The sequence below is a fragment of the Pontibacillus salicampi genome, from assembly GCF_042434395.1.
Classification (GTDB): Bacteria; Bacillota; Bacilli; order Bacillales; family BH030062; genus Pontibacillus; species Pontibacillus salicampi.
Map to the genome: position 1 here is coordinate 1 of NZ_JBHLTP010000009.1, position 56,751 is coordinate 56,751.

62 protein-coding genes and 1 pseudogene are annotated in these 56,751 nt (G+C 39.4%); 42 read left to right on the plus strand and 21 right to left on the minus strand.

Going from position 1 to position 56,751, the window contains the following annotated elements; translation table 11 throughout:
* Window positions 1-707: IS3 family transposase (locus tag ACFFGV_RS10320; protein ID WP_377347453.1), on the plus strand; the 707-nt coding region annotated here is incomplete at its 5' end.
* Here the strand turns inward: ACFFGV_RS10320 and def are convergent.
* Window positions 701-1,255: a peptide deformylase gene (gene def, locus ACFFGV_RS10325; protein ID WP_377347455.1), complete on the minus strand. Its 555-nt coding sequence runs from the start codon at window positions 1,253-1,255 to the stop codon at window positions 701-703. The genes ACFFGV_RS10320 and def overlap by 7 nt on opposite strands.
* Before the next feature lie 278 nt (window positions 1,256-1,533).
* Here def and ACFFGV_RS10330 point away from each other — a divergent pair, with 278 nt between their 5' ends.
* The 5 genes from ACFFGV_RS10330 to lpdA all read left to right on the plus strand — a co-directional run bounded on the left by ACFFGV_RS10330 (window position 1,534) and on the right by lpdA (window position 7,543).
* Window positions 1,534-2,328 (plus strand): YkyA family protein, encoded by a 795-nt coding sequence (locus ACFFGV_RS10330; RefSeq protein WP_377347458.1) that lies wholly within the window; start codon window positions 1,534-1,536, stop codon window positions 2,326-2,328.
* 412 nt (window positions 2,329-2,740) lie between these two features.
* Entirely contained in the window at window positions 2,741-3,820 is a 1,080-nt protein-coding gene (pdhA, locus tag ACFFGV_RS10335; RefSeq protein WP_377347460.1) for a pyruvate dehydrogenase (acetyl-transferring) E1 component subunit alpha, read from the plus strand.
* A 3-nt stretch (window positions 3,821-3,823) separates the two neighbouring features.
* Complete coding sequence (locus ACFFGV_RS10340; protein ID WP_377347462.1) at window positions 3,824-4,801, plus strand: alpha-ketoacid dehydrogenase subunit beta; 978 nt, start codon at window positions 3,824-3,826, stop codon at window positions 4,799-4,801.
* Between the two features lie 27 nt (window positions 4,802-4,828).
* Complete coding sequence (locus ACFFGV_RS10345) at window positions 4,829-6,133, plus strand: dihydrolipoamide acetyltransferase family protein (RefSeq protein WP_377347464.1); 1,305 nt, start codon at window positions 4,829-4,831, stop codon at window positions 6,131-6,133.
* A gap of 3 nt (window positions 6,134-6,136) precedes the next feature.
* A complete protein-coding gene (lpdA, locus tag ACFFGV_RS10350; RefSeq protein ID WP_377347466.1) occupies window positions 6,137-7,543 on the plus strand; it encodes a dihydrolipoyl dehydrogenase in 1,407 nt (468 codons plus the stop codon).
* Between the two features lie 103 nt (window positions 7,544-7,646).
* On the opposite strand, the gene ACFFGV_RS10355 is transcribed toward lpdA, so the two are convergent.
* From ACFFGV_RS10355 to ACFFGV_RS10365, 3 genes are all read right to left on the minus strand, one after another.
* Complete coding sequence (locus ACFFGV_RS10355) at window positions 7,647-8,030, minus strand: thioredoxin domain-containing protein (RefSeq protein WP_377347468.1); 384 nt, start codon at window positions 8,028-8,030, stop codon at window positions 7,647-7,649.
* Between the two features lie 491 nt (window positions 8,031-8,521).
* Complete coding sequence (locus ACFFGV_RS10360) at window positions 8,522-10,066, minus strand: glycine betaine uptake BCCT transporter (RefSeq protein WP_377347470.1); 1,545 nt, start codon at window positions 10,064-10,066, stop codon at window positions 8,522-8,524.
* An 87-nt stretch (window positions 10,067-10,153) separates the two neighbouring features.
* Entirely contained in the window at window positions 10,154-11,215 is a 1,062-nt protein-coding gene (locus ACFFGV_RS10365) for an FUSC family protein (RefSeq protein ID WP_377347473.1), read from the minus strand.
* 168 nt (window positions 11,216-11,383) lie between these two features.
* Between ACFFGV_RS10365 and ACFFGV_RS10370 the strand changes: the two genes are divergently transcribed.
* Window positions 11,384-12,268, plus strand: coding sequence for a polysaccharide deacetylase family protein (locus ACFFGV_RS10370; protein WP_377347475.1), 885 nt, complete (start codon window positions 11,384-11,386; stop codon window positions 12,266-12,268).
* A 33-nt stretch (window positions 12,269-12,301) separates the two neighbouring features.
* Here the strand turns inward: ACFFGV_RS10370 and ACFFGV_RS10375 are convergent, their stop codons facing one another.
* The gene (locus ACFFGV_RS10375) at window positions 12,302-12,712 is read right to left on the minus strand and encodes a DUF1885 family protein (RefSeq protein ID WP_377347477.1); all 411 of its coding nucleotides are present in this window, start codon (window positions 12,710-12,712) and stop codon (window positions 12,302-12,304) included.
* 208 nt (window positions 12,713-12,920) lie between these two features.
* Here ACFFGV_RS10375 and ACFFGV_RS10380 point away from each other — a divergent pair, with 208 nt between their 5' ends.
* On the plus strand, window positions 12,921-13,034 hold the full coding sequence (locus ACFFGV_RS10380) for a GapA-binding peptide SR1P (RefSeq protein ID WP_377347480.1): 114 nt from the start codon (window positions 12,921-12,923) through the stop codon (window positions 13,032-13,034).
* 124 nt (window positions 13,035-13,158) lie between these two features.
* On the opposite strand, the gene ACFFGV_RS10385 is transcribed toward ACFFGV_RS10380, so the two are convergent.
* Entirely contained in the window at window positions 13,159-14,631 is a 1,473-nt protein-coding gene (locus tag ACFFGV_RS10385) for an aminotransferase class I/II-fold pyridoxal phosphate-dependent enzyme (protein WP_377347482.1), read from the minus strand.
* 208 nt (window positions 14,632-14,839) lie between these two features.
* Here ACFFGV_RS10385 and ACFFGV_RS10390 point away from each other — a divergent pair, with 208 nt between their 5' ends.
* Window positions 14,840-15,124 carry a UPF0223 family protein gene (locus ACFFGV_RS10390; protein ID WP_377347484.1) on the plus strand — a complete coding sequence of 95 codons (285 nt, stop codon included), beginning with the start codon at window positions 14,840-14,842 and terminating at the stop codon, window positions 15,122-15,124.
* 471 nt (window positions 15,125-15,595) lie between these two features.
* Window positions 15,596-15,850, plus strand: a complete 255-nt coding sequence (locus ACFFGV_RS10395; RefSeq protein ID WP_377347486.1) for a hypothetical protein — start codon at window positions 15,596-15,598, stop codon at window positions 15,848-15,850.
* A 64-nt stretch (window positions 15,851-15,914) separates the two neighbouring features.
* Here ACFFGV_RS10395 and ACFFGV_RS10400 read toward each other — a convergent pair.
* The 3 genes and pseudogenes from ACFFGV_RS10400 to ACFFGV_RS10410 all read right to left on the minus strand — a co-directional run.
* Window positions 15,915-16,079, minus strand: a pseudogene (locus tag ACFFGV_RS10400) (DNA/RNA non-specific endonuclease); the annotation flags it as partial.
* Between the two features lie 230 nt (window positions 16,080-16,309).
* Window positions 16,310-18,136 carry a translational GTPase TypA gene (typA, locus tag ACFFGV_RS10405; protein WP_377347488.1) on the minus strand — a complete coding sequence of 609 codons (1,827 nt, stop codon included), beginning with the start codon at window positions 18,134-18,136 and terminating at the stop codon, window positions 16,310-16,312.
* A 174-nt stretch (window positions 18,137-18,310) separates the two neighbouring features.
* Window positions 18,311-18,958, minus strand: coding sequence for a YktB family protein (locus ACFFGV_RS10410; protein WP_377347490.1), 648 nt, complete (start codon window positions 18,956-18,958; stop codon window positions 18,311-18,313).
* Window positions 18,959-19,170: 212 nt separating this feature from the next.
* Between ACFFGV_RS10410 and ACFFGV_RS10415 the strand changes: the two genes are divergently transcribed.
* The 3 genes from ACFFGV_RS10415 to ACFFGV_RS10425 all read left to right on the plus strand — a co-directional run bounded on the left by ACFFGV_RS10415 (window position 19,171) and on the right by ACFFGV_RS10425 (window position 21,048).
* Window positions 19,171-19,365: a YkzI domain-containing protein gene (locus ACFFGV_RS10415; protein WP_377347492.1), complete on the plus strand. Its 195-nt coding sequence runs from the start codon at window positions 19,171-19,173 to the stop codon at window positions 19,363-19,365.
* Window positions 19,366-19,525: 160 nt separating this feature from the next.
* Window positions 19,526-20,329: an inositol monophosphatase family protein gene (locus ACFFGV_RS10420; RefSeq protein ID WP_377347494.1), complete on the plus strand. Its 804-nt coding sequence runs from the start codon at window positions 19,526-19,528 to the stop codon at window positions 20,327-20,329.
* A 101-nt stretch (window positions 20,330-20,430) separates the two neighbouring features.
* Complete coding sequence (locus ACFFGV_RS10425) at window positions 20,431-21,048, plus strand: YczE/YyaS/YitT family protein (RefSeq protein ID WP_377347496.1); 618 nt, start codon at window positions 20,431-20,433, stop codon at window positions 21,046-21,048.
* Window positions 21,049-21,104: 56 nt separating this feature from the next.
* Here ACFFGV_RS10425 and ACFFGV_RS10430 read toward each other — a convergent pair whose 3' ends face one another.
* On the minus strand, window positions 21,105-21,287 hold the full coding sequence (locus tag ACFFGV_RS10430; protein ID WP_377347498.1) for a DUF5325 family protein: 183 nt from the start codon (window positions 21,285-21,287) through the stop codon (window positions 21,105-21,107).
* 147 nt (window positions 21,288-21,434) lie between these two features.
* Here ACFFGV_RS10430 and ACFFGV_RS10435 point away from each other — a divergent pair, with 147 nt between their 5' ends.
* Window positions 21,435-21,803: a YlaH-like family protein gene (locus ACFFGV_RS10435; protein ID WP_377347500.1), complete on the plus strand. Its 369-nt coding sequence runs from the start codon at window positions 21,435-21,437 to the stop codon at window positions 21,801-21,803.
* A gap of 18 nt (window positions 21,804-21,821) precedes the next feature.
* Window positions 21,822-22,106 carry a hypothetical protein gene (locus ACFFGV_RS10440; protein WP_377347502.1) on the plus strand — a complete coding sequence of 95 codons (285 nt, stop codon included), beginning with the start codon at window positions 21,822-21,824 and terminating at the stop codon, window positions 22,104-22,106.
* A 245-nt stretch (window positions 22,107-22,351) separates the two neighbouring features.
* Here the strand turns inward: ACFFGV_RS10440 and ACFFGV_RS10445 are convergent, their stop codons facing one another.
* Window positions 22,352-22,555, minus strand: a complete 204-nt coding sequence (locus ACFFGV_RS10445; RefSeq protein WP_377347504.1) for a YlaI family protein — start codon at window positions 22,553-22,555, stop codon at window positions 22,352-22,354.
* Between the two features lie 198 nt (window positions 22,556-22,753).
* Here ACFFGV_RS10445 and ACFFGV_RS10450 point away from each other — a divergent pair, with 198 nt between their 5' ends.
* A complete protein-coding gene (locus ACFFGV_RS10450; protein ID WP_377347507.1) occupies window positions 22,754-23,062 on the plus strand; it encodes a YbyB family protein in 309 nt (102 codons plus the stop codon).
* A gap of 198 nt (window positions 23,063-23,260) precedes the next feature.
* Here ACFFGV_RS10450 and ACFFGV_RS10455 read toward each other — a convergent pair whose 3' ends face one another.
* Window positions 23,261-23,848, minus strand: coding sequence for a YhcN/YlaJ family sporulation lipoprotein (locus ACFFGV_RS10455; protein ID WP_377347928.1), 588 nt, complete (start codon window positions 23,846-23,848; stop codon window positions 23,261-23,263).
* A gap of 121 nt (window positions 23,849-23,969) precedes the next feature.
* On the opposite strand from ACFFGV_RS10455, the gene ACFFGV_RS10460 reads away from it, so the two are divergent.
* Window positions 23,970-25,298, plus strand: coding sequence for a PhoH family protein (locus ACFFGV_RS10460; protein ID WP_377347509.1), 1,329 nt, complete (start codon window positions 23,970-23,972; stop codon window positions 25,296-25,298).
* A gap of 89 nt (window positions 25,299-25,387) precedes the next feature.
* Here ACFFGV_RS10460 and ACFFGV_RS10465 read toward each other — a convergent pair whose 3' ends face one another.
* Window positions 25,388-25,879 (minus strand): hypothetical protein, encoded by a 492-nt coding sequence (locus tag ACFFGV_RS10465; RefSeq protein WP_377347511.1) that lies wholly within the window; start codon window positions 25,877-25,879, stop codon window positions 25,388-25,390.
* An 85-nt stretch (window positions 25,880-25,964) separates the two neighbouring features.
* Between ACFFGV_RS10465 and glsA the strand changes: the two genes are divergently transcribed.
* From glsA to ACFFGV_RS10490, 5 genes are all read left to right on the plus strand, one after another.
* Window positions 25,965-26,897: a glutaminase A gene (gene glsA, locus ACFFGV_RS10470; protein ID WP_377347513.1), complete on the plus strand. Its 933-nt coding sequence runs from the start codon at window positions 25,965-25,967 to the stop codon at window positions 26,895-26,897.
* Between the two features lie 89 nt (window positions 26,898-26,986).
* Window positions 26,987-27,268, plus strand: a complete 282-nt coding sequence (locus ACFFGV_RS10475; protein ID WP_377347515.1) for an Fpa/YlaN family protein — start codon at window positions 26,987-26,989, stop codon at window positions 27,266-27,268.
* 290 nt (window positions 27,269-27,558) lie between these two features.
* Window positions 27,559-28,788: a putative lipid II flippase FtsW gene (gene ftsW / locus ACFFGV_RS10480; protein ID WP_377347517.1), complete on the plus strand. Its 1,230-nt coding sequence runs from the start codon at window positions 27,559-27,561 to the stop codon at window positions 28,786-28,788.
* Complete coding sequence (gene pyc / locus ACFFGV_RS10485) at window positions 28,755-32,198, plus strand: pyruvate carboxylase (protein WP_377347520.1); 3,444 nt, start codon at window positions 28,755-28,757, stop codon at window positions 32,196-32,198. Before ftsW ends, pyc begins: the two co-directional genes overlap by 34 nt.
* A gap of 338 nt (window positions 32,199-32,536) precedes the next feature.
* A complete protein-coding gene (locus ACFFGV_RS10490) occupies window positions 32,537-32,935 on the plus strand; it encodes a VOC family protein (RefSeq protein WP_377347522.1) in 399 nt (132 codons plus the stop codon).
* A 143-nt stretch (window positions 32,936-33,078) separates the two neighbouring features.
* Here ACFFGV_RS10490 and ACFFGV_RS10495 read toward each other — a convergent pair whose 3' ends face one another.
* Window positions 33,079-34,008 carry a COX15/CtaA family protein gene (locus ACFFGV_RS10495; RefSeq protein ID WP_377347930.1) on the minus strand — a complete coding sequence of 310 codons (930 nt, stop codon included), beginning with the start codon at window positions 34,006-34,008 and terminating at the stop codon, window positions 33,079-33,081.
* A 562-nt stretch (window positions 34,009-34,570) separates the two neighbouring features.
* Here ACFFGV_RS10495 and cyoE point away from each other — a divergent pair.
* From cyoE to ACFFGV_RS10535, 8 genes are all read left to right on the plus strand, one after another.
* Window positions 34,571-35,506, plus strand: coding sequence for a heme o synthase (gene cyoE / locus ACFFGV_RS10500; protein WP_377347525.1), 936 nt, complete (start codon window positions 34,571-34,573; stop codon window positions 35,504-35,506).
* 75 nt (window positions 35,507-35,581) lie between these two features.
* On the plus strand, window positions 35,582-36,664 hold the full coding sequence (gene coxB / locus ACFFGV_RS10505; RefSeq protein ID WP_377347527.1) for a cytochrome c oxidase subunit II: 1,083 nt from the start codon (window positions 35,582-35,584) through the stop codon (window positions 36,662-36,664).
* 29 nt (window positions 36,665-36,693) lie between these two features.
* Window positions 36,694-38,553 (plus strand): cytochrome c oxidase subunit I, encoded by a 1,860-nt coding sequence (gene ctaD, locus ACFFGV_RS10510; RefSeq protein WP_377347529.1) that lies wholly within the window; start codon window positions 36,694-36,696, stop codon window positions 38,551-38,553.
* The gene (locus tag ACFFGV_RS10515) at window positions 38,550-39,179 is read left to right on the plus strand and encodes a cytochrome (ubi)quinol oxidase subunit III (RefSeq protein WP_377347531.1); all 630 of its coding nucleotides are present in this window, start codon (window positions 38,550-38,552) and stop codon (window positions 39,177-39,179) included. The genes ctaD and ACFFGV_RS10515 overlap by 4 nt, the downstream gene beginning before the upstream one ends.
* A gap of 3 nt (window positions 39,180-39,182) precedes the next feature.
* Window positions 39,183-39,500, plus strand: a complete 318-nt coding sequence (gene ctaF, locus ACFFGV_RS10520) for a cytochrome c oxidase subunit IVB (protein ID WP_377347533.1) — start codon at window positions 39,183-39,185, stop codon at window positions 39,498-39,500.
* Window positions 39,501-39,690: 190 nt separating this feature from the next.
* Complete coding sequence (gene ctaG, locus ACFFGV_RS10525) at window positions 39,691-40,581, plus strand: cytochrome c oxidase assembly factor CtaG (RefSeq protein ID WP_377347535.1); 891 nt, start codon at window positions 39,691-39,693, stop codon at window positions 40,579-40,581.
* Window positions 40,582-40,653: 72 nt separating this feature from the next.
* Window positions 40,654-41,109: a DUF420 domain-containing protein gene (locus ACFFGV_RS10530; protein WP_377347537.1), complete on the plus strand. Its 456-nt coding sequence runs from the start codon at window positions 40,654-40,656 to the stop codon at window positions 41,107-41,109.
* 142 nt (window positions 41,110-41,251) lie between these two features.
* Complete coding sequence (locus tag ACFFGV_RS10535; protein ID WP_377347539.1) at window positions 41,252-41,779, plus strand: GNAT family N-acetyltransferase; 528 nt, start codon at window positions 41,252-41,254, stop codon at window positions 41,777-41,779.
* A 192-nt stretch (window positions 41,780-41,971) separates the two neighbouring features.
* Here ACFFGV_RS10535 and ytvI read toward each other — a convergent pair whose 3' ends face one another.
* Window positions 41,972-43,030: a sporulation integral membrane protein YtvI gene (ytvI, locus tag ACFFGV_RS10540; RefSeq protein WP_377347541.1), complete on the minus strand. Its 1,059-nt coding sequence runs from the start codon at window positions 43,028-43,030 to the stop codon at window positions 41,972-41,974.
* Window positions 43,031-43,171: 141 nt separating this feature from the next.
* On the opposite strand from ytvI, the gene mscL reads away from it, so the two are divergent.
* Window positions 43,172-43,600 carry a large conductance mechanosensitive channel protein MscL gene (gene mscL, locus ACFFGV_RS10545; RefSeq protein ID WP_377347542.1) on the plus strand — a complete coding sequence of 143 codons (429 nt, stop codon included), beginning with the start codon at window positions 43,172-43,174 and terminating at the stop codon, window positions 43,598-43,600.
* 55 nt (window positions 43,601-43,655) lie between these two features.
* Here the strand turns inward: mscL and ACFFGV_RS10550 are convergent, their stop codons facing one another.
* Complete coding sequence (locus ACFFGV_RS10550) at window positions 43,656-44,153, minus strand: YugN family protein (RefSeq protein ID WP_377347544.1); 498 nt, start codon at window positions 44,151-44,153, stop codon at window positions 43,656-43,658.
* Between the two features lie 342 nt (window positions 44,154-44,495).
* Here ACFFGV_RS10550 and ACFFGV_RS10555 point away from each other — a divergent pair, with 342 nt between their 5' ends.
* From ACFFGV_RS10555 to ACFFGV_RS10575, 5 genes are all read left to right on the plus strand, one after another.
* On the plus strand, window positions 44,496-44,924 hold the full coding sequence (locus ACFFGV_RS10555; protein WP_377347546.1) for a CBS domain-containing protein: 429 nt from the start codon (window positions 44,496-44,498) through the stop codon (window positions 44,922-44,924).
* A 206-nt stretch (window positions 44,925-45,130) separates the two neighbouring features.
* Window positions 45,131-46,258 carry a CAP domain-containing protein gene (locus tag ACFFGV_RS10560; protein WP_377347548.1) on the plus strand — a complete coding sequence of 376 codons (1,128 nt, stop codon included), beginning with the start codon at window positions 45,131-45,133 and terminating at the stop codon, window positions 46,256-46,258.
* Between the two features lie 86 nt (window positions 46,259-46,344).
* Window positions 46,345-46,791: a YlbD family protein gene (locus ACFFGV_RS10565; protein ID WP_377347550.1), complete on the plus strand. Its 447-nt coding sequence runs from the start codon at window positions 46,345-46,347 to the stop codon at window positions 46,789-46,791.
* A 12-nt stretch (window positions 46,792-46,803) separates the two neighbouring features.
* The gene (locus ACFFGV_RS10570) at window positions 46,804-47,037 is read left to right on the plus strand and encodes a YlbE-like family protein (protein ID WP_377347552.1); all 234 of its coding nucleotides are present in this window, start codon (window positions 46,804-46,806) and stop codon (window positions 47,035-47,037) included.
* 57 nt (window positions 47,038-47,094) lie between these two features.
* The gene (locus ACFFGV_RS10575; protein ID WP_377347554.1) at window positions 47,095-47,541 is read left to right on the plus strand and encodes a YlbF/YmcA family competence regulator; all 447 of its coding nucleotides are present in this window, start codon (window positions 47,095-47,097) and stop codon (window positions 47,539-47,541) included.
* Here ACFFGV_RS10575 and ACFFGV_RS10580 read toward each other — a convergent pair.
* A complete protein-coding gene (locus ACFFGV_RS10580; RefSeq protein ID WP_377347556.1) occupies window positions 47,538-47,867 on the minus strand; it encodes a hypothetical protein in 330 nt (109 codons plus the stop codon). The two genes, ACFFGV_RS10575 and ACFFGV_RS10580, sit on opposite strands and share 4 nt — an antisense overlap.
* 96 nt (window positions 47,868-47,963) lie before the next feature.
* Between ACFFGV_RS10580 and ACFFGV_RS10585 the strand changes: the two genes are divergently transcribed.
* The gene (locus tag ACFFGV_RS10585; protein WP_377347558.1) at window positions 47,964-48,242 is read left to right on the plus strand and encodes a YlbG family protein; all 279 of its coding nucleotides are present in this window, start codon (window positions 47,964-47,966) and stop codon (window positions 48,240-48,242) included.
* 30 nt (window positions 48,243-48,272) lie between these two features.
* Here ACFFGV_RS10585 and ACFFGV_RS10590 read toward each other — a convergent pair whose 3' ends face one another.
* A complete protein-coding gene (locus ACFFGV_RS10590) occupies window positions 48,273-48,662 on the minus strand; it encodes a DUF7147 family protein (protein ID WP_377347560.1) in 390 nt (129 codons plus the stop codon).
* Window positions 48,663-48,811: 149 nt separating this feature from the next.
* On the opposite strand from ACFFGV_RS10590, the gene ACFFGV_RS10595 reads away from it, so the two are divergent.
* From ACFFGV_RS10595 to coaD, 3 genes are all read left to right on the plus strand, one after another.
* Window positions 48,812-50,257 (plus strand): hypothetical protein, encoded by a 1,446-nt coding sequence (locus ACFFGV_RS10595; RefSeq protein WP_377347562.1) that lies wholly within the window; start codon window positions 48,812-48,814, stop codon window positions 50,255-50,257.
* A gap of 325 nt (window positions 50,258-50,582) precedes the next feature.
* Window positions 50,583-51,140 (plus strand): 16S rRNA (guanine(966)-N(2))-methyltransferase RsmD, encoded by a 558-nt coding sequence (gene rsmD / locus ACFFGV_RS10600; protein WP_377347565.1) that lies wholly within the window; start codon window positions 50,583-50,585, stop codon window positions 51,138-51,140.
* A gap of 36 nt (window positions 51,141-51,176) precedes the next feature.
* Window positions 51,177-51,659, plus strand: a complete 483-nt coding sequence (coaD, locus tag ACFFGV_RS10605; protein WP_377347567.1) for a pantetheine-phosphate adenylyltransferase — start codon at window positions 51,177-51,179, stop codon at window positions 51,657-51,659.
* Window positions 51,660-51,683: 24 nt separating this feature from the next.
* Here coaD and spoVV read toward each other — a convergent pair whose 3' ends face one another.
* Window positions 51,684-52,895, minus strand: a complete 1,212-nt coding sequence (spoVV, locus tag ACFFGV_RS10610) for a dipicolinic acid transporter SpoVV (protein WP_377347569.1) — start codon at window positions 52,893-52,895, stop codon at window positions 51,684-51,686.
* 183 nt (window positions 52,896-53,078) lie between these two features.
* Here spoVV and ACFFGV_RS10615 point away from each other — a divergent pair, with 183 nt between their 5' ends.
* Window positions 53,079-53,876 carry a patatin-like phospholipase family protein gene (locus ACFFGV_RS10615; RefSeq protein WP_377347571.1) on the plus strand — a complete coding sequence of 266 codons (798 nt, stop codon included), beginning with the start codon at window positions 53,079-53,081 and terminating at the stop codon, window positions 53,874-53,876.
* Complete coding sequence (locus tag ACFFGV_RS10620) at window positions 53,863-54,885, plus strand: SepM family pheromone-processing serine protease (protein ID WP_377347573.1); 1,023 nt, start codon at window positions 53,863-53,865, stop codon at window positions 54,883-54,885. Before ACFFGV_RS10615 ends, ACFFGV_RS10620 begins: the two co-directional genes overlap by 14 nt.
* A 74-nt stretch (window positions 54,886-54,959) precedes the next feature.
* On the opposite strand, the gene ACFFGV_RS10625 is transcribed toward ACFFGV_RS10620, so the two are convergent.
* Window positions 54,960-55,337, minus strand: a complete 378-nt coding sequence (locus ACFFGV_RS10625; protein ID WP_377347575.1) for a hypothetical protein — start codon at window positions 55,335-55,337, stop codon at window positions 54,960-54,962.
* Between the two features lie 107 nt (window positions 55,338-55,444).
* Window positions 55,445-56,668: a nucleotidyltransferase gene (locus ACFFGV_RS10630; protein WP_377347577.1), complete on the minus strand. Its 1,224-nt coding sequence runs from the start codon at window positions 56,666-56,668 to the stop codon at window positions 55,445-55,447.
* Window positions 56,669-56,751 lie beyond the last annotated feature (83 nt).

A 56,751-nucleotide genomic window follows, 5' to 3' on the forward strand; every position in this document is an offset into this window, starting at 1 on the left:
CCTTTCATTTCAAGAAACGTAAGAAAGGTGCTCGACAAATAAAGATGACTTTAAAAGGGCAATTCAACACGAATTATAACTTAAAGAGAATTAGACGTGTGATGAAAAAGTACAACATTGTATGTCCAGTAAGAAAAGCTAATCCATATCGCAGAATGGCCCAAGCTACGAAAGAGCATACGGTTTTACCCAACAAACTAAAACGCCAATTCAAACAAGGTGTTCCAGGAAAAGTGTTACTTACTGATATCACTTATCTATTTTATGGCAAAGGTAAGAAAGCCTATTTATCAACCATAAAGGATGCTTCAACAAATGAGATATTAGCCTATCATGTTTCTGATAAAATCACTCTAGACCTCGCGACAAATACGTTATTAAAACTTAAGAAGAATAGAAGAATCAAACTAAATGAAGAAGCTTTTATACACTCAGATCAAGGGTTTCATTATACAAACCCCCGCTTTCAGAAGCTTGTGAAGAAATATAAATTAGGTCAATCCATGTCTAGAAGAGGAAACTGTTGGGATAATGCACCTCAAGAGTCTTTCTTTGGCCACTTTAAAGATGAAACGTTGATTAAACCATGCGAAACTTTAGAAGATCTGAAAAAGGAAATCAGAAGTTATATGATCTACTACAACAATTATCGTTATCAGTGGAACTTAAAAAAGATGACCCNGAGAGGCCAGGAGTTTTTTTATTGATCAGCTGGAGATGCGTTTTCTGGTTCCTTAAATGGATTTTCTTTATCAATATGGTCATAAAACATAATACCATTTAGATGGTCAATTTCATGTTGGAAAACGATACTTGCAAAACCGCGTAGGCGAAGCTTTACATCGTTCCCTTCAAGATCTGTACCCTTAACAGTGATGCGAGCATATCTAGGAACATATCCTGGTACATCGCGATCAACAGAAAGACAGCCTTCTCCTGAGCTTAAATATGTTTTTTCAACAGAGTGGCTAACGATTTTAGGATTAATTAGGCCATAGCTGTATTGCTTGTTGTTGAAGTCAACAAAATGAACAGCCAACATTCTTTTTGATATATTAATTTGAGGAGCCGCAAGTCCTACTCCAGGTCTGAGGTTATATTGTTCAGCAAGCTCATCATCTTGACTGTTTTTAAGAAATTGCAGCATGTCTTCTAGAGTAGCTCGTTCATCCTCAGAAGGGGGGAGGGATACTTCATCGGCGACTTCACGCAGTATTGGATTCCCTTCACGAACTACATCGTCCATCGTAATCATCACAGTCACATCCTTTTCTTTCGAATTCATAATCTCAAGTTTACCACAAACCTTAAGAATAAGGGAACGAAACATATCTTTTACTATTTTTATGGAAATAGTATGAAGAAAATACATGATGAATGGTATCTGTAAATGGTATGATGTATAGTAAGATTGCTTTTCTTACATTTTATGATAATATGGACAAGATTTTTCATATTGTTCATATACTAGAAGCAACAAAAAAGCTTCTTAATTTATAAGAACAGCATATAGGCTTAAGGAGGACATCAAAATTGCGCTTAGGGAAAATGGCTTTTGTATTATTATCTGTCGGGTTAATAGTAGCAGGCTGCACTGGCGGCGAATCGACAGAGGAAAAAATCTACAATCATTTAGAAGAAGCGGTCACATTAGAGGATGCGTTTAGAGACCAGCAAGACCCTCTAGTGAGATTGGAGCAGGAAGAAAAAGAACTATATAACAAAATCATTGATCTTGGTATGGATGAAATGGATAAGATCAAGAAACATTCAAATGAAGCTTTAGATATTATCGAGCAAAGAAAAGAAAAATTAGAAGTAGAAAAAGAAAGTATCGATGCAGCACAGAAAGAATTTGAGAATGTAAAACCATTAATTGAAGATCTAGAAAAGGAAGAAGCACAAGAGAAAGCAAATAAGATGGCTAACGCCTTTAATGATCGCTATAAGGCTTATCAAGATTTATACGATGCCTACAGTGCCTCTTTAAAAGAGGATAAGAAATTGTATGAAATGCTGCAGGATAAAGAATTAAAGAAAGAAAAACTCGAAGAGCAAATTGAGAAGATTAATCAGAGCTATGATAAAGTGATGAAAGCGAATGAAGCTTTTAATAAGTACACGAAGGAATATAATACTTTAAAGCGCGAATTTTATGATGCAACGGAGCTAGAAGTACAATATGATGAGGAAAGTTCAGAAAAGCAAAATAGTTCCTCTGAGGAAGATAAGAATAAGGAAGAAAAAACGACTGACGGAAGCCAAGAGAATGGCTCCTCCGATAGTGATGCCGAAGAGCAAGAAGAAAGCAAAGATGATAATTCATAAAACTGCCCATAGTGGCAGTTTTTTTATATGGAAATAGGGAAGTAAAAGAAATGGGGAATATTTTTCTAATAGTTATATTATTACAGATTTAAAATAGAACTAATACAGATTTAAAAATATGGTAAATAGTGATATGATTGAAAGCGTGCTATGATAATTTTCTTAGTATGAACAAAGTGTTTGACTAACAAACACTGTATAAGCTAAACTACTAATTGATTGATGGTTGTACCAATTCGTTTTGCTAAAATTATAATACAGTTACTAACCCTTTGTATTTTCCCAATAACATATACCTTTAAACGAGGGTGTAGGCATTCAGAGCAAATTAGGTACACATTTTTTTAGCTTTTGGGAAATGCTAATAAAGGTTATTTTAATTTTGAATGGTAGAAAGGAAGAGGTGAAGAACTTGAAACGAACTATTGAACAAGTTGAAAATCAGTTTGAAACGTTTCAAATCTTAAATGAAGACGGCGAAATCGTTAATGAAAATGCGATGCCAGACCTATCTGATGAAGATCTTCAGGAATTAATGCGCCGCATGGTTTATACTCGTATTCTTGACCAGCGTTCTATTGCGCTAAATCGTCAAGGTCGATTAGGATTCTATGCTCCTACAGCAGGACAAGAAGCTTCTCAATTAGGAAGCCAATTTGCAATGGAAAAGGAAGATTTCTTACTTCCAGGGTATCGTGACGTACCTCAATTAATCTTCCACGGCTTACCTCTATATCAAGCATTCCTATTCTCCCGTGGTCATTACCATGGAAACCAAATGGGTGAAGTGAATGCAGTAAGCCCACAAATCATTATCGGTGCTCAGATCACTCAAACTGCTGGTGTTGCACTAGGTATGAAGAAGCGTGGTAAGAAAAACGTTGCTGTAACTTATACAGGTGATGGCGGTGCTTCACAGGGTGATTTCTATGAAGGAATTAACTTTGCTGGCGCTTTCAATGCTCCTGCAATTTTCTTCGTGCAGAATAACCGTTATGCAATCTCCGTTCCAGTTGAAAAGCAGTCGAAAGCACAGACTATTGCTCAAAAAGCAGTAGCAGCTGGTATTGACGGCCTACAAGTTGACGGTATGGACGTTCTTGCAGTGTATAAAGCAACACAGGATGCTCGTGAGCGAGCGATTAATGGCGAAGGACCGACATTAATTGAAACACTTACTTACCGTTATGGACCACACACAATGGCAGGCGATGACCCAACTCGTTACCGTACAGAAGAGGACGAGAACGAATGGGAAAAGAAAGACCCGCTTGTTCGTTTCCGTAAATATTTAGAAAGCAAAGACCTATGGTCTGAAGATAAAGAAAATGAAGTAATTGAAAATGCAAAAGAAGAAATTAAAGCTGCTATTAAGAAAGCCGACGAGCAGCCTAAGCAAAAGGTTACAGACCTTATTTCTATCATGCATGAGGAACTTCCACCAAACCTTCAAAAGCAAATGGAAGAATACGAAGCAAAGGAGTCGAAGTAAATCATGGCACAAATGACAATGATTCAAGCGATTACTGATGCAATGCGCACAGAGCTTAAAAATGATGAAAATGTTCTGATCTTCGGAGAAGACGTTGGTCAAAACGGCGGTGTATTCCGTGCGACAGAAGGTTTACAAGATGAGTTTGGCGAAGATCGTGTATTCGATACGCCACTTGCTGAATCTGGTATCGGCGGTATGTCTGTCGGATTATCTCTGCAAGGATTCCGTCCTGTACCTGAGATTCAATTCTTCGGCTTCGTTTATGAGACTATGGATGCAATCAGCGGTCAAATGGCTCGTTACCGTTACCGTTCTGGTGGACATTATCAAATGCCTGTAACCATTCGTTCTCCATTTGGCGGAGGAGTTCATACACCTGAGCTACACGCAGACTCATTAGAAGGACTAATGGCTCAGCAGCCAGGCTTACGTGTTGTTATTCCATCTACACCATACGATGCAAAGGGATTGTTGATTTCTTCTATTCGAAGCAATGACCCTGTTGTATTTCTAGAGCACATGAAGCTGTACCGTTCTTTCCGTGGCGAAGTTCCAGAAGAGGAGTACACAGTACCGCTAGACAAGGCAAATGTAGTACGTGAAGGTAACGATGTTACGCTAGTAGCATACGGTGCTATGGTTCACTCTGCTCTTAAAGCAGCAGATGAATTAGAAAAAGATGGTGTTCAAGCTGAAGTAATTGACCTACGTACGGTTAGCCCTGTAGATTATGAGACAATTATCCAATCTGTTGAGAAAACCAATCGTGCTGTCGTGATTCAGGAAGCACAAAAGCAAGCTGGTGTAGCTGCTTCTGTTGCAGCTGAAATTCAAGAGCGTTCTATCCTGCACTTAGAAGCGCCTGTTCTTCGTGTAACTGCTCCTGACACAGTTTATGCGTTTTCTCAAGCCGAAGAAGTATGGTTACCAAACCACAACAGCATTATCGAAAAAGTAAATCAAGTAGTTAACTTTTAATTCAACCCACGATAGGAGGTAATCGTAGTGGCATACGAATTCAAGCTACCGGATATCGGTGAAGGTATCCATGAAGGTGAAATTGCAAAATGGTTTGTGAAGGATGGCGACGAGGTAAAAGAAGACGACGTTCTTTGCGAAGTCCAAAACGATAAAGCAGTAGTTGAAATTCCTTCTCCAGTTGAGGGTACTGTTAAGCAGGTCCATGTAAGCGAAGGGGAAGTAACCACTGTTGGTACTGTTATTATTACATTTGATGCACCTGGCTACGAAAGTAATGATAGCGAAGCATCTTCTGATGATTCTTCTAAAGAAGAGAAGCAGGAAGATGCCAAACAGGAGGAGAGCAAGGAAGAAGCTCCAGCTGCTCAACAAGAAACAGAGCAAACAGATGATGAGGATGCAGACAAGCGCGTAATCGCAATGCCATCTGTTCGTAAATTTGCTCGTGAAAATGATGTAAATATTAATAAAGTTACAGGCTCTGGTAAAAATGGCCGTGTTCTAAAAGAAGATATTGAAGCTTATATGAATGGTGGTCAGGCTGCGGATACTGCTGAAGCAACAGCTGACGAAGCTTCTGCTAAAGAGGACGCACCAGCTCAACAAGAAGCTGCACCTCAAGGTCAATATCCAGAGACTCGTGAGAAAATGAGCGGTATGCGTAAAGCTATTGCTAAAGCAATGTCTAACTCTAAGCAGACAGCTCCTCACGTTACGCTTATGGACGAGGTAGATGTATCAGAATTAGTTGCTCACCGTAAGAAATTCAAGCAAGCGGCAGCAGATCAGGATATCAAGCTGACTTATCTACCATACGTAGTTCGCGCACTTGTATCAACACTGAAGAAATACCCTATCTTGAACGCTTCTCTTGACGATGAAAGCCAAGAGATTGTTCATAAGCATTATTACAACATTGGTATCGCAGCTGACACTGAAAAAGGTCTTGTTGTACCAGTAGTGAAAGATGCAGACCGTAAGTCCATCTTTGATATCTCAAGTGAAATCAATGAATTGGCAGGGAAAGCTCGTGATGGTAAACTAACATCTGAGGAGATGAAAGGTGCTTCTTGCACAATTACTAACATCGGCTCAGCAGGTGGACAATGGTTCACACCAGTAATTAACCACCCAGAAGTTGCTATCCTAGGAATTGGTCGAATCGCAGAGAAGCCAGTTGTTAAAGATGGTGAAGTAGTAGTAGCACCAGTTCTTGCATTATCTCTAAGCTTTGACCACCGTATTATTGACGGTGCAACAGCTCAACATGCAATGAACCAAGTGAAACGTTTACTAAACGATCCACAACTAATTATGATGGAGGCGTAATCTATGGTAGTAGGAGATTTCCCAATCGAATTAGACACACTTGTGGTTGGCGCAGGACCTGGCGGCTATGTTGCCGCCATCCGTGCCGCACAAGAAGGTCAAACAGTTGCAATTGCGGACAAAGGCGCTCTAGGCGGAGTATGCTTAAATGTTGGTTGTATCCCATCTAAAGCATTAATTCAAGCTGGGCATCGCTATGAACATGCACATGGTGCAGATGAAATGGGAATTCAAGTAGAAAATGTTTCTGTTGATTTCTCTAAAGTACAACAGTGGAAAGGTCAAGTAGTTGAAAAGCTTACAAGTGGTGTTGAAGGGCTTCTTAAAGGAAACAAAGTAGACATCATTAAAGGTGAAGTATACTTCGTTGACAAGAACACTGTACGTATTATGGACGAAAAGAACTCTCAGACTTATACGTTCAAAAACTGTATTATTGCGACTGGGTCTCGTCCAATCGAACTGCCGAACTTTAAGTACACTGACCGTGTTATTAATTCTACTGGCGCTCTTAACCTGAGCGAGATTCCAGAGAAAATGGTTGTAATTGGCGGTGGTTACATTGGTACAGAGCTTGGTACTGCATACGCTAACTTCGGCACAGAGGTTACTATCCTAGAAGGTCAAGAGGATATTCTTTTAGGCTTTGAAAAGCAAATGCGTCAGCTAGTGAAGAAAAACCTTAAGAAGAAAAACGTTAACGTAGTAACTAAAGCAATGGCACAAGGTGTAGAAGAAACCGAAAACGGTGCTACAGTAACGTATGAAGCAAATGGTGAAACGCATACTATTGATACAGACTACGTGCTAGTAACAGTAGGCCGTAAGCCAAACACAGACGAAATAGGTCTGGAGCAGGTTGGTATTGAAATGGATGACAAAGGCCTTATCCAAATCGATAAACAATGTCGTACAAACGTGGATAATATCTATGCTATTGGTGACATTGTTCCAGGTCCTCCACTTGCCCATAAAGCATCCTATGAAGGTAAAGTAGCAGCTGAGGCTATTAGTGGTCATGCTGCAGAAATTGATTACCATGGCATTCCTGCCGTTGTATTCTCTGAGCCAGAATTGGCAACAGTAGGGTACACTGAAGCAGAAGCTAAAGAAGCTGGATACGATGTGAAAGCTGCTAAATTCCCATTTGCAGCCAATGGACGTGCACTTTCTCTAAACGAGAACAGCGGGTTCCTGAAACTAATCACTCGTAAAGAGGATGGACTTGTAATTGGTGGTCAAATTGCTGGTGCAAATGCTAGTGATATGATTGCTGAAGTAGGTCTTGCTATTGAATCTGGCATTACTGCAGAAGACTTAGCGCTAACCATTCACGCTCACCCAAGTCTTGGTGAGATTACAATGGAAGCTGCTGAAGTTGCTCTAGGTAAACCAATTCATTCAATGTAATAGATATAGAAAAACCTTCTATCCTTTCTGGATAGAAGGTTTTTTTTGAAGGATCATCATAGCCTCAACACGGGACTATAACTTAGCCTTCCCTAAAGTTGTGTTAGTTATAGGAAAGTGTTTTTCGAAGCAATGAATATATATCCTCTTTTGTTTTATCTCCAGACATGGTTGCGATTGTTTGTCCATCTTTCTCGATTACTAAAGTGGGATAATGGCTTACAGAGGTAGGAGAGGAAGATTGCTTTTCTTCGTCCATCTTCCGAAGTGTTAATTCACTTAATTTATCAGGATTGGATACTCTTAGCTCTAGAATGGCATCCATATATTCTTCTTCTAATTCTAAATCACCTTTTTCGGTGTATAAAAAAACTTCATAGCCATCTGGACTCATTTCATATACATTTATGGCAGCTGTGGCCTTCTGCTCACAGGAACCGGTACACAGCATACTTACTAATGCTAATAGGAGACATCCTTTATGCATGACATCCCTCACCTGCCTACACATAGTTTGTTTGTTTTATTGTATCAAACAAAATCCCAATTATATCCGATGTTATCGAAATGTTATCTAAATGAAAAATACTTCAGCATTTGAGGGCATATACATCTATATAAGCATGTCCGATACTAGGTGGGGATGAGGCAATGAAATATTGGTTCCTATATAACATATTAAGTATTATTTGGAGTGTGTATTTGATCATAATCCACATTTCCCAGAAGGATCATTGGTTATTTCAAGCTTTGTTGGTTGTGTTGTGGATGGTGGCTATCCTTCAATCAGCAGACAAATTTTCTTTTAAGAAAAGTGAAATTTTACTTCATAGTGTTATAAGCTTTACAGCAATAACAGGCGGGCACATGGTATTCTCTATGTTTTTCTAAATATGCTGGGGAAAATGGAGGGAAGAGGTTTGATATAGGACAAACAAAAAGGATCTCTTTCATTATTGGAAGGAGATCCTTTTTGCTTTAATAATCCGATTCTTTTTTAGGTCTGCGTCTTGTAAGTGGGTACCGTTTTGCCTCTTCCTGAAAGGCCTTCAGAAGAGAGAATACCATTAATATCATTATGAATGTAAATGGAAATGCAGCAATAATGGATGCAGTTTGCAGAGCACCTAAGCCACCTTGCCAAAGAAGGATTGCTGCTGCAGAAGATTGAACAATTCCCCAAATGAATTTAACCTGATTAGAAGGGTGAAGGTCTCCGTTTGTTGTCTGCATTCCTAATACAAAGGTAGCCGAGTCAGCTGATGTGATAAAGAATGTACTAATCAATAGAATTGCGATAATAGACATAATTCCACCAAGTGGTACACGATCTAACACACTGAATAAAGCTACTTCATTTCCATTTGCTTCTACAATGGACTGTAAATTTGCACCATCAAAAAATTCCAAATTCATAGCTGTGCCACCAAAGACAGAGAACCACAGCGCTCCAAAAATGGTTGGAACGAGTAATACTCCTAAAATAAATTCACGAACGGTACGACCTTTGGAAACACGGGCAATAAATGTACCTACAAATGGTGCCCAAGCTATCCACCATGCCCAGTAGAAGATGGTCCAATCCTGTGTCCAGGAATTTTGTTCGAATGGACTTAGCTTAAAGCTCATGGAAGGGAGGTTCTGTAAGTAACTGCCGAATGTAGTCGTAAACAGATCCATAATAAAGTTAGTTGGTCCTGCGAATAACAGGAATAGCATGAGTAAGATTGCAAGGACAATATTTGTATTACTTAAGTATTTAATACCTTTATTCAATCCTGTTTGAGCAGAAAGCATGTACAGGAATGTGACAATAAGAATAATAATAATTTGAAGGGTAAACGTATCCTCCAATCCTTCAAATAGGTAAGAAACACCACCGGCGATTTGTTTAGCTCCAAATCCTAAACTAGTGGCAACGCCAAATATAGTTGCAAATACAGCTATGAAATCGACAAGTGTACCAATGGGACCACTAGTCCTCTTTTCACCTAATAGTGGTGTTAGTATAGAGCTAATTAATCCAGGTGATTCTTTTCTAAACTGAAAATAGGCGAGTGCTAGTGCAATGACAGCGTATATTCCCCATGGGTGTAACCCCCAGTGGAAGAAGCTGTATCGGAGAGACTCGCTAGCGGCTGCCGGTGTTTCAGCAGGCGCATTTGGTGGGTTATGAAAGTGGGCAAGCGGCTCGGCTGCTCCCCAGAAAATAAGTCCTATCCCCATCCCGGCACTAAATAGCATAGCAAACCAAGTGATGTAAGGATATTCTGGCTCATCTCCATCCTTTCCCAGCTTGATATTTCCGTATTTAGAAAATATCAAAAATATAGCAAACACAAGAAATCCGGTGGCGGATAATAAATAAAACCAGCCGAATTTCTCTACAAGAAATCCTTGTACTTTAGTTGTTACTGTATTTAAGTTATAATCTGGTAAAGCTTCTTTTGGTATAATTCCCCAAGCGATAAACAATACAGCTACAAAAAGAGAAAGGAAAAATACTTTTGTTACATTTTTCATGAATTCTTTGTCATTCCTTTCTTAATAATCCGCAGTAAACGAGTTGATTGACCACTTGAACTATTATACGGAAGTACTGGTACTAACTCAAGAAGGAATGTGAATTAACTGGTGCCGTTCTCTTGAGATATCTCGCAGCTCCTCCATAACGTCATGTAAGCTTAGTAGTTCATAGATGATAATCGTCTGCGGAGGGAAGTGGTGTCGATACTTCGTTGGGTTTTCGATATGTTCTTCCTTCCAATGCCAGAATTCTTTATCAAGCTCTTCTATTTGTTGAAAGTAAGAATCACTCATCTCATGGGATGGTGTTCTTAATATTTCCGCCATTGTAGAAATGATACTTGTAATCAAATTTTTTTCTTCTGAAGTAAACGCATTTTCCTCTAATTTCACATACTGTAGGTTGCCTAGATGATAAACGATTTGCTGCAATGTATTTAATTTTTTTTGGGCAAAGTTAAAAGCCTTCATTTCTCTTGTGGAATGACGGTGGTATTTCCATTCTTCTCGTTGAAACTGCGACAGCTGATACGTTTTCTCTAATTCGAATGTGAGCTGACGATAGGCGCGCTGCATTTGTTTAGCATGGTTTCCGTTTTGATTCATACATCTTGGTAATGATCCTTCTAGGACATTCGCAGCCTCGTGGTATAGGTTTTTGACATTATTGTAGATCATTTTAGAATAATCAGGAGGCAATAAAAAGAAGTTCACTAGGGAAGACACGATAATCCCGATGGAAGTAGTACCAAGACGCATAAAAAAGGAAACAAAATAATTGCTGTTAAACTCAGGTATCATTGCAACAGCTGTCAGAGTTGCTACGATAATACCGTCATCAAGCTTAAGCTTGTGACATACTGCTATGGTTAACATTGCTGCTAAGGCATAGGTAAGCGCTGTTTGCCCCATTAGCCCGTATAACGTTGCTGCCAAAAAAGCCCCAATTGCTGAAGCCGGAAATCGCACTAATGCTTTCTTTATGGAATCAGATGCAGTATTCTCAATCGTGACAATCGCTGTAACAACTGCGAATATAACAGGTAAATCAAATAATAAACATATTAACGCTGTAGCAAAGACAGAGATACCTGTTTTTAGTGTTCTGCTTCCAAATAGTTTTAGTTTCTTTAATGCTTCGACCATAATCCTCACCTTTAATAACATGTATGTTCCTTTATTATGACATATCCAAAGACCTAATTTTTATTTTATAAAAAAAAAATCCAAAAAAAACATTAGGAGACACTTATCCTTTTTAATATAATGGTAATGTAAACACCAAGTATTAACAATTAAGGGGGAAATGTTTTCATGAAAAAGGGAATATGGATGTCATTATTAGCTATTATGCTATTTGTGTCTGCTTGTAATCAACAGAGTGCAGAAACGAGTAAAGAATCATCTTCTGAAGAAGGAGAACAAGAGGAAGTCAAAGATAAGAAGGAAGAAGAGAAGCCAGTTAAAGAGGATAACACAACTAGTGCTACTAACACTGAAGACGAGAAGCAATCGGAAACAGATGCAGACAAGGAAGAGGATCAAACAGCAACCGAATCTACTCCTGCTAAACCACAATATGAACTGACAGAATCCTGGGATGTAAAACCAATAGATGATGCAGAAGAAAAAGTTGTGCTGCTTACCATTGATGACGCGCCAGATAAACATGCTTTACAGATGGCAAAAACGTTAAAGGATTTAGATGCACCAGCAATTTTCTTCGTAAATGGTCACTTTTTAAACACGGAAGAGGAAAAGAACATAGTAAAGGAAATCCATGATATGGGATTTGCGATTGGAAATCACACAATGGATCATCAGAACTTAACAACGGTTAGTCAAGAGGAGCAAAAAGCACAAATCACTCCACTCAGCAATCTTATTGAAGAGGTTATTGGGGAACGGCCCGAATTTTTCCGTGCTCCACATGGTGCTAACACGGATTATTCCAAGCAAGTTGTGGAACAAGAAAACATGCTTCTTATGAACTGGACGTATGGGTACGATTGGAATAAAGAATATATGACCGAAGACGCGATTGCGGATATAATGGTTAATACAAATCTGCTACATAATGGTGCTAATTTGCTTATGCATGACCGAGAATGGACAGCAAAGGCATTAGATGACATAGTCAAAGGGCTACGAGAAAAAGGGTACACCTTTGTGAATCCTGATGAAATTAAAACACCATAATAATAAAGCAGCCATTTAGCGATGGCTGCTTTTCTATTTTCTTTTATAGGCGTACATAATCCGATTGTTAAACAGTATTAATTTCCCACCGACTCGCTTGTTAATATACTTACTAAATTCCACTGCTTTACCCTTATCCCCATGTGTGCTCCCGAGGGGTAATGCTATTTGTATGAAAGGGAGGTTATTATCCTTCGAGATAACGGCAATAAGAATATAGCCATATTTCTCATTGGTTCCGCGTAATAATAAATATGGTGTGTCCTGGAGGATCCGATGTTCCACTTCATAAGGGAAGGAGGCATTGACGTAATCCCACTTGAGTTGCTCACCAGTCTTTTGTGAGGAGGTTTGATAGTCGATAAGTAGTTGTGCGATATGATCAATATCCGTATCGGTAACAGTACCTTCATGAACAAGATGAATATAGGCGCTTTCTGTCATACGAGTTCCTCCTTTACAGCTTGTACTATAAATGTATGCCAAAGAGAACTGTTACATGAGTACTTATTGAACATCCATTTGAAAAGGATGTTTAAAAAAATAATGTGACACACTAAAAAAGGTGTTGAAATTATTAGTATGTCACATTATACTAAGGATATAACAAATTGAAAGCGTTTAATTAAAAGGCGAAGGAGTTGAAAGTTCAATGGGTACGATTGTATGCCAGGACTGCCAGAAGGTTATCGAGCACTTTGAAAATGAAAAGGTATCAACTCTATACGGCACATGTCCATCTTGTCCTTCACAAGACGAAGAATAAACCAAAAAAAAGCTGATGTCTGCAGACATCAGCCTTTTTTTTATTTTGTTAACACGCTGTGTTCATGGACGCTTAACTCCTAGCCATTAGATGTAACGAGCCTTTATATACATAACCGATAAGTTTATTGAAAAGCTTTGTGTTCCTTAATCACATGGATCATTTCCAATGTTTCATCTTCAGGCCCTTGCACAGGCAGACCTGCTTCAAGGTTTTCATAAATGTAGGCAATGTTTTCTTTAGTAATAATTTCTCCAGGTAGAAAGATAGGAATGCCAGGAGGGTAGACCATAACAAACTCAGCAGATATCCTACCTGCCGCCTCTCTTAGGGGCAATGCTTCCGTATCAGCATAAAACGCATCCCTCGGTGAAAGAGCTAGAAGCGGTATGTCAGGTACCTTTACGGATAGAGGAACAACGTCCCTTTGAATGGGCTTTATGGTTTCTACTAGGCTAGAAAGAGCCTCAATTAGCATATCAATCGACTCACGTGAATCACCAGGCGTGATGATACATAATATGTTATATAAATCTGAGAGCTCCACTTCCATATTATAAGTCTCTCTAAGCCATAACTCCACGTCATATCCGGTTATGCCGAGCTCTTTGACGGAAATGATTAATTTGGTTGGGTCATAATCGAATGTAGCTTTACTTCCTACGATTTCTCCTCCTACACAAAATAAAGGAGGGATTTCATTAATGGCTCTCCTTGCATGTTCTGCTAGCGCAATCGTTCTCTCCATCATCTCGTAACCACTTGTCGCTAGCTGTTTTCTAGCAACATCTAAGGATGCTAATAAAATGTAGGAGGTTGACGTGGTCGTTAGCATAGATAATATAGATTGCACTCGTTCCGGAGAGACAAGTCCTTCTCGCATATTTAGTACAGAGCTTTGTGTCATAGATCCACCAAGTTTATGAACACTAGTAGCTGCTAAATCTGCACCTGCCTGCATTGCAGAGATGGGCAGGCGACTGTGAAAATGTATATGAACCCCGTGTGCTTCATCTACTAAAACTGGTACATGATACTGATGAGCTATTTCAACTATTCTAGTTAAGTCTGCCGTAATGCCAAAATAGGTAGGGTTAATGACAAATACACCCTTCGCATCGGGATGCGCTTCTAATGCGTGTGCCACAGCCTCTGGTGTGACTCCATGGGAAATTCCTAATTGTTCATCAAGCTCAGGATGGACAAAGATAGGGGTTGCCCCTGAGAAGATGATGGCAGAAGTCACCGATTTATGGACGTTTCTAGGAACAATAAGCTTATCTCCAGGCTTACATACAGCCATAATCATAGCCATAATCGCACCGCTTGTGCCTTGTACGGAGAAGTAGGTATGATCAGCACCAAACGCTGTTGCTGCCAGGGATTGGGCCTGTTTAATCATTCCATGTGGATGGTGAAGGTCATCTAAGGGGCTTATATTTATTAAATCAATTGATAAGGCATTTTCACCAATAAATTGGCGGAAGGTTTCATCCATTCCAGCGCCTTTTTTGTGACCGGGTATATGAAATTGAACAGGATTACGCTTAGCGTGCTCTACTAATCCTGTAAACAATGGCGTTTCTTGTTGAGACAATGAACAACACCTCTTAATCGTATTATCAAAAATGTACTAAACCAAAAATAAATTATAGCAAATCGGGAGGAACTTGGCTAGATAGAGGGTTGGATAGCTTAAGGAAAAGGGAAGAGAAAGACAGTGAAACACCTTCCATGTTAGAATCATGAAGAAGCAGGGATAATATTCTCGAAAGTAGCACTGTAAATGAAAAAGGAGAGAGAGCATGAGTGAGGAAAATAAATATACTTATCCAATTGACACAGAATATTGGACTACAGAAGAAATAGTAGATGTTATTCATTTTTATGAGCAAGTGGAAAAAGCATATGAACAAGGCTTGAAGCGGGAGGACTTAATGACAGCCTACTCTCGTTTTAAGGAAATTGTGCCGTCTAAAAGTGAGGAGAAGAAGCTCGGTAAGCAATTAGAAGAATCATCTGGGTATTCTCTATATAAAGCTGTAAAGGAAGCACAGAAACAATCTGATGGGGAACAGGTGAAGCTATAGTATTTGTAAATATAGTAGCTTTTCCTGGTCTTGTAGGGTTAAAGACTTTATTACCTCCATATTGAATGGATTAACCTAACTACTAGTGTTCAGGGATGAGTCCGCAATGTTTATTGGAAGAAGGTATAACTTGAACAACCCTCGCATTTCGCTAGTTGTTAAAAGACGGGCTATGTGGTCAGGAATAGTAGGTTCATATTATTCCGTAAACTCTATATACTTCATAGGAGAATAGCTCAGTACCTTCAGTCCTTATCTGGAGGAAACCTACTGCCAATCTCCGTTTTGTACAGTAATCGCAATTTAATTGAATAAGATTAAACGCTATGTTTTTAACCAAATGACATTATCTCTGCATGAAATACCAAAGATTCCCGCTTTGTTACCTAAAAGTATAATTAGTATTTTTAGGAGAGAATGGATTTATACGCGTTAGGTATTCGGAAACAAAAGAGTGAGGAGCTGAGGAATATGAATATTGTGGAAATACTGGGATACCTCACTGGGTTAGCGGTCGTGGTGCTTGTTTTTTTGTATGCACCATACAAAATCTTGAAATTGTTAATAAAGATCTTAAAAGAAATGAAGAAACCGAAAGCAGAACGAGAGTGGAACACAAGCCAACGAGGAAGTAATGAGGCTTCTGGTTTTCTTGGCTGGACGCTCGGAAGCGATGGCGGTGGAGGCGCAGATGGAGGTGGCGGAGCTGACGGCGGAGGGGATTAACCCTCCTATCTTCTCCAAAGTGAAGCAAGGCAATTTATTTGTTTGTCGGGGAAACAATTGGTACATTTAGCGTATCCAGATTGACATTCTCGAATGTATCGACGATTTTGTTCCCTTGTATCTTACAGGTATATTGATAACTTGACGGAATGTGCGCCATTGCATCTGGATACGCGATGATCGCTTCATAATCCGTCGCACCACCGGCTTTCCGGATAACATCTTCCATATCCTCTAGCTTCATTTCCTTTTCAAATAACCTCTAGAAAGTATAATTCTTCATCATATTTTCAGTCCAAACCTACTTCTTAAATAATTAACGGACTCATTCCTATTAAAAGTATCTCGACTACAAGTCTTCCACATAATGGCGCTATTTAGAATTAATCACCTCGACCATTAATAGAAGTATAGGAGAAAAAAAGGACTGCCTTGGTGGGCAGTCCTTTTTGATGGATGTTATTTTTTCTTTTGTTTTGATTCTTTTTCGCGTTCGTTCTTGTTAAGGATTTTCTTACGTAAACGGATGCTATCTGGGGTAACTTCACAAAATTCATCGTCATCTAGATATTGTATCGCTTCTTCTAGAGTTAGTTTACGCGTACTCTTAATTGTATTTGTCGTATCCTTTGTTGCGGAACGGACGTTAGTCAGGTGCTTTTCTTTCGTGATATTAACAGTAAGGTCATTATCACGGTTGTGTTCACCGACAATCATTCCTGCATATACTTCCGTAGTTGGTTCTACGAAAATCGTACCACGGTCTTCTAATTGCATTATACCATACGTTGTCGCTTTTCCTGTTTCAAGGGCTACAAGGACACCTTGACGGCGGCCGCCAACCGTACCACCTAGTACAGGTTCATAGCCACTAAACGTATGGTTCAAAATACCATATCCTCGTGTTTGGGACATGAATTCTGTGGCATAACCGATTAGTCCACGCGAAGGAGCTTTAAACTCAATACGTACCTGACCGTTACCTTGGTTTACCATATCCAGCATTTCACCTTTACGGTAGCCAAGGGATTCCATAACAGTACCAGTATAATCCTCTGGCACATCCACTTGTACATGCTCCATAGGCTCACATTTTACTCCATCCACTTCTTTAATGATAACCTGCGGCTTAGAAATTTGCAGTTCATATCCTTCACGACGCATGTTCTCAATAAGAATAGAAAGGTGAAGCTCACCACGCCCGCTTACGGTCCATTTATCTGGTGATTCTGTAGGCTCAACTCGAAGACTTACGTCTGTTTCCAATTGCGTATTCAAACGTTCTTCAATCTTACGGGCAGTAATGAAGTCTCCTTCTTTACCAGCAAAAGGACTATTATTCGTTAAGAACGTCATTTGAAGTGTCGGTTCGTCAATACGAGGGATAGGCAGTGCTTCAGGTTCATTCACATCAGCTACCGTCTCGCCAACGTTAATGCCCTCGATACCGGCAACTGCTACGATATCTCCAGCCTTAGCTTCTTCAATTTCTACACGCTTAAGTCCTATAAAGCCAAATAATTTAGAAATGCGGAAGTTCTGTATCGTACCATCCTTTTTCATGAGGGAGGCCTGTTGACCAACCTTCATGCTCCCGCGGAATACACGTCCGATACCGATACGGCCAAGAAATTCATTATAATCCAATAGTGTAATCTGGAATTGAAGTGGATCTTCGCTGTTATCTACTGGTGCAGGAATATTGTCAATGATGGAAGTGAAAATAGGGTCCATCGTTTCCTGCTGGTCTTCCGGTTCATTTCCAGAAGTACCATTCAGAGCAGAAGCATAGGCAACTGGGAATTCCAATTGGTCTTCATCAGCACCTAATTCGATGAAGAGGTCTAACACTTCATCTACTACTTCTTCGGGTCTAGCACTTGGACGGTCAATTTTATTTAAAACCACAATTGGTGTTAATTTTTGTTCTAGAGCCTTTTTCAACACAAAACGAGTTTGTGGCATACAGCCTTCGTAGGCATCCACAACAAGAAGTACACCATCTACCATTTTCATGATACGTTCAACTTCGCCACCAAAGTCTGCGTGACCTGGTGTATCTAGAATATTAATCCGCTTATCATTATAATTGATAGCAGTGTTTTTAGCTAAAATGGTAATTCCACGTTCTTTTTCAATATCATTGGAATCCATTGCACGTTCATCAATATTCTCGTTGTCACGAAATGTACCAGAATGGTGAAGCATTTGGTCTACTAGCGTTGTCTTTCCGTGGTCGACGTGAGCAATAATTGCTATATTGCGAAGGTCTTGTCGTACATTCATTCAAATACTCTCCTCTATCTTATCGAATGGCGTTCTTCTTGAACTTGACTATTATAACACAAAACTTTGATCAAGTACGTATGAGGCCTGTTTCACATTAACAAATTTACAAAAGATTAATCAAATATAACTTAATGGAACGAAATAGTCCAATTTTTCATTAATGGTGCATTATTAATTATCAGAATGGGAAGCTTCTTTAGCTAACTCATATAAGTAGGCTAGTGTATTTATTGTTTCTTCACACTTTTGCAGAAAAGCTTGCGGATCTTCCAAAAGAACATCGTGTCGATCAAGATTAACCCCGCATAAAAGCTCAGCCTTTTTTACATTCTCCAGTCGGTTAACTAATTGCTTGAATTCTTCCTGGGATAAATCACCATTTGGAATGCTAGCTGCTTTGGTATGATCTTTTGACCAAACATAATGAGATGGTACGTGACTTTTAACCTCATTGAGATGCTGGTGCAGTGTTTGTGCAAAACGCTCTTTTATCGGGCTTTCATAAATAACAGCGAACCAAATGAACACGTGCGTTTCCCACATGCCGATTTGAAAATGAGGCAACTTTTTATATCCTCGTTTTTCACTAGCAAGAGCAGCCCATGTATCGTTAGGCGGGTTGGTAGTTCGGCGAGCATGTTTTGCAACGTGAACAAACATTTCATCCCCGGTCTTGGCGGTTACAATAGGTGCTAAATGCTCAGCAATTGCTTCTAATTTAGGAGAAACATTGGTCTTTAATGCTTCCATCCGATTTTCTAACCCTGGAATGGAAAACACATCAAAATCCTGCTGGGAAAACCCATTAAATTGTGACATAAAACATACCCCTTTTCCTTGTTACTAGTGCATTTTGACACGTATATTTATCCATTACAGCATTTTATCATACCATGCGAAATATACCTAATTTTTGCGACTTATGTTTGAAAATGACGAGATGTGGATAAATAACAGTAACAAAAAGATTTGTCAGTTAGCCACTTGCCACATATATATACTAAAAAGAGCAGTATAAGGGAGTGAATTAAATGAAACGAGTAATGGATGCATTGTACGAAAAAGAGTGGATGGAACGGATACCCGTACTGAAAATGGAAATCGATTATGAGTTGATGTCCCTATATGAAGCCTTGGAAGAGCACGATGAAGAGAAAATAAATAAAACCAAAGAAAAGTTAGAGACGCTGCGTCAAGAATTAGATATAATTCAGTATCAAGAGTGAGGGAACGAGTAGAAATACTCGTTCTTTTTGTTTGACCAGAATAGAGTAGATGTGAAATTATTTCCTATTTTTGATACACTTACTGTACTATCATGAGGAACTAGCCTGTGAACAATGGAGTGACAATCACGCAATCTAGATATAGAAGGAGCACTTTTGTATGAATGAACAACAAAAACAATCACTTTATGATAATGCGAAGCGCTGGGTGCTAGAGGCCGGAGAACATATTCGTACTAAAATGCATCAGCCGTTGGTTATTGAAACGAAATCCAACCCTGATGATTTAGTTACAGAAATGGATCAGGATACAGAAAAATTTTTTGCGGAAAAGATTAGAGAATCCTACCCCGACCATAAGGTATTAGGAGAAGAAGGATTCGGCGATGATGTTAAGGACTTAGATGGCGTAACATGGATTGTAGATCCAATCGATGGAACTATGAATTTTGTTCATCAAAAACAGAATTTTGCTATATCGGTTGGTATTTTCAAAGATGGTATAGGTGAGATTGGATTCATTTATGATGTGATGAAGGACTGTCTGTATCACGCAAAGCGTAACGAGGGAGCTTATAAGAATGATCAGCTTCTACCTGCTCTTGCCAATTCCATACCGTTAGAGGAAGCCATCATAGGACTAAATAGTACATGGGCTGTTCCGAATAAAAAAGTCGACGAGAATGGCATCCACCGTCTTATCCGTAAAGTGAGAGGTACTCGCTCTTATGGGTCAGCAGCTCTTGAATTTGCTTATATAGCAGAAGGGATTATGGATTCCTATATAACAATGAGATTAGCACCGTGGGATATCGCTGCGGGTATTGTATTAGTCCATGAAGTAGGTGGAAAAGTTACGAAGGCAAACGGGGAACCAATAAATATGTTGGATAAACAATCCATCCTCGCTTCCAATGCTTCTATTCACAAAGAGATATCAATGAATTATATATCATTTAAATAAAATAGATTTAGGAACTAATGGAGAAATGTAATCCAAGTCCTAGCACAGGATACCCTGTGCTAGGATTTTACATGAGCTTACCTAGCAAGGAGGGGGTAGTAATGAAAAGGACAGGTTTTTATTTCGTTGGCATTCTTATTATGACGTTAGGCATTAGCCTCACCATCCATTCTGGTCTAGGGACGATGCCATTTGACTCTTTAAATGTAGGATTAACAAATACATTTGGACTAACTCCTGGAACATGGGAAGTGATAAACGGAGGAGTGCTAATTGTCATTAATGCTATGCTGCTTCGTCATCGACCAGATCTGTTAGCACTTCTAACTGCATTCATTACAGGAGTGGGAATTGATTTCTGGTTGTATCTTGTCCTTTCTTCACTTCCGGTTCACACGTTTCTATCTTCCTTTATCCTGTTAGTTACGGGGATAGCTTTAGTTGGGGCGGGGGTTGCTACATATGTAAAAGCTCGCTTTGCCTACAACCCTGTAGATGGGTTTATGTTTGCTATCAAGCAATTAACTGGATTCAGTTTAGGAGCTAGTAAAGCAATAGTCAGCCTCTTGTTGCTCGTTATTGCTTATTTCCTGAATGGTCCAATTGGAATGGGGACAGTATTAGCTGTCATTCTTATCGGTCCAATAATCAACTATTTTCAAAGTGTATTAGATAGAACCGGGGGTAAGATGGAAAATTCCGCTAAACATGGAGCATAACAAACATAGAAAAGCCTACTCCCAACTTGTGGTTGGGAAGTAGGTGAAGACAGTGGCTAGGTTTTGCTTAATCGTTGCTTTCGCTTAATAGTAAACCCAAAGCCCATTGTTGCAAAACCCATAAATAGAAATAACACAGATACTAAAAAGGCTCGATAACCAATTGCTACACCGACTAGCATAAAGAAGAAGACTGCCAGAATAGCGATGGCAAATAAGGGGATATTGATTTTTCTCATCTTTTCACCTCATTCATGCTGTTTAGTAACAGTTTACAAGATTTTGATGTTTTTGAAAATGAACCAGGGAAAGTGGTAGAAGAAATGGGAAAGATTTAGTATCATTAGAATTGATTTGAAATGGCAGGGAATATAGGAGGAACACCAATGGAACAAACAAATACAATGCCAGTACCAGATGATTTGTCGTTTTTTGCGAAATTGTTATTTAATGGGCTTGGGGACGAGCTTAATATAACGGATGACAATGAAGTAGCAATCGCTATTCGTGGGGCGATTATTTTATACTTAATTACGTTAACTCTGGCGATTGTTACGTATAAACTCGGCTTCGCTAAAAAACTGCCTCCATTAAAAGCGGCGGTTGTATATCTTGTCCTCGCGCTCGGCTGCATCATTTTAACCGTTCCACTAGGACTTTCTTTACCAATTGCAGAAGGATTAGTGGTAGCCTCTCTCGTATTAGGTATATATCGTCTCCGTTTGCACAGAGAACGGAAGGAACGAAATGCGTAGTATTTAGGAGGAGAGACAATGCAATCATTACAGGATACTGTGTATAATTGGCTTACCATAAAAGTGGTAGCGGATACACGACCTGATGATACTTCGGCGGTTGAAACCTCTGCTTTTTTCTGGGAATTGTTGAAGGAGGAACACCACGTACAAGATATCAATGTAGAACGATTAGAGGAAATGTATGTGGTAGCTTGTCAAACAGCAACAGAAACAAGGATGTATAGATTTCCAACAGAACTTATTGACTGTATGCACAACACCATCAAAGAGGAGCCGGAGAAATTCCGGAATTATGAGTAAAACAACTGTTAAATACAAGTTGTTGTTACATTTCTCCACATAAGTAATGGGTAGCTAATAGTAGACCTGTAGTCCATATATTTCGTTAATTAAGAATAAAATAAAAAGAAGTGTTTAGGGGAGGATTGGGTATTCCTTTATTTACCAGACCATTCCTTCCTCTCCTGGGTGTATGAGATTATTGTTATCATGAAGCTTATGATAGGGAATAAAAAAAGGAGACCCGAGCGGGTCTCCTTTTTTACTTATGATAAATGTTCCTCTTTAACAGGTTCACGATATAGCTTGAAATTACCAGTTGCCAATCTTTCATTCGTTCTTTCGCGAATTCTCTCATGACATTGTTGGCACATGTAGGTATGAATTCGTCTATTTCTCATGCGTTTAGCTTGTAGGCAATTGGGATCTATTTTATTAACTTCATCGCACAAGACACATTTAACTCTCATACTTTCACCTCAATCTGTGCTCTTTGCTTACTTATTATAACAGATGTTACCTATTAAATTCGAATGTAATTTTATGTAATGCGCAAATTTTCTTACAAAACGAAAGGGTTTTGATCGTAACCTGAAGAATATAAATAGTGTTTAACCATTACTTTTTGTGGGAAAAGTAACTCATAGAACTCATAAAGGAGTGTGTAGATGATGAAAAAACGTTGGATTTACTCTGCAGTAGGTGCAGTAGGTGCAGGTGCAGCTGCTTATTTATTAAAAGACGAATCTCGTCGTACACAATTGAAAGAAAAAGCAAAGGATTTATCTACTTCTATGAAAGATTCTCTTCAGAAGGACCATAACAACGATTTACCTGTAGAGAAAGCTGGTGTTCCTGAAGTTGACTCTATTGAAAATACCAAAATGGTCGACGAAGGTTCTCAATTTGGAGTACAATATTATAATCAAGTGAAAGAACAAGATGCAGAAGAAATTGAAGAAAAACAAAATGCCTAAATCCATTATGTATGGATTTAGGCATTTTTTTGTAAAGCTCTGCTTTTCATGCCCATTCTAAAGAATTCATGAAGATATTTGGGTTTTGTTAAAATCCTGTAAATGCAAGGGTTCATCATTTCCTATAGAGTATATTTGTGATGAAATAAAACTAACCACACAAGGTTAACTCACCCAAAAGATAGGGGGGGTAAATGGTTATTTGTTTTTATAATGGTTAGACTGCTCATCTTCAATTTGTTCTAATTCTTGCTCTTGCTTTTTGGGTATGTTGTTTTTGTTCTGATCAGGTTCATCTGGTTTGTCCTGAGGTGCTGGAACTTCCGGCATGTATCTTCCAATAATGGCAGCTAATTCATCAGTAATACCTTGCACCGGATGACCTTCTTGAACTTTTCGTGCCATCTGTTTAATGCGTTCATATCCATCTGCATCAGCAACAACGACAGCATTTTTTCCGTAAGGGTCTTTCTTTAAAGCTTCTGCAACAGAATATTTAATAGAGCCTACTCTAGATCGATCCAATTCTTTATCAACGTCAATACCAACAACTACATAACCACCAACTACAAGAGCAGTAGTTCGATGAACGTCTGGAACATCCTTGGCTACTTTCGCCAGATGTTCTGCTTGTTCTTGATTACTTAGTTCCTTTTTTGGTACAGGATCAGAGTCTTGTACCTGAACATATGGAGAAGATTTTTCTTGTTTGGGAAGGCTTTCCTCTTCTTGATTCTGACATGCAGCCAGTAGAGTAAGGACAACTATATACGTTAAATATCGCATCATATTTCCTCCTTTATTTGTTCATATATTTTGAAGTTCGTCTAACTTTATACATCTCAGCATATAGATTTAATAGGTAGCCTTGCCAAACTATGTAGACTAATTCTCAGGAGGCGGCTGAATGAAAAAAATTTATGTCATCGATACAAATGTGTTATTGCAAGACCCGAAATCCATCTATTCCTTTGAAGAACACGAAGTAGTCATCCCGGCAGTGGTGCTAGAAGAAGTGGATTCCAAGAAGCGAAATATGGATGAAATTGGTCGAAATGCAAGAGAAGTATCCAGAATTATGGATAAATTAAGAGGACAAGGTAAATTACATGAAGGGGTGACATTGGTAAATAAAGGGACTCTTCGTGTTGAATTAAACCACCGTTCTTTTTCCAAGCTGGAAGAAGCATTTGTAGAACGAACAAATGACAATAGAATTTTAGCTGTAGCCTTAAATTTACATTTGGAAGAGAAAGAAAAACGCTCGAATAAGGAAATTATTCTCGTTTCCAAAGATATGCTCATGCGTATTAAAGCAGATGCAATGGGATTAATAGCAGAAGACTTCCTTAGTGAACGAGCTGTCAATGAAGATTCCATCTATAATGGATTCAAAGAATTGTATGTTAATGAAGATGAAATTAATTTGTTTTTCCAAACAGGGGAATTGGACTTACAGCAGCATTTCGGAGGGAGCCTTAACCCAAATGAGTTTGTGATACTGAAGAATCGGACTAACCCTTCTCATTCCGCTATCGGAATGGTTCGAAATCAGGAAGGACTCTTACAGAAGTGTAGATTTCAAAATGAGCAAGCGTGGGGAATACGCCCTCGTAATGCTCAGCAGGTAATGGCACTGGAGCTTCTGTTAAGAAGAGATATTCCCCTTGTGACAATCGCAGGTAAGGCTGGAACTGGAAAAACATTATTAGCTCTTGCAGCAGGTTTAATGCAAATTGAGGATTTTGGATTTTATAAGAAATTACTTGTCGCTCGTCCTGTTGTACCAATGGGGAAGGATATTGGCTATTTGCCAGGTGAGAAGGAAGAAAAGCTCCGCCCTTGGATGCAGCCCATCTATGATAATTTAGAATATTTATTTGATGTGAAAAAGCCGGGAGAGTTAGATGAAATATTGTCTGGAATAGGATCTATTCAAGTAGAAGCACTCACGTATATTCGTGGTCGGAGTATTCCAGAACAACTAATACTCATTGATGAAGCACAGAATTTGACCAAGCATGAGGTAAAAACCATTTTAACGAGGATTGGTGAAGGCAGTAAAATTGTATTGCTAGGAGACCCTCATCAAATTGATCATCCGTATTTAGATGAATACAATAATGGATTAATTCATGTAGTAGAAAAGTTTAAGGAACAAAAATTAAGTGGACACGTGAAGCTTGTTAAAGGAGAACGTTCCCCTCTTGCTCAATTAGCTGCAGATTTTCTATAATCACTTATATAAAAAATCAGGCCGGGTCAGGCCTGATTTTTTATTGGAATGTTTTCTTATTACTTTTTAGAGGAAAAGTAATAGCAATGCTAGGAAATAATTATTTTTCGGATTCCCTTAATTGGATTATCTTGATTTGTCCCGTCTAAATAGTATAAGTGTACAGGACCTTCCTCTTGAATGGGTTTTCCATCTTTGGCAAACAATAATGCTGCTTGTTGTAGTTGCTCTAGGGAAATCGTTTCAGAATGTTTTTCTGTCTCTAGAGTCGCCTCCACTGCATTCTCTTTTATGGAGGCATGTTCAAGGAAATGATAAAGGGGCATTACATACGTTCCTTCTAAAATCTTCTTCTTGTCAAAGGTTGAGATACTTTTATTTACGGGAGGATCTAGCTTCTGCTGATATACTCCTCTATCCCAAATTTGAGCTTGTTTCTTCAATTCATCTTCTTCTGCTTGTTGACGGGAATGATTAGATGTGAACGCTTCCGAAAAATCAATTTTTCTATCATCGAATATCCAGACGGTTGGGTCCAGCGTAATGGTATAGTGTACATTTCCTGTCAGTTGAATGACCATATTACGACATCCTTCCTTGGTAAAAAATAGAGTCTGCACCTAGTATATCGAACAATTGCTGGTTGTGCATTAAGGAGGAATCATATTGCAAAAAAAAATAACTCAACATCAACTAGAGGAATGGCTAGAGCATGTGGAACCATTTACACAGTTGGGAAGAGTCCCAGACTATATCCCCGCATTGGCAAAGCAAAGCCCGGATAATATAGCAATCAGTGTTGTTTATAAAAATGGGGAGTGTGTAAAAGCAGGGAACTTAAATCACACCTTTACCTTACAAAGTATCTCAAAGGTAATTGCCCTAGGACTTGCTTTAATGGACAAGGGGGAGGACTTTGTGTTTGCTAAGGTTGGGATGGAGCCAACAGGTGATCCCTTCCATTCCATTGCAAAACTGGAAACCACTAACCCCTCTAAGCCATTGAACCCAATGATCAATGCAGGAGCGTTGGCAGTAACAGATATGATAGAAGGCTCCAACCCAAATGAGAAAATTGGGAGACTTTTATCATTTGTACACGATTTAGCTGGAGACAATTCGATTGAAATCGATATGGAAGTGGCGGAGTCAGAATTTGAAACGGCTTATCTGAATCGTTCCCTAGGCTTTTTCATGAAACAAACAGGCATAGTGGAAGGCGACGTGGAAGAGTTGCTCACTACCTATACAAGACAATGCTCTATTGATGTTAATATCCAACAGCTGGCTCGTATAGGGGCTGTATTTGCTAACGAAGGGAAGGACCTAGAAACAGGGAGACAAATTATCCCTCAACATCTAGCTCGAATTTGTAAGACGTTTATGGTAACATGTGGGATGTACGATGCATCCGGAGCATTTGCTATTCGTGTTGGAATTCCAGCTAAGAGTGGAGTTTCAGGAGCGATAATGGGATCCCATAATGATTTTGGCGGAATAGCCGTTTATGGAGCAGCCCTTGATGAAAAGGGGAATAGCGTAGTAGGATTGCAATTATTAGAAATTTTATCAAGCCGGTTGGATCTGTCCATTTTTTAGTGGAAGGCAAGCAGATTGCATCTTGCATTTTTGCCTGCAAACCGCTAATATAAATACAAGAAAGTCTGTTTTTATCGGAGGGGATTACCGTGTCATCTGAAGTAGCGATCGATCATCGCCAACAAGCATATGCCCTTCTAAAGGCCGATGCGGAAAAAATAGCAAGACTTATTCGGGTTCAGATGGATAATTTAACTATGCCGCAATGCCCTCTATATGAAGAGGTTCTCGATACACAAATGTTCGGACTATCTCGGGAAATTGATTTTGCGGTTCGATTAAATCTAGTAGATGAAGCGGACGGCAAGAAGCTTCTCGAGAATTTAGAACAAGAATTAAATGCGCTGCACGAAGCATCTCAGAATTCTTGATTATGAAACTCAAATTACACCTCGTGGTGATAATTTGAGTTTTTTTGCATTTGCAGTCCTTTAGACCAAATGCCCTGCATTTCTGTAAAAGGATAGTAAGGAGGGATGGGAAGCTGAAATATTGTGCGATATTTTGCCTATATTAAAAAAAATCAAAGGAAAAGAAGGAATTTCCCCTCTTTTTCTAGTAAAACATAGAAGAGGAATTGTGTCCTTACATAAATAGATTATAACAACGTAGAATAATAGGTTATCGAATAAAGATAGTCTAACAAGAGGATGAATAATCGATGAGAAAATTATTTAAAGAGTTTGATTTCACATTAATATTTGCACCACTTGCATTAACCGCGTTTGGAGTAGTAATGATTTACAGTGCCTCCATGGTATATGGAGTAGTGAAATTTGACGTATCAAGTGATTATTATTTAATGAAACAATTACAATGGGTTGTATTAGGGATTATCGCATTTGTAATTGCCATGTACTTTCCTTACCAGAAATATCAAAAGCTCATGCCACTCATGATGCTATTTATTTTAGGCAGTTTAACGTTAGTTTTATTTATTGGCAGTAATAAAGGGAACGCCAATTCATGGTTTGATTTTGGGCCGTTTAGCTTTCAGCCGGCAGAGCTTTCAAAGATAGGTTTAATCATGTATTTAGCCTCGGTACTTTCTAAAAAACAAGCTTATATCAATCATTTCACAAAGGCAGTTTTACCTCCAATCGTGTTAACTATAATTGTCCTTGCTTTAATTGGTATTCAACCTGATATTGGTACAGCAGCGATTATCTTTTTAATGGCCTGTACTGTTATTTTAAGCTCCGGTATTCGGTTTAGACATATATTCTTACTCGGTATCACAGGGGCATTATTACTTATAATTGCCATTCCCAATATGAGCTCAACGGAAAGGATTTCTCGTTTTACTGGTGCCTATCAGCCATTTAACGCACCTGATGCTGATGGCTATCATTTAATTCAATCATATATTGCAATTGGAACTGGTGGTATTACAGGTGAAGGATTAGGTCAAAGTGTTCAGAAGCTTGGTTATTTATTAGAACCCCACACTGACTTTATAATGGCCGTAATTGCAGAAGAATTAGGGGCTCTCGGAGTTTCCATTGTACTAGGATTATTGTTGTTACTCGTACTTAGAGGGTTGTATGTTGCTAGAAAATGTAAAGATGCTTTTGGTAGTTTACTAGCTATAGGAATTTCTTCAATGATTGGCATTCAAGCGTTTATTAACTTAGGCGCAATAAGCGGAGTACTACCGATTACTGGAGTTCCGCTTCCATTTATTAGTTATGGAGGTTCTTCGTTAATTGTCTTACTGGCATCTGTTGGGATCTTAAATAATATTGCCAAACAGACTAAGTTAACGGAAGACTACACATATACCAAAGAAACATCAAATGAAGAGACTATGAATTCAAGCATTGGAAACAGTCGTACACAACCTAAAGGAGGAAAATCATGGGTCAACGCAAGGAAATCAATAAGGTACTAGTAGCGAACAGAGGAGAAATTGCTATCCGAGTATTCCGTGCCTGTACTGAACTAAACATTCGTACAGTCGCGGTCTATTCTAAAGAAGATAGTGGTTCTTATCATCGCTATAAAGCAGATGAGGCTTATTTAGTAGGAGAAGGAAAGAAACCGATTGATGCGTACCTGGATATTGAAGGCATTATTGACGTTGCAAAATCTGTAGGAGTGGACGCAATCCATCCGGGTTACGGATTCTTGTCAGAAAACATACACTTTGCACGCAGATGCGAAGAAGAGGGGATAAACTTTATAGGCCCCACAAGTGAACACTTACATATGTTTGGTGATAAGGTTAAGGCTCGGTATCAGGCAATTGAAGCCAACATACCTGTTATCCCTGGTAGTGATGGTCCAGTAGCTACCCTTGAAGAAGTGAGGGATTTTGGCAAACAGCATGGTTATCCAATAATAATAAAAGCCTCCTTAGGTGGCGGAGGTAGAGGTATGAGAATTGTACGCAGTGAAGAAGCACTAGCGGATTCTTATGACCGTGCCAAGTCGGAAGCTAAGGCAGCCTTTGGCAGTGATGAAGTTTATGTCGAGAAATTAGTAGAAAATCCGAAGCATATTGAGGTGCAGATTTTAGGAGACGTGGATGGCAACATAGTGCACCTGTATGAACGTGATTGCTCCGTTCAGCGTCGTCATCAAAAAGTGGTAGAGGTTGCTCCTAGTGTCTCCCTCCCAGATGGTATGAGGGAAGAAATTTGTGATGCAGCTGTCCAATTAATGAACAATGTACAATATGTCAATGCAGGAACAGTAGAATTTCTAGTATCCGGTAATGAATTTTATTTTATTGAGGTAAATCCTCGCGTACAAGTGGAGCATACCATTACTGAGTTAATTACCGGTATTGATATCGTACAAGCACAAATTATGATAGCAGAAGGCTATAACCTATACGAGCAGCCACTTGGAATACCTCATCAGGAGGATATTAAGACTCATGGTTTTGCGATACAATCACGAGTAACGACGGAGGACCCTCTTAATAATTTTATGCCAGATACAGGGAAAATCATGGCCTATCGAACTGGCGGAGGTTTTGGAGTGCGGTTGGATGCCGGTAATGGGTTCCAGGGTGCCGTAATATCTCCATTCTATGATTCCTTACTTGTTAAAGTGTCCACCTGGGCACTTAGCTTTGAACAGGCAGCAAATAAAATGGTTAGAAATTTAAAGGAGTTTCGTATTCGCGGAATTAAAACCAACATACCGTTTCTTGAAAACGTTATCTTGCATCCGAAATTTTTAAATGGCAAGTACGACACAACATTCATTGATCAGTCTCCAGAATTGTTTGTGTTCCCAAAGCGTAAAGACAGAGGAACCAAAATGCTTACCTATATTGCAAGTACTACGCTGAATGGATTCCAGGGCGCTGAAAACAAGAAAAAACCAGCATTGCCTAAAGCTCGTATGCCACACGTTGACCATAATATAGAGGTGCATAAAGGAACAAAGCAGCTCTTGGATGAGCAAGGCCCTGAAGCAGTAGCGGAGTGGTTAAAGCAGCAAAATGAAGTGCTTTATACGGATACGACCTTTCGGGATGCTCACCAATCATTATTGGCCACTAGAGTTCGATCTAAAGATTTAGAGCAAATTGCTGAGCCAACTGCTAAATTACTACCTAACCTGTTTTCTGTTGAAATGTGGGGCGGTGCGACATTTGACGTTTCCTACCGTTTCTTGAAGGAGGACCCTTGGCAGCGTTTAATTCATTTAAGAGAAAAGATGCCAAATGTCCTGTTCCAAATGTTGCTAAGAGCAAGCAATGCAGTAGGGTATAAAAACTATCCAGACAATTTAATTAAAGAATTTGTTGAGAAGAGCAGCCAGGCTGGTATAGATGTCTTCAGAATCTTCGACAGCCTCAACTGGGTAAAAGGGATGACGCTTGCCATTGATTCCGTTCGCAACAATAATAAGATTGCAGAGGCAGCCATTTGCTATACAGGAGATATATTGGACTCTTCTCGTCCGAAATATGATCTTGCCTACTATAAAAGCATGGCAAAGGAACTGGAGCAAGCAGGATCCCATATATTAGGCATTAAAGATATGGCAGGCTTATTAAAACCGGAAGCTGCATATCAGCTCATATCCACTCTGAAGGAATCTGTAGACATTCCAATCCATTTGCACACGCATGATACAAGCGGAAATGGAATATTTACTTATGCTAGAGCAATAGAAGCAGGTGTAGATGCAGTTGATGTTTCAGCAAGCACTATGTCAGGCCTTACATCGCAGCCAAGTGCAACTAGTCTATGGTATGCGCTTGCTGGAAGTGAGAGGCAGCCTCAAATGGATATCAAAGCATACGAGGAACTTGGTCAATACTGGCATGATGTGAGAAGCTATTATCATGACTTTGAAAGCGGTATGGTGGCCCCTAATTCAGAAGTATATGAACACGAAATGCCTGGAGGTCAATATAGTAATTTACAGCAGCAAGCTAAAGCAGTGGGGTTAGAGGATAAATGGGATGAAGTAAAAAAGATGTACCGCCGAGTGAATGACATGTTTGGTGATATCGTTAAGGTAACTCCATCCTCTAAAGTAGTAGGGGATATGGCTTTATTTATGGTTCAAAATGGCTTAAATGAAGATGATGTATATGAGCAAGGGGATTCGATTGACTTCCCTGATTCTGTTATTGAATTTTTTGAAGGATATCTAGGTCAGCCATATGAAGGTTTCCCTCAAGAATTACAGCGAATCATATTAAAGGGGAGAAAGCCTGTCTCAGAACGACCTGGAGAGCTAATGCCACCTGTAGACTTTAAGGAATTAAAAGAATCATTGTTCCATAAGTTGGACAGGCAAGTAACAAGCTTTGATATGATTACGTATGCACTATATCCGAAAGTGTTTATGGATTACCATCAATTTTATGAGCAGTATGGAGATATGTCTGTGCTTGACACTCTTACATTCTTTTACGGTATGCGGTTAGGGGAAGAAATTGAAGTAGAAATTGAACAAGGTAAAACGTTAATCGTTAAGCTAGTTTCCATCGGAGAGGCTCAACCAGATGGAACAAGGGTTGTCTACTTTGAGTTAAATGGTCAACCAAGGGAAGTGGTAGTTAAGGATGAGAACATCCAGTCTACTATAGAGGAAAGACCTAAAGCAGATAAATCGAATGACCGTCACATCGGTGCTACCATGCCGGGTACTGTCGTGAAAGTCATTGCTGAGGATGGGGAGAAAGTAAACAAAGGTGATCATATTATGATTACGGAGGCAATGAAAATGGAAACCACTGTACAGGCACCTTATGAGGGAACAGTCAAAAAAATGCACGTAAAAAATGGAGAAGCTATACATGTCGGGGATTTATTAGTGGAATTTGAATAAGTTCAAGGAGAAAAGAAGACATCATTTAGGTGTCTTCTTTTTCTATTTTCTTTATTGATGGCTTATGTTGTATTGAGGGAATAGAGGAATACATGATGCTGAATTAGTACAAGCGAAGAAGTTGTTGATAGGGCCAGAATCACTCCGATTACACAACCCCACATGAGCTGTACTTTCACACTAAAATTTCTCATCATTAAAAAGGTACCTACCTATCAACAATATGCATAAAGATTTTTCGTAAGGTGACAGAATATGTTTATATCAAACGATGCAGAACACTTGTTCTTGTTTGTTGGATAGTGTACACTACATATATATAATAGGAGGCTGATGAAATGGCAAATCTCTATCCATATTTATTTTCTACTAATGCAAGAGAGCAAGCAGCATTTTATGCAGAAGCGCTAAATGGGGAAATTCGTAGTATTCAAACGTTTGAAGAAGCCCCAGGAACAGACGATGCATTGCACGACAAAGTTATGCACCTTGTGCTTCAGGCAGCGGGGCAAACCTTCTTCATGGCAGATGATGTCGCTTCGGATAAAGTGAAGGGGACTAACTTGGATTTGACTTTAGAGTTTGAACAAGAAGAAGATGCAAGAATGGCTTTTAATGGATTATCACAAGGTGGAAGCATCTTAATGCCTTTTGAGAAAATGTTTTGGGGAGCTATGTTTGGCAGGGTAGAGGATCGGTATGGAGTTAGATGGCAAATTAGTACAGTTCAATCTTAAGGGCATGTGCTTACATGTTGATATAGTTTACGTACTGATTAAGAAGACTTATTTTCCATTACAGAGATTTAGCTGATAAAAAAGTAAAGCCGTGCTACTCTTTTAGTAGCACGGCTTTACTGGTACCCCTTATTTTAAAGGTATCATTCTCTTTTCGTCTCTTTTTCATAGCGGGCACTTCTTGAGGATAGGAGCATGAAATAACTACATATACCAAAGAAACAGGCAACGATAAGAGCGTGTAATAGTGCAATGCCAAGATTCAATTTAGTAACGATAATCATAGCGCCTAAAAAGACTTGGATGACTAGTAACAATAATGCAGCTGTCCAGCCACCGCGCATGACCTTGCTTGTTTTATATTTTTTCATGACTTTAATAAAAAGGATAATTACCCAAATGAATAATATTGCAGCTGCTAATCTATGGCCCATCTGAGCCCACTGATGGAAATTGTAGCTTCCAAAAGCAAATGGAGATCCATTGTTACAGAATGGCCATCCTCCACAGACCAGACTGGCATCTATATGTCTTACAAGGGCTCCCGTATAGGTCATTAGAAGGGTATATATAGACAAGGCATAGATTTGCATTCTCATTCCTTTATCAATATATAAAGACCGGGCATCGAATTTCTTGTCTACTTCAAAGATTAACAATGTCAGTACTAAAATGGATGCAAAGGATATTAAAGATATTCCGAAATGCATGGCCAGCACAAAGTCAGATTGTCCCCATTTCACTGCAGCTGCCCCTATTAGTCCCTGTAATACAAGGAAAAATACGGACAATAGTGCAAGCAATTTGGTTTCTCTGATATGTCCTATTTTACGCCAGGATAAAACCGCCAATATGAGTACTAGAAAGCCGACACCACCAGATACTAGGCGGTGGCTTAATTCTATTATTAACTCGAAAGTAATTTCCGATGGTAAGATTTGTCCATGACACAACGGCCAACTATCTCCGCAGCCCATTCCTGATTCTGTCTTGGTCACTAATGCTCCACCTATCAATACAAAAAGCATACCCAGGCTACATAAGACGGCTACTGTTTTTAATAATTTCAATATATTCACCCCACTCATTTACCTGAGGAACTAGATACATATTAATATAAGAGAAGGAAAACGTCCAATCTTATTCAAGCATGTCACCAAATCGACACAAAAGTGGAATGTTCTTTGTACTAAAGTAATCGGTATTTTGAACGTTAAATGAATGAAGGTATTCAATTTAATGAAAGAAAGTATAAAAAAACCTTGCAATAATACGGGTTGTTTGCTAGAAATATATAGGAGGTTTGTCCATTTTCGAATTCATTTAGACTGTATGTGAAATATTTGTGAAACTTTATTTTGTATAACTCAACTCATTTACTCCGATTATAGTAATGACAGAGAATGGAACAATGCCGCAATTGTCGAAAATTCGCAGAATGAAATAGATAGATAAGAAATAACATGATACAATGTACAAGACTTAATCTGTAATTTGTAGACAATAAAGCAATCTATAAAGTTCATAAAGATGTCACACAAACACCCTCCATATATGAAATAAGTGTGAGGTATAATGGTAGTGCGGAGTGTTAAGGCTTCGTGAGGATTTGCTGAAGGAGGAGAGTTGAGAGCTATGAATAATCCAAGAACAATGGAATCAACTTCTCAAGTTATAAAATCAGCCGATGGAGCCTCCACCTCCACTTTTATGGCTGACATATTATCCTTAATTAAAATCGGGATTATTAATTCTAACTTAATGACTACTTTTGCGGGATTTTGGCTTGCTATATATTTTACAGGCGAATCATTCTTTGATCATTGGGGAGCATTTTTACTCGTAATGTTGGGGACAACACTCATCATTGCAGGGGGATGTATTCTAAATAACTATTATGATCGTGACATTGATCAGGTTATGTCCAGAACACAAAGTAGGCCGACAGTGACGGGAACTATTCCGCTGCGATACATTCTTATGATGGGGATTGGTATCTCCATTGCTGGAGTAGTATTATTGGCATTGACTACCTGGACAGCTGCATTCATTGGTTTGTTTGGGTGGTTTACGTATGTGGTGTTATACACCATGTGGTCCAAGCGAAAATATACCATTAACACTGTCATCGGTAGTTTCTCTGGTGCTGTACCACCGCTAATCGGTTGGGCTGCATTAGATGCTGGTCTACATCCTGTAGCATGGGGATTGTTTTTTGTTATGTTTATTTGGCAGATACCACATTTTCTAGCATTGGCTATTAAAAAATGTGAAGAATATCGTCAAGCAGGTATTCCGATGCTGCCTGTTGTACATGGTACACCTATTACAAGACGGCAGATTGTTTTATATGTAGCTTGCTTATTACCATTGCCGTTCTATTTGCATAGTCTAGGCACAGTTTTCCTAGTTCTGGCATTACTGTTGACATTAGGTTGGTTAGCATTAGGGGTTGCCGGGTTCTTTATGAAGGATGATATGAAATGGGCAACGTGGATGTTTATTTATTCCTTAAACTATTTAACCATTCTATTTATAGCAATGGTAGTTGTTACTTTACCAATTTTTTAATGAAATCAGGGAAACTCTTGTAGTTTTCCTGATTGTCATAATATAAAGAAAGAAGAGAAAGAGAGGTATCATTTGATGAAAGGATGGATGGGAAAGTCGCGCATTCTGTTTACATTGAGCTTGCTCATGCTTTTCTTAGCAGGTTGCGGTGATCCACAACTATCAGCTCTCCAGCCTAAAGGTGAAGGCGCTGACACTATTTATGATCTTATGATGTTAAGCGTTATCATAATGGTGTTTGTAGGTGTAGTTGTAATGGTGATTTACTTTTTTGTACTTATTCGTTATCGCCAGAAGAAAGATCAAGAAGATTTTATTCCAAAGCAAGTGGAAGGAAATAAATTCCTTGAGTTCTTATGGACAATCGTACCAATCATCTTGTTAGTCGTTCTTGCAGTACCAACTGTACAAAAAACATTTATGTTAGCAGATACGACACCACCTGAAGACAAGAAGGATGAAGCGATTACCATTGAGGTAACAGGAAAGCAGTATTGGTGGCATTATAATTATAAGGGTCAGGAGATTCAAACGAGTCAAGACCTATATATCCCTACAGGGGAACGCGTATACTTAAAACTTACTGCTGGTGATGTTATTCACTCATTCTGGGTGCCTTCCATAGCAGGTAAAATGGATACGAACCCTGGAAAGAATGAAAATGAAATGTTCCTTCATGCCTATGAAGAAGGAGTATATCAAGGTAAATGTGCTGAGTTGTGTGGACCTTCTCACTCTCTTATGGACTTTAAAGTTGTTGCTGTAAGTAATGAAGAATTTGATCAATGGGTAGAAGACATGAAGAATGTTAATACTGATGCAACTCCAGAGTCTCAGTCTGCGCAAGAGGGTAAAGAATTGTTCCAAGAGAAAAACTGTATGGCTTGTCATGCTGTTGGTTCTTCTCCAGCAGCGGTAGGACCAAACTTAACAGCTTTTGGAGATAGAGATAAAATTGCGGGTATTCTAGACAACGATAAAGAAAATCTGATTGATTGGCTACAGCATCCTGAAAAAATAAAACCAGGAAATAAAATGACTGGTAAATATGGAAACACGGATGCAGAAAATCCATTGACAGATGAGGAAGCAAGTAAAATTGCTGATTATTTATTACAACTGAAGCCTTCAGAGATTACACCTGAAGATGCACAGTAGGGAAAATAGAGAGATAAGGAGGTCGTAGCGTGAGTACAGCGACTGCGCAAAAGAAAGGCTTCGGTGCCACTCTTTGGGATTATCTGACCACAGTTGACCACAAAAAGATAGCTATCTTGTATTTAGTGGCTGGTGGATTCTTTTTCCTTGTAGGCGGCATTGAAGCAATGCTTATTCGTATTCAATTAATCGCGCCGGACAATGAGTTCATTTCGGCTGGACTTTATAACCAAATGTTCACAATGCACGGCACGACGATGATTTTCTTGGCAGCCATGCCACTGATTTTCGCGCTAATGAATATTGCGACACCATTGCAAATCGGTGCGCGAGACGTAGCGTTTCCATTTCTAAACTCATTAGGATTTTGGCTGTTTTTCTTCGGGGGAGTATTACTAAACCTGTCGTGGTTTTTCGGAGGTGCACCAGATGCTGGTTGGACAGCCTATGCACCACTCTCCACAACTTCACCAGGGCATGGTGTAGATTATTATGTATTAGGACTTCAAATATCTGGTGCGGGTACGTTGATTGGTGGTATTAATTTTCTGGTAACCATTGTCAACATGCGTGCTCCTGGTATGACATACATGCGGATGCCATTGTTTACATGGACCGTATTTGTAACTAGTGTACTTATCTTATTTGCGTTTCCAGCATTGACAGTTGGTCTATTCCTAATGATGTTTGACCGCCTGTTTGGAGCGAATTTCTTTGACCCGGCTATGGGTGGTAACCATATTATTTGGGAGCACCTATTCTGGATCTTTGGTCACCCAGAGGTTTATATTCTGGTTCTTCCGATTTTCGGACTATTTAGTGATATCATTTCAACATTCTCTAAAAAACGTCTATTTGGTTATTCAGCAATGGTATTTGCTGTAGTGCTAATCGGATTCTTAGGATTTATGGTTTGGGCTCACCATATGTTTACAACTGGCCTTGGCCCTGTGGCTAACTCCATATTTGCTATCGCTACCATGGCAATAGCCGTTCCAACCGGTATTAAAATATTTAACTGGCTGTTTACGATGTGGGGAGGAAGTATTCGAATGACTGTTGCCATGCTTTGGACAGTAGCATTTATTCCTTCCTTTACTCTAGGTGGATTTGGGGGAGTTATGCTGGCAGTGGCAGCAGCTGACTATCAATACCACGACACGTATTTCGTTGTGGCACACTTCCACTATGTAATTGTAGGTGGAGTCGTCTTTGGTTTATTTGCTGGCGTAACCTACTGGTGGCCAAAAATGTTTGGTAAGATTCTGAACGAAAAGTTAGGTCATTTAGCATTTTGGCCATTTTTCTTCGGTTTCCATCTAACATTCTTTATACAGCACTTCTTAGGCTTAATGGGAATGCCACGTCGTTATTGGAAATTCCAACCGGAATCCGGTCTTGATTTAGGAAACCTTGTAAGTACTATTGGGGCCTTCCTCATGGCGATTGGAACCGTAATTTTCCTAATTAATGTAGTGTACACTTCCATTAAAGGTGAGAAAGCAAGTGATGACCCTTGGGACGGACGTACATTGGAATGGTCGATTCCTTCTCCACCACCGTTCTATAACTTTAAACAAACTCCGCTTGTTCGCGGACTTGACCCATTGTGGATTGAGAAACGTCAAGGAAATGGAAAGATGACCCCTGCAGAACCACTTGGGGATATTCACATGCCGAATAATACAATCATTCCATTTATCATGTCCTTTGGGCTTTTTGTATCAGGATTTGGTTTCATCTATCAAACGGATGACAAAGCATGGTTAATTGTTGCCATAGCAGGTATGCTCATTACCCTTGGCTCTATGTTTGTTCGTTCTGTGAAGGATGATCTTGGATATCATATTCATAAAGAGGATTTGGAAAAGGGGGCTGGTTCTGAATGAGTGCAGAGGAATTAAAGGAACTGAAACCAGGTCAGAGTCCAAATGAACCGGAAAAAGCTACCCTTGAAGGAAAGAATAAATTTCTTGGATTTTGGTTTTTCCTTGGAGGAGAAACAGTTCTCTTCGCAAGTTTATTTGGAACTTACTTAGCTCTTAAAAACTCAAATTTGGATGGTCCTCCAGATGAAGAATTGTTTGGTTTAGAGCTTGTTTTCATCATGACGATGATTCTACTTACTAGTTCATTAACTAGTGTGTACGCGATTTATCACATGAAGAATTTAGATTTCAAAAAGATGCAGCTATGGTTCGGTATTACCGTATTACTTGGCTTTGCCTTCCTCGGCTGTGAGATTTATGAGTTCTATGAATATGTGCACCATGAAGGACATACCTTTACTTCATCAGCATTTGGCTCGGCCTTCTATACGCTGGTAGGCTTCCACGGCGGACACGTAGTGTTTGGTCTTCTGTGGTTTATAACGCTTATGGCGCGAAATGCCAAGAGAGGCTTGAATTTATACAATGCTCCAAAGTATTATATTGCTTCTTTATACTGGCACTTTATTGACGTAGTATGGGTATTTATCTTCACGGTTGTTTATTTGATGGGAAAGGTGGGGTAAGCTATGGAAAAGTACACCAATTCCACTGCGCGTGAATTTCATAAGAAGAAGAATAAAGAGGAAATGAAATATCAGCTTATTACCTTTGCGTTAATGATTATCTTTACTCTTATTTCATTCGGATTGGTTATTGGAGATTATAATGCAATGCTAACAGTTCCAGTAATCATTCTTCTCGCATGTGTTCAAGTTGGCTTTCAGCTTTATTACTTTATGCATATGAGTCATAAAGGCCATGGTTTACCAGCTTTATTCCTGTATTCAGGTGTGTTTGTTGCCTTGCTGACCATTATAGCAATGGTTACCATAGTTTGGTGGTAAACAGTAAAGGTCGGAGATTACTCTCCGGCCTTTTTTCTTTGGATCAAGTCTATCGTACACATTGATATCGTTCACGAGATTGTCATAGAAATGATCATTCCAGCTAGGGAATAGGTATGTAAGCGTATCGAAAATGCGTTATAATATAGAATAGGTTAACGAATATATGACATCTATGGAGTGAAGGCGTATGTGGTTAGAATTACAAATTTTTGGTTTCCGTGCATTATGGAGTCCGTATTATATAGTATTTATCCTAGGACTAGCTGTATTGTATTATGCCGTTACAGGTCCTTGGAGAAAGCGCTTTGGTGACGTGGATCCTCCAACTATGAATGAGCAGATTATGTTCTATAGTGGACTTGTATTGCTATATCTAATTAAAGGGTCCCCTATCGATTTAATTAGTCACATTATGTTTACCGCTCATATGACGCAAATGGCTTTGTATTATCTTGTTTTCCCTATATTAATTACGAAAGGGCTTCCCAATTGGATATGGAGAAAACTATTTTCCATGAAGCTTATTGCGCCAGTTATTAAGTTGATGACCAAGCCGTTATTAGCGCTTATCTTATTTAATGGATTATTTTCCATGTATCATTTTCCAGCGATTTTTGATTTTGCCAAAACAAATGAAACAGCTCATGCTATTATTACGACCTTTATTTTATTAACTGCCTTTTTTGTGTGGATACCTGTTTTCCACCCAATTAAAGAAAGAGATACGTTATCGCCTGTATTAAAAATTGGGTATATCTTTGCAAATGGTGTGTTAATTACACCTGCTTGCGGATTAATTATCTTTGCTGGTGAGTCGTTATACAGCACCTACAGCGATCCGGCAGCATGGTCAACGGCATTAGCATTATGTGTCCCAAGTGGTGTGTTGGGGAATTTATCGTTGTCTGGACCTGAAATTTTCTCGCCGCTTCCTCTCGTAGAAGATCAGCAGCTAGGCGGTGTTATTATGAAAATAACGCAGGAAATTGTATATGGTATTTTCATCGCTATGATCTTTTTCCCATGGTTTAATCAGGAGAAATCTAGTGTTGATCCATTACCTTCAGAAACGAACTAAGCAAAAGATGATAAGGTCAGGCAGATTAGTGAGTCTGCCTGATATATTTAGAGATATAAATGGGGGAGAGACATGCCGTTATTACCAACGTTAAGTACTGCTTTTATTGTGTTAAGCGCAGTTCTAGTAGCAATTGGCTGGACGCTTATAGCACAAGGAAAAGCTTCTGCTCATAAAAAAATAATGATTGCAGCAGCGGTTAGTGCTTTGCTGTTTTTTATTATCTATCTTTCACGAACCGTATTGGTTGGCAATACTAGCTTTGGTGGGCCAGACCACTTAAGAATATACTATACGCTGTTCCTGATTTTCCATATAATCCTTGCAACAGTAGGTGCTGTGTTTGGTATTGTGACATTAACACTAGCTTTTAAGCGGAACATATCAAGACATAGAAAAATCGGACCTGTTACTAGTATCATATGGTTCTTTACAGCCATTACTGGTGTAGCGGTGTACTTACTGCTGTATATTATATATGAGGGCGGAGAAACAACCAGTATGATTAAAGCGATTTTAGGATTTTAAGCACTCTATTAAAAGAGTGCTTTTTTTGTTTGGAAAAGGTTTATACTTCGTGTAGAAAAGGAAAGGATACAAAGAGCGAGTCATCAAAAAAAATGGTAGTTAATTCCTAATGCATATACATATAGAAAGGTGGTACCAACTAATGGATATAGAAAGTCAACGTCTTTTCATTTCACCAATAACAGTAGAACAAGCCCAAAAACTTATGTTAGATGCAGAGAGTTACCCTAATTGGCTGGGAACTCCCTATGATGCTCTTTGGCCAGGAAACGGTCTAAAAGCTATGCTCCCTATTTACGCAGAAGCTTTAGAGAACAGGGAAACAGAATTAGGGTTTGGTCCGTGGATAATTATGGATAAGCATAAACAAATGGTTATAGGTGATATAGGCTTTAAAGGACAGCCTGTAAACGGAGAGGTGGAAATTGGATATTTTGTGTCTAAAATACATCGCAATCAAGGTTATGCGAAAGAGGCAGTAGAGGCTATGCTGCAATGGGCATTCAGCCATGAGGACATAGTAACTGTAACAGCTTCATGTTCTCCATCCAATGTTCCTTCTTATAAGGTATTAAGTGCGAATGGGTTTAAGGAAAGAATGGAGGAGGACGGGCTGATTTGGTTTGAGGCTAGAAAGGAGCGCCATTATGGCAAAAATAGAGCAATGTAATGAAAAGCATTACTGTGAAGCGTTCTTGCAGGTAGGGTCCTAAGCCTTCAAGGGCTAGAAGTTGGGAAGTAGTCATAAATCATACATAGTTAGCAAACGTGATTAGGGAACGTATTTTCTAGTCGTATACAAAAAGCCTGGCTACCAAATGGTAGCCAGGCTTTGCTATTGAAATGGTGCTTTACATTATGCTTAGATTTTTAAGTTGAGTTTTATGATCCCTGCTTCTTTAGCAGAATTAAACGCAATGACAATAAGAGGTCCGACGAAAAATCCTAATACCCCAATTAATTTTAAACCGAGGTACATAGCAATAAGAGTAGCTAATGGGGAAAGTCCAATGTGACGACCCATCACTTTCGGCTCCACCGTTCTTCTTATAGCCAGTAGGACAACAGCTAGAATAGCAAGCTTTGTTCCCATATATATGTCTCCAACAAGAAGGGCGTATATCGCCCAAGGGCCTAAAATGGCAATTGATCCTATAATTGGGATGAAATCAACAATCCAGATGATGAGAGACATGATGATTGCCACATTAGGAGAAATGAATAACAGTCCAATTAAGGTAACAATAAAGATGACAATACTAACTAGAAATTGAGCTTTTAGAAATCCGAAGATGACGTACGAAAGTCTGGAATTCATGAAACGGACTTTTTCAGCTGTTTTAGTTGTCAAATGCTCATACGCTTTTGCCTTCAAACGAGGCATTTCCAACATAAATAAAAACAGGGCAATTAAATACACAATAAAGCTTACTAAGTAATTCGGAATGGCTGAAATAAAGCCTGCTATATCAGCAAGATTTCCTTTTTCATTGATAGATGTTTTAATTTGATCGATACTAGAGCTTATACTGCTTTCAATTTGCTCTACAATTTGAGGATGGAGCTGCTCTTTAAATCGATTGGTTCCATTTTCCCATTCTATAAAAAAGTTCTCAATTTGAGTAATATACACAGGGGCGTTATCAATGAAGCTCGCAATCTGTGTAACCATTCTCGTCACGACAAACGTTCCAGCAATGGAGACGAGAATAAGGAATGCTAGATATACAATTGTAACCGCAAGTTTTCGTTTTCCTTTAAATCGATACTGAAATAGCCGCACTGCTGGGTTTAAGAAGAGTGCTGTGATAAACGCTAAGATAAGTGGTAACGATACCGGAATAATAAAATACGCTGCCACTAATGCAATAATGGTAAGAAAAATAAATAGCCATTGTTTTTTATTAAGATATCTAAACAATTTAGATCATAAAGCTCCTTTCAAACAACTCTCTATTTCAAAATATAGCATGAACAACTTGCTTTGAACAGATAAACAACTCTAATTTTTATCATTCCCTTTTAAAGTCCCACATAACATATGAAAGAAGGGGGATTGTCCATGTGGAAGGACTTTAAAGCCTTTGCATTAAAGGGGAATGTTTTGGATTTAGCAATTGCCGTAATTATCGGGGGAGCATTTGGAAAAATAGTTGAATCACTGGTTGATGATATCGTTATGCCCATTGTCGGTTTTCTGTTAGGAGATATTCATCTTCAATATATGCGAGTGCCGATTGGAGAGGTATCTATTCATTACGGGGCTTTTATTCAAGCATCCATTGATTTCTTGATTATTACGTTTAGTATCTTTATATTCTTACAATTGATTTTCCGGTTACGAGGGAAATCCAATAAGACTCAGTTTCAAAAAGAAACATCGGATCAAATTCTTGCCGAAATAAGGGATATCATCAAGGAGGAACAAAGAGGAAATAAACCCATCGATTCAACTCCACAAGTATTTATTAGCCGAAAAAAGGTAAAATAAAACGGCTGTCAACGTGGTGTTAACAGCCGCCTTATCACTAGATGCAGGCGAATGATTAGTGTTTGTTCTTTTCTTCCTCATCAGGAGCAAATGTTTGCAGTGCTTGAATTTTTTCCAGCACCTCTTTCTGATCGTTCTTTTCCGCCCAATCTCTTAACTCTTCTAATACAGCTTGAGAAGGTCTGCTGCCAACTTCAAATTCCAGAAGGTAGCCTTTCACTCTTTCTAATAAGCCTTTTGCTCTGTCAATCACAGCTTCGGTAAATTCTTCACTATCACCGTATTCAATACCATGCGGATAATAGTGCAGGCCTAGCAATGGAATCATTAACTTTATGACCGCATCGCCACGATCTACTTCGCCTTCAATAGAAGCCCCCTGTATACGAACGTAGTACGTTTGACCTTTCGTGTTTGTCTCTAGTTTATAATCATATGTAACACGTTCATAATCCCATTGACCTCCACGGATGAATCCAGCCTTTTCCATCAAATGATCTAAGCGGTTTAATTCAATTGTTGCTCCTTCTATACCAATTCCTTCAAGTTTCATGTTTATTCCACCTCGCAAGATTTCTTAACTTTCTAGAAAAAAACGTAATCTAAGTACATCATATTAAAGTTTTAATAAAGTTGCAATTGTTTACCAAACAATTTGAGAAAGAAGTGCTAATTGAGGGAAAATTATTTGAAGGCGCTTCAATATATAGTGCGTTCTTCAGCCTAATGTGAGGAATCTTACCGTATTTTTCGTATCAGCATAACCATATGAACGTAAAAACAGAGTTTTTTACAAGAAAAGTATCATCATTTTTACATATTCGGTAACACTAATGACGTATCAATGTTGGTTTCCTTTTTATTGGGAAGCTTGAAAAAGTTTGGAGGGGTTAGTATGAAATCTGTACAAGATATTATGACAAAGGACGTAGCTTGCTGTACCGCAGATGATAATCTTTTTGAAGCTGCTTCCACAATGAAAGAGCGCAATGTTGGCTCCATCCCTGTATGTGATAGTAATAAAAACTTACTTGGTATGGTGACAGATCGTGACCTTGTTATCCGTGGATATGCTCAGAAAAAAGCTGGTTCTTGTACTGTCCAAGAGGTAATGAGTGATAAGCTTGTAACATGTACACCGGACTGTTCGTTAGAAGAAGCTAGTGAAATGATGTCCAACGAGCAGATTCGCCGGTTACCTGTAGTAGATAACGGACAGCTTGTGGGTATAGTATCTTTAGGTGACCTATCGTTAGACCAATTCTCCAATGAAGCAGCAGGTCATGCTTTAGAAGAAATCTCTGAACGACCAGAAATTCATTAAAATGGTTTAAAAAAAGAAGCACGCTGTACTCTTCCAAGAGAGCAGCGTGCTTCTTTGTATAAATTCATGCATGTATAAGCTAAAATAATGGCGAGAGGCTTTATTGTCATTATAATCATGGATATCCATTCTATCATGAACTTTAGACATAAATATAATATGGTGACATTATATTAGAAGTAACTGTACTAAAAAGGGGAAATAATATGAAACGACTGAGCGCACTACTCTTTATAATAATAGTAGTCTCCTTAGGCTATGTAATAATCTCAAATCCAGATGCAGTATCATCCTTGTTGGACAAGCAGAAGGAGATAGCGCAAGATCTTACGCCATCTTCCTTTGAACAAGAGCTAACAGAGGATCAACAAGGGAAGGAATCATCCCATATAAACAAAGAGGATAGTAAAGAGGATACCTCTCCTCCTCCCCAAGACTTAGAGGGGGATAGTGCTGCTATTGCGTCTTGGATAGGCCAATCCTCTAATGAGGTAATAGAAAAGCTGGGAGAGCCTTCAAGAAAGGATCAGACGCCGTATGGTTATGAATGGTGGATATATCCTAATGAAACAAATCGATATATGCAGTTAGGTATTCTAAATGAGGAAGTAGTATCAAGTTATGGTGTGGGAGACGTTCAAATGCAAAATATAGCAACTGGCGACTCCTATGAAGAAATTACATCGAACCGGGATATACAAAATGAAGTAGAAGTGACGAATGATAGAGGGAGTTTCCAATTTAGATTATCCTCAGATGATAAGAGCAGAAGGCCGCTTCTTGCTTTAGAAAATGGCAACTATGCTCAGCTTTACTTTGATACCTTTAAAGGGACTTTATCTTCTATAAGAATTATGAATTCAGAAGTTTTGTTACGACATCGTCCTTATGAGGTCTATTATCGAGGTGATTTGCCGGAAGAGCCTTCACTCTCAAGAGAAGAGTGGGAAGTGGTGGAGAAGGGACTAGAACAGCAGATTTTTGATATATCCAACCAGATTCGCAATCGATTTGAGGAAGTGGAATTGTCATGGGATGATCAAGTTGCCTCTGTTGCCTTTGGACATAGTAAGGATATGGCTGTCGATGCATATTTCGCTCATGTTACTCCTGAGGGGAAAGGGCTGAAAGAAAGACTGCAGGCCAATAGCATACAATATCTTTCAGCAGGTGAGAATATTGCGGCGAAATACCCTGATGCTCCAGCAGTGGTAGAGGGATGGCTGAATAGTAAGGGACATCGGGAGGCTTTATTACACCCTAATTATACACATTTAGGTGTAGGGGTATATGAATTCCATTATACTCAGAACTTTATTGAAAAATCATCATAGCATTATGCTCTCCTATGCACAGTTTCTAGTCATGTGTCATATATGTATGGTATGACACTGTGTGAATAAAGAGGTGAAAAACGGGTATGGCTTCTAAATCACTACATCCAACCGTACAGGAATTTAAAGATTTTGCCTTGAAACACCCTAAGCTTGTGGAAACGGTGAAAAAAAATGGAGAGTCGTGGCAGGGGTATTATGAAAAATGGGTGCTTCTTGGAGAAGAGGATTCGTTTTGGGATGCATATAAGGATAATGCGACGGAAAGTAACAAAGCATCTTCCAATGAAGACGATAACAAAGACAAAGAGACGAATGAAGAGGACAACTCAAAGTTCATGGGACAGTTAATGGGGATGATTGAAAACGTAGACTTAAATAAAGTTCAGGGGCATATAAATCAGCTTAACGGTGCCATTGCCAACATACAGACGCTTGTAGGTCAATTTCAGGACATGAAGAAAAGTGGCGATACGTCCGCTGCTAAGACAAATGAAACAAGGCGTTCTCCGTTTCAATTTGGTAGAGACTAGGGAGGGGTTTTGATGCAGCCTGGCGTGTACCAGTATTTAGAGACCAGAGAGGACCTATTGAAATTCATTCGTATGAATCCTAAATGGTATCGGAAAGTGACAAGAAACCCAAGCGTCTTATCTCAAATAGAGTCAGAGGCGAAGCATTATTATGGAAAAACCACCCCTCAGCGGATGGAAAAGTTTACAAACCAGCTGCAGATGGTGCAAATGCTTGTTCAGATGGCTCAAGCTATGAAAGATTAAATTCTCTGTTTCGCTTTAGTGGAAAAATCTGATATGATAATGGTGGAGGTGGATAGCTTGCTAGCTACTACAGATACCGTAGAAATTTTAGAGCAATCAGAACAGTTAGGTCAGGTGATACTACAATCTGACGTTTATGAACAATATATTCAGGCTAAAGAAGACCTGAACAAGGATAGGCGCGCGCAACGACTCATTCGAGAATTTCAGGACATCAAGGATCAGTATGACGATGTACAGCGCTTCGGCCGTTATCACCCGGATTATAATAAAATAATGAAAGCCGTTCGGGAGAAGAAGCGGGACGTAGATATGAACGATTCGGTTGCCTCTTTTAAAGTGGCAGAGCGAGAGCTTCAAGCGCTCTTAGACGAAGTTAGTCAAGTCATTGCAGATAGTATTAGTCCTTCCATTAAAGTTCCTAAGGATGGTCTCGTATTCCAGGATACTGGCAGTTCCCATGGTCATGGATGTGGAAGCGGCGGAGGGTGCGGCTGTTCCTAATCCCTTTGGAACCTAATACAGTCTACGCACATATTTCCGCAGCAGAACATCTTGCGCTGAGGAACTAAAAACCGTACGCGATACACATAATGCGCCTCATTTTCTCTGACATGATACATGGAGAGAGTGAGGCGTTTTCCTTTCATCGCTCTTGCTGCAGCTTTCATTAATGCTTCTTCTACCTGCTCTCTTGCTATGGAACTATGATGCTTTTGAATATAGATAAAAGGGATTCCGGTAACTTCTTTATATCTACAGCTGTGAATAATATCTCGCTCATTCATATACTGTAAGAAGATCGTCCACGCTTTTTCTAATTCTGACAAAACAGGTTCCTCCCTTTCTGTAATGGTATTGTATTGAAGGAGTCAGAAAAGTTTGCTAAACTAAGGAAAAAGATTCGTCATGAAAGAGGAATACATATGTTTACAAAACGACAAAGCTTAGTAATTTGGTTTCAACACATGAAGCATGTTAGAAATATTAAGCGATATGGGCATCTTATTTATGTGTCCAAGAAACTACGCTATGCTATTATTTATGTGAATCAGGAAGAGATAGAAAGTACAATGGATAAATTATCCCGTTTACATTATGTTTCCAAAGTAGAGCGTTCCTATAAACCGTTTATTAATACAGAATTCGAAAATTCCAAGCCAGATAAAGCAAAAGAATACGATTATAAATATGGAAGTTTATAAAAAGCATGGGAATCCCCATGCTTTTTATATTTATTGAAGAGGAGCCAAGTAATGGTTCATGCGAAGCAGCCCGATTAAATGGGAGTAGTATAGCTCTGTTTCACTGAAAAACGTACTTGGTCTAGTGGTGATTTCAATTATATCCTTTTTTACATCAGCGGCTATCTGCTGGAACAGCTCGTATCGTTTATTGGGCTGCACGTGAGGGTTTGGTATGCCTTCTCTACATATGTAGATAGGTTGGAAGTTCCCAGTTGTGGTTGGCTTCATGACTACCGCCAACGATGTTCTTTCTTCCCCTTCCATGGTTGTATGGAACGCAAATATGTTCTCTACTCGATCCTTCATTTGGGTTGCAAGTGTTTGTAGTTCATATACATCTGAATACCCTTGTCCTAATTCTATAAACCGTTGTATCAATTTTGTTCACCCCATTATATTTCTTGTTGTTACTGTAGCATGAACGGAGGATATTGTGAATGAGCAGAGCAGCAGGAGTAAATAGTTCAAGCAGGATGGCGGGCATGGTAAAATAGTATCGGATGTTAAGAATAAAGCGAGGTATTCCTATGTTTCGAAAATTATTGGTATGGCTTATGCCCATGACCCTAATAGCAACTTTTCTAATCACTTACCAATGGAGTATGTATCAGGAGGAAGGTGCTGCAAGTGCTGATCAAGCAAATGGAAATCCTTCAATGTATTTGGAAGTGGTTCATGATGATGGAGTATTACAAGTTAACCAGAAAATAAACGGGCTAGCAAAGGAGCAATACATAGTTCGGTATCCTAATAAAGTGAAAGATATTACATGTGTCTATGGGGAAGGAAAACCATGCTTGACAGAACAAGCAGAACAAGGAATGACCGTTACTATTGGCTACAAGGAGCAGATTCACCTTTCCTATAAACTCCCAATTAATGAAAGCGATATGGTGCTGAAAAATTGGTACGCCAAGCTATATACTGACCAAGGAGATTCCATGATAGTAGTGGATGCAAAAGTAGATTGGACGGACAAAAACGAGTCTAACCTATGGGCAGCAGCTGGGGACCAACAGGCTGACATTCAAAAGGATTATATTCGTTTTTATCAATGGGAAAAGTCCACCGCCACTTCTTTTCCCATTATTAAGCTGCATAATGGCGAGTATCACCGACAGGATATGAAAGGAGCAACGGTTTGGGCGAAAAAAGGTGTCACTTCTAAAGAAGAAGTGAAGAAGAACTTTGGAGAAAATATCTCCTTTAGTGTGCCTGTAGTAACCGTAGTTAACCCTGATATACCTTCACCCGAAATTGGGGCAGGGTATATACTACTCCCCTCTTTATCTGAGGTGAACATTCAGGAGAGCTTACTGTCTAGTATGCTGCAGCAGCAATACCCAATCTCCTCTAAAGGGGGGGCAGCTATTATCAACGGCCTCGTCCAATTTATACTGTCAGGAAATGATGTTTCTGCTGAGGCATCTAAATTAGCGGAACAATTGACTATCTCCTTGACAGAAAGCCAGCAAGAAGCATTTAAGGAGCAACTCCTTACTATTAACAAAAAACAGCAGGGGTCTGCCATAGCCTTGGATCACCTTCTTGCCGAGATCAGCGGAATGCCGACATCCTTCTTTCAACTAACAACGAAAGAAGGGCGTGTACAACCTTTATATTTTGTAGACCCTCGTTCTGTGAATGTACAAGCGAAACAGACTACCATAGATTGGCATTCCATCTCATATAAGCAGCAGAGATGGTATCCTCTTGCTGGAATTACTTCTGCCTTTGACTATGAGCTAGTAGCTTTGCCGAATCAATCTACTTACGTAGTGCAAAAAGGCGGAGAAACGTGGCGCTTCACTTTGAATAAGGATACCTTTGTACATAACCAGGAAGACTTTGGGGTGGCAAGTCACGTGTTAGAGGAATTAAATGGAGAGATTTTTATTCAAGAGCAATATGTAGAAGACATATTCGGGGTGTCAACAGGAATCTCACAGCATTCTATTTCCTTAAAACAGTAAAAAAAGCCTGCAGATGGGATGATCTGCAGGCACCTTTTTTGATTTGATTCACATCAAAACAAAAAGGTAAAGGGAGAGGAGAAACCGGAGGAAGAACTTATGGGGAAACGTAAGTCTTCTCCGTCTTCAGAGTAATTAGGGCAATCCTAATCACTCCCTAGTATTATGGACACGTTGTCATAACCTTATACATATTCTTAAGCAAGAAAGGAAAAAATTCCTCCCCTAAACTGAAGAGAGAGTTTCTCTGATTTTTATTTAATGAATTATGTGGTAGGATAAGGTACGAAAATAGGATTTTATAGGTATTAAAGGAGGTCACAACATGAGAGTCATCTCAGGTGTACATAAAGGACGTAAGCTTACCCCCGTACCAGGAAGACAAACCAGGCCGACGACGGATAAGGTAAAGGAAGCTCTCTTTCAAATGATTGGTCCTTATTTCGATGGAGGAATGTGTTTCGATTTATTCGCAGGCAGTGGAGGGTTAGGAATAGAAGCCTTGAGCCGTGGCATGGAACGTGCTATCTTTGTAGATAAGCAGCAGAAAGCGATTTCAACAATATATGAAAATCTGGAAGCTCTGCGGATGAAGGACCAGGCTGAAGTTTATCGAACAGATGCATTCCGAGCGATTAAAGCTGCTGGCAAAAGAGGGCTTACATTTGATTACATAATACTTGACCCTCCGTATGATAAGGTGAAGTTTGAGGATTTGTTCGAGGCTATACACGAGCAACATTTGTTGAAGTCGGATGGTATGCTAGTATGTGAACATTCAGCTGATCAAACACTGCCCCAGCTAATAGGGGAATATGAGCAAATTCGATACGAAACCTATTCGAGCATTATTTCGATTAGTTTGTTCCAGCATCAATCTTAATATTTGGTGAATAGAAAGAGAGGAGTACACACAAACATGAGTACATTAGCAATTTGCCCAGGGAGCTTTGACCCTGTTACATATGGCCATATGGATATTATAGAACGCGCTGCGAAAATATTTGATCATGTTATTGTTGCCGTGTTCAATAATCGGTCCAAGGATCCTTTATTTACAGTGGAAGAGAGGATTGCGTTGCTGGAAGAGGTGACCAGGGATTTCGATAATATTACGATAGATTCAAGCAGCGGTCTGTTAATGGAATATGCAGAAGAGAAAGGAGCCAATGTTATCGTTAGGGGTTTGCGTGCAGTTAGTGATTTTGAGTACGAAATGCAAATTACGTCTATGAATCGTAAACTAAATGAGGATATTGAAACATTTTTTGTTATGACAAATAATCAATATTCGTTTTTAAGCTCCAGCATAGTTAAGGAAGTTGCCAAGTATCGTGGGACCGTAGCGGATTTAGTTCCTAAAACAGTAGAAGAGGCTTTAATGAAAAAATATCAACGGTAAGCCCGGCGATCATCTGATCCGGGCTCATTTTTTTTCTTCTATTCTTTGATAGAGAATGATGATGGCCAAAAAGAGAGAACATAATGTAACAGTAGGTCCAATGTGACCTACCCATAGGAACCAATCAAATAAGAGTGACGAGGATTCGCCCTCTGAAAAAACAGGTTCTTCATAAGTGCCTGCGATATCTCGGTCAAGATACAAAGGTTTGAATAATAGCCAAGAGAGTACAACGGCCAGGCATCCATGTAAAACCCTTGCGAAGAAATATGGAGTGAAGCGAATATCTGTTTCCGCTAAAATGCTGGCGACTTGAGCTTGTACCGAGAATCCGTTAAAAGCCAAAATAAAACTGACAACAAGCACTTGCTGTAATAGGTCAATTTGTTCTATTTTTGAGGTCATTTGAGATCCAAGTGTAATCTCAAATAAACCAGAAATAAACGGGATAGCAAGCTCTGGGGAGAGCTGTGCAAGCTGAAAAAAGAAGCTTAAGCCTGCTGCGATGATTGGAGTAATTCCAATCATGAATAAAAGCTTGTTAAAGACGGAAAACAAGATGATGAAACCACCAATAACTAATAACGTTTGAATCGAGGAGAGCACCGCATCGCCAAACATTTTTCCGAAAGGACGGCCATCTGCCATTCGTGTTTCATGCAAGGCCTGGAATGCTTTCTTCAAGGAAAAAGTAGGCTGCTCCCTCTCCAGAGTACTACTATCATTTGCACCATAAAACCGCATACATACACCGACCAGAGCATTTCCTGCATAGTGACTCACTGCTAGCAGAACGCCGAGCTTAGGATCGTGAAAAAATCCTACAGAAACAGCGCCAAATATAAATAATGGATTAGAGGCATTTGTGAATGAAACTAGACGTTCTGCTTCTATTTGGGTAAGGTGTCTTTCTTCCCGTAATCTTGCAGTGAGCTTGGCACCAGAGGGATAGCCGCTTGCCATCCCCATTGCCCAAACAAAGCTGCCAACGCCTGGCACTTTGAAAATAGGGCGCATGATGGGCTCGCACAATATACCAATAAAACGGACAACTCCAAATCCGATTAACAACTCTGCTGTCACGAAAAATGGAAGAAGGGAAGGGAAGACAATTTCCCACCACATGCTGAGACCTCGTATGGAGGCTTCTAAGGATTGATCAGGAAAACGAATGAGGGCTATTGCTAAGAAAAATGCCATACTGGCAAATAAAACGGATTTCAATTTCGATTTCATCGGTAGGCCCCCTGACACTTTGAAGCATTCGCCTGCCTGTACTTCTACTTTTCATCATAGTAGAATGTTCATAAAACCGAACATGTTGTTATGTACAAGCGTTTCTCTACCACTATACGCTCATAGTTGTGCTATTTATGCCATAAAATAATAAAAGACGCGCGTGGAAAGGAGAGGCTGCTGGTGTCCAGGCCAAAGGTAGGTTTAGCGTTAGGTTCTGGTGGTGCGAGGGGGCTAGCCCACTTAGGGGTTTTAAAAACTCTTCAGGAGGCAAACATTCCCATAGATATGGTAGCTGGGAGCAGTATCGGAGCTCTGGTTGGCTCGTTTTATTGTTCAGGACAGGATATTGAGCATATGTACAAATTAGCCAAAACGTTCAAACGGAAATTTTATGTGGATTTTACTGTTCCTAAGATGGGATTTATCCAAGGCAACAGGGTGAAGGAGTTTGTAAGCCTGTTTACCTACCGTAAGAATATTGAAGACTTGGACACCCCTCTCTCTATTATTGCAACGGATTTATACAATGGAGAGAAGGTTATATTTACCAGTGGCAGTGTTGCTGATGCAGTCAGAGCTAGCATATCCATACCGGGTATTTTCGTACCGGAGAAGGTAGGAAATCGTTTATTAATCGATGGTGGTGTAATTGATCGTGTCCCTGTTTCCGTAGTTAGAGGGATGGGGGCGGATATTGTTATTGCAGTAGACTGTGCCCACTTCGATGCTAGTAATGATGTAACTTCTATTTATGACGTCATCATCCAAAGTATAGATATTATGCAGCATGAATTTATTAAGAGGGTAAAGCTAGATGCAGACATAATGCTGCGCCCTAGTGTGGCACAATATAGTTCGAGAGCTTATACGAATATGGAGGTCATCATTCGAGAAGGAGAGCTCGAAGCTAAAGCGCACCTAGGAGATATAAGATTGTGTTTGGATAATTGGAAGGAGAACAACGATGAATCAAAATAAGCGCTATTATCTTTTTGGAGCAATCGTTCTAATACTTGTATTTTTTCTATCGTTTTATCGATTGCCTTATTATGTGTACCAACCAGGGTCAGCGGACGCTCTTAACCCGATTGTAGCAGTAGATGATGGGTTTGAGAGTGAAGGGGATATGCACCTTGTGACTGTAAGGGGCGGACCAGCAACTGCTATTCAATATGCATTAGCAAAAATCAGACCCTTTCATGAAGTGTATAAGAAAGAGGAAATATATCCAGAAGGGGTAAGCAATAATGAATACATGCATGCACAATTACAGTTGATGGAATCCTCCCAGGAGGCAGCCACTGTTGTAGCTTATAAAGCCGCAGAAAAAGAATTGAACATTGAGTACAAGGGCGTATATGTTATGAGCGTTATGGACGATGTACAGGCCTCTGACGTACTGAAAATAGGTGACAGGATTATCAAGGTAGATAACCAGCCCATTAAAAAGTCTGAGGATTTGTTGGATTATGTGAAATCAAAAGAGGTCGGAGATGAAGTGGAGGTAACATTCGAAAGAAAACAGGAAAAGCAAACTAAAACCATTGAAATGGTAAAACATCCTGATGAGGATAGAGCAATAATAGGGATTACCCTTGTAACCGATCGGGACGTAGTAGTTGAGCCACCTGTTAATTTCAGCAGTGGGGAAATTGGCGGTCCAAGTGCAGGGCTAATGTTCTCATTAGAAATATATGATCAGCTTACAGAGCAGGACATAACGAAAGGGTATCAACTGGCAGGAACAGGCTCCATTTCCTATGAAGGAGAAGTAGGTCGTATTGGTGGTATTGATCAGAAGGTCGTCGCAGCGGATAAAGACGGTGTTGACATTTTCTTTGCCCCAAATGAAGGCGGGGAGCAAGGCTCAAATTACCAAGTAGCTAAGCAAACAGCAGAAGAAATTGGAACCGATATGAAAGTGGTTCCTGTTGATACATTTGATGATGCTTTACACTATTTAGAAGGTGTGCAAGCGCCAGAGTAATACCTACACAAATAAGCGGACCAGCACACTAGGCTGATCCGCTTTTGCTATGATTAGTTATTCTCTGCAGACTTTCAAGCTTTCACATCAAAGATATAATAATCAGATGTGTACATCACGGTTTTCACTACGATCGTATCCTGGTCTTCCTTACTAAATATTAAATCTCTACCTGATTGCCTCTCAAATGCCCATCCTTTGCTTCCCATGAACTGCTTCGCTTCTGTAAATGTTTGCTCTTCTTTCGGTTTATAAGGAGCAATAAATCGATTTTCATCTTTATCGATTGGTACATACATTGCTTCACCAAGTTGAATTTGGATAATCCCCTTCATGATAGGCAGAGGATTCCCTTCTTGAAACAAAGTGTCGGAGAATTTGAAAGCAAAGGCTCCAATGACTAGCACAAAACTAAGCGCTGTAACAATCAACCATCGGAGAATACTTTTCACCTTGCGTCTCCCCCTATACATTGTACTTACATGATAATAGACGTAGGGCCACCTTTAAAAGTTTCATGAAGTAAACGTTCTCATACATCTATACCATACAAATCATACTATAATTCTAAATCTGGTAAAAGTGGAGGATGGAATTCTCTTTTTCTTACTTGTTTTTTTATAGGAGGGGTTAAGATAGTGTAATAGCTATCCATCGCTTTCTCCTCAATGGTAAGGAAAGGGTGATCCATCTTATGCAGCTTTGTAAGCAGTGGAGTATCGGTATCCTTTTTTATGTGATGGATATAATCACGGCCAGCTTTTGTCATACCTAACAATCGTACATAAGGAATGGTATCTAAATCAGATAAAAGCTCAACATCGTCTTTTTTCGTATTAGTGAACAAATGGGTAATCACACGCTGCAGTCTGGTCCAGGTATAACGCTTTGTTTTAAGCATATGCATCCATTCTGTAAAGGATGTCGCCTCCAGTACAGTTTGTTGTAATCGATGTTCTAATCCTTCCTCCATACCATGAATGGACCTTAATTCAGATGGAGATTGAACCGTAACAATGTATTGAAGGAGAGGGAAATAACTTTCCCATTCATGCCATACCCCAGTCGTGTTTTTATAACGCTTTAATTGTTCAACAGCTGTGTCTGGTAAGGAATGCTGCACTTTATCCTCTAGGGAATTGGTGTTAAAAATAGCTTTGCGGATGCTTGTTGCACTTGCAATGGTATGTTCGATCTCTTCATCATGGTAGTTAGCTTGCTTCCGTTGAATCGTGAGTGGTGTTATGGATAAGTCGTGTTCTAAAATACTTTTAACATAGCTGAAACCTAGAATATTATTTGGTTTCGATAAGTCAATCTTACCAGTCGTTAGGCCGATGCTCGCATAGGCCATTTTACTTGCTTCGGGATAGGAATACCCTTGTTGTAAATAGGCTTGCAATGTGTGATTATATTTATGGTGCTGCTGTTTTTGTTTATAATATGCATCAATGAAAGGACTGATAGATCCCTGCTCACTTCCGAAGCAAATAGAGTCCACCTGTAATGCATCAAGAGTAAGAACTGCACCTTTTGCAAATAAGTCACTATTTTGCACTGCAAACACATAAGGCAATTCAACAACAATGTCGATTCCGGAAAGAAGGGCTAATTGCGCCCGATGCCATTTATCCATAATGGCAGGCTCTCCCCGCTGCAGGAAATTACCGCTCATTACAGCAATGGTAACATCCGCATTAGAAGCTTCTTTGCTCATTTGATAATGATAGAGGTGACCATAATGGAATGGATTGTATTCTACAATTAATCCGCTTGCTTTCATATACAAACTCCTTTATACTTACTATCCAAACTAGGTTAAGTAGTCTATTCTCTTTTTGCCCCAATTGCATTGAGAACTATACA

What these genes read in the sequence shown, in the direction of transcription:
- ACFFGV_RS10535 (WP_377347539.1), top strand. Translation starts at nt 41,252, where the DNA reads ATGGATATAGAAAGTCAACGTCTTTTCATTTCACCAATAACAGTAGAA.
- coxB (WP_377347527.1), top strand. Translation starts at nt 35,582, where the DNA reads ATGAAAGGATGGATGGGAAAGTCGCGCATTCTGTTTACATTGAGCTTG.
- typA (WP_377347488.1), bottom strand. Translation starts at nt 18,136, where the DNA reads ATGAATGTACGACAAGACCTTCGCAATATAGCAATTATTGCTCACGTC.
- ACFFGV_RS10585 (WP_377347558.1), top strand. Translation starts at nt 47,964, where the DNA reads ATGTTTACAAAACGACAAAGCTTAGTAATTTGGTTTCAACACATGAAG.
- ACFFGV_RS10455 (WP_377347928.1), bottom strand. Translation starts at nt 23,848, where the DNA reads ATGCGATATTTAACGTATATAGTTGTCCTTACTCTACTGGCTGCATGT.
- ACFFGV_RS10630 (WP_377347577.1), bottom strand. Translation starts at nt 56,668, where the DNA reads ATGAAAGCAAGCGGATTAATTGTAGAATACAATCCATTCCATTATGGT.
- ACFFGV_RS10595 (WP_377347562.1), top strand. Translation starts at nt 48,812, where the DNA reads ATGTTTCGAAAATTATTGGTATGGCTTATGCCCATGACCCTAATAGCA.
- ACFFGV_RS10425 (WP_377347496.1), top strand. Translation starts at nt 20,431, where the DNA reads ATGAAAAGGACAGGTTTTTATTTCGTTGGCATTCTTATTATGACGTTA.
- ACFFGV_RS10390 (WP_377347484.1), top strand. Translation starts at nt 14,840, where the DNA reads ATGAGTGAGGAAAATAAATATACTTATCCAATTGACACAGAATATTGG.
- ACFFGV_RS10565 (WP_377347550.1), top strand. Translation starts at nt 46,345, where the DNA reads ATGGCTTCTAAATCACTACATCCAACCGTACAGGAATTTAAAGATTTT.
- ACFFGV_RS10375 (WP_377347477.1), bottom strand. Translation starts at nt 12,712, where the DNA reads ATGACAGAAAGCGCCTATATTCATCTTGTTCATGAAGGTACTGTTACC.
- pyc (WP_377347520.1), top strand. Translation starts at nt 28,755, where the DNA reads ATGGGTCAACGCAAGGAAATCAATAAGGTACTAGTAGCGAACAGAGGA.
- ctaF (WP_377347533.1), top strand. Translation starts at nt 39,183, where the DNA reads ATGGAAAAGTACACCAATTCCACTGCGCGTGAATTTCATAAGAAGAAG.
- ACFFGV_RS10435 (WP_377347500.1), top strand. Translation starts at nt 21,435, where the DNA reads ATGGAACAAACAAATACAATGCCAGTACCAGATGATTTGTCGTTTTTT.
- spoVV (WP_377347569.1), bottom strand. Translation starts at nt 52,895, where the DNA reads ATGAAATCGAAATTGAAATCCGTTTTATTTGCCAGTATGGCATTTTTC.
- ACFFGV_RS10555 (WP_377347546.1), top strand. Translation starts at nt 44,496, where the DNA reads ATGAAATCTGTACAAGATATTATGACAAAGGACGTAGCTTGCTGTACC.
- ACFFGV_RS10360 (WP_377347470.1), bottom strand. Translation starts at nt 10,066, where the DNA reads ATGAAAAATGTAACAAAAGTATTTTTCCTTTCTCTTTTTGTAGCTGTA.
- ACFFGV_RS10530 (WP_377347537.1), top strand. Translation starts at nt 40,654, where the DNA reads ATGCCGTTATTACCAACGTTAAGTACTGCTTTTATTGTGTTAAGCGCA.
- ACFFGV_RS10355 (WP_377347468.1), bottom strand. Translation starts at nt 8,030, where the DNA reads ATGCATAAAGGATGTCTCCTATTAGCATTAGTAAGTATGCTGTGTACC.
- cyoE (WP_377347525.1), top strand. Translation starts at nt 34,571, where the DNA reads ATGAATAATCCAAGAACAATGGAATCAACTTCTCAAGTTATAAAATCA.
- mscL (WP_377347542.1), top strand. Translation starts at nt 43,172, where the DNA reads ATGTGGAAGGACTTTAAAGCCTTTGCATTAAAGGGGAATGTTTTGGAT.
- ACFFGV_RS10515 (WP_377347531.1), top strand. Translation starts at nt 38,550, where the DNA reads ATGAGTGCAGAGGAATTAAAGGAACTGAAACCAGGTCAGAGTCCAAAT.
- ctaG (WP_377347535.1), top strand. Translation starts at nt 39,691, where the DNA reads ATGTGGTTAGAATTACAAATTTTTGGTTTCCGTGCATTATGGAGTCCG.
- ACFFGV_RS10340 (WP_377347462.1), top strand. Translation starts at nt 3,824, where the DNA reads ATGGCACAAATGACAATGATTCAAGCGATTACTGATGCAATGCGCACA.
- ACFFGV_RS10620 (WP_377347573.1), top strand. Translation starts at nt 53,863, where the DNA reads ATGAATCAAAATAAGCGCTATTATCTTTTTGGAGCAATCGTTCTAATA.
- ACFFGV_RS10445 (WP_377347504.1), bottom strand. Translation starts at nt 22,555, where the DNA reads ATGAGAGTTAAATGTGTCTTGTGCGATGAAGTTAATAAAATAGATCCC.
- ACFFGV_RS10450 (WP_377347507.1), top strand. Translation starts at nt 22,754, where the DNA reads ATGATGAAAAAACGTTGGATTTACTCTGCAGTAGGTGCAGTAGGTGCA.
- ACFFGV_RS10570 (WP_377347552.1), top strand. Translation starts at nt 46,804, where the DNA reads ATGCAGCCTGGCGTGTACCAGTATTTAGAGACCAGAGAGGACCTATTG.
- ACFFGV_RS10365 (WP_377347473.1), bottom strand. Translation starts at nt 11,215, where the DNA reads ATGGTCGAAGCATTAAAGAAACTAAAACTATTTGGAAGCAGAACACTA.
- ftsW (WP_377347517.1), top strand. Translation starts at nt 27,559, where the DNA reads ATGAGAAAATTATTTAAAGAGTTTGATTTCACATTAATATTTGCACCA.
- coaD (WP_377347567.1), top strand. Translation starts at nt 51,177, where the DNA reads ATGAGTACATTAGCAATTTGCCCAGGGAGCTTTGACCCTGTTACATAT.
- ACFFGV_RS10410 (WP_377347490.1), bottom strand. Translation starts at nt 18,958, where the DNA reads ATGTCACAATTTAATGGGTTTTCCCAGCAGGATTTTGATGTGTTTTCC.
- ACFFGV_RS10560 (WP_377347548.1), top strand. Translation starts at nt 45,131, where the DNA reads ATGAAACGACTGAGCGCACTACTCTTTATAATAATAGTAGTCTCCTTA.
- ACFFGV_RS10460 (WP_377347509.1), top strand. Translation starts at nt 23,970, where the DNA reads ATGAAAAAAATTTATGTCATCGATACAAATGTGTTATTGCAAGACCCG.
- rsmD (WP_377347565.1), top strand. Translation starts at nt 50,583, where the DNA reads ATGAGAGTCATCTCAGGTGTACATAAAGGACGTAAGCTTACCCCCGTA.
- ACFFGV_RS10380 (WP_377347480.1), top strand. Translation starts at nt 12,921, where the DNA reads ATGGGTACGATTGTATGCCAGGACTGCCAGAAGGTTATCGAGCACTTT.
- ACFFGV_RS10430 (WP_377347498.1), bottom strand. Translation starts at nt 21,287, where the DNA reads ATGAGAAAAATCAATATCCCCTTATTTGCCATCGCTATTCTGGCAGTC.
- lpdA (WP_377347466.1), top strand. Translation starts at nt 6,137, where the DNA reads ATGGTAGTAGGAGATTTCCCAATCGAATTAGACACACTTGTGGTTGGC.
- def (WP_377347455.1), bottom strand. Translation starts at nt 1,255, where the DNA reads ATGATTACGATGGACGATGTAGTTCGTGAAGGGAATCCAATACTGCGT.
- ACFFGV_RS10420 (WP_377347494.1), top strand. Translation starts at nt 19,526, where the DNA reads ATGAATGAACAACAAAAACAATCACTTTATGATAATGCGAAGCGCTGG.
- ACFFGV_RS10465 (WP_377347511.1), bottom strand. Translation starts at nt 25,879, where the DNA reads ATGGTCATTCAACTGACAGGAAATGTACACTATACCATTACGCTGGAC.
- ACFFGV_RS10440 (WP_377347502.1), top strand. Translation starts at nt 21,822, where the DNA reads ATGCAATCATTACAGGATACTGTGTATAATTGGCTTACCATAAAAGTG.
- ACFFGV_RS10395 (WP_377347486.1), top strand. Translation starts at nt 15,596, where the DNA reads ATGAATATTGTGGAAATACTGGGATACCTCACTGGGTTAGCGGTCGTG.
- ACFFGV_RS10490 (WP_377347522.1), top strand. Translation starts at nt 32,537, where the DNA reads ATGGCAAATCTCTATCCATATTTATTTTCTACTAATGCAAGAGAGCAA.
- ACFFGV_RS10550 (WP_377347544.1), bottom strand. Translation starts at nt 44,153, where the DNA reads ATGAAACTTGAAGGAATTGGTATAGAAGGAGCAACAATTGAATTAAAC.
- ACFFGV_RS10415 (WP_377347492.1), top strand. Translation starts at nt 19,171, where the DNA reads ATGAAACGAGTAATGGATGCATTGTACGAAAAAGAGTGGATGGAACGG.
- ACFFGV_RS10370 (WP_377347475.1), top strand. Translation starts at nt 11,384, where the DNA reads ATGAAAAAGGGAATATGGATGTCATTATTAGCTATTATGCTATTTGTG.